Origin of the sequence: Nostoc sp. ChiQUE01b (assembly GCF_034531255.1) — a bacterium.
In the GTDB taxonomy this organism is placed as follows: domain Bacteria; phylum Cyanobacteriota; class Cyanobacteriia; order Cyanobacteriales; family Nostocaceae; genus Nostoc.
Genome location: NZ_JAVRBM010000001.1, coordinates 330,826 through 383,814 on the forward strand (window position 1 = coordinate 330,826; position 52,989 = coordinate 383,814).

General features: G+C 43.2%; 48 protein-coding genes and 1 tRNA gene. 23 read left to right on the forward strand and 26 right to left on the reverse strand.

Annotated elements, in window-relative coordinates:
* The first annotated feature begins 133 nt into the window (after positions 1-133).
* Positions 134-1,009 (forward strand): prephenate dehydratase, encoded by an 876-nt coding sequence (gene pheA, locus RMY63_RS01395; RefSeq protein ID WP_322726969.1) that lies wholly within the window; start codon positions 134-136, stop codon positions 1,007-1,009.
* A 209-nt stretch (positions 1,010-1,218) separates the two neighbouring features.
* On the opposite strand, the gene RMY63_RS01400 is transcribed toward pheA, so the two are convergent.
* The 9 genes from RMY63_RS01400 to RMY63_RS01440 form a co-directional block, all read right to left on the reverse strand.
* The gene (locus RMY63_RS01400; RefSeq protein ID WP_322726970.1) at positions 1,219-1,866 is read right to left on the reverse strand and encodes an LON peptidase substrate-binding domain-containing protein; all 648 of its coding nucleotides are present in this window, start codon (positions 1,864-1,866) and stop codon (positions 1,219-1,221) included.
* 191 nt (positions 1,867-2,057) lie between these two features.
* Positions 2,058-2,375, reverse strand: coding sequence for a 30S ribosomal protein S10 (gene rpsJ, locus RMY63_RS01405; RefSeq protein ID WP_008232935.1), 318 nt, complete (start codon positions 2,373-2,375; stop codon positions 2,058-2,060).
* A 186-nt stretch (positions 2,376-2,561) separates the two neighbouring features.
* Positions 2,562-3,791 (reverse strand): elongation factor Tu, encoded by a 1,230-nt coding sequence (gene tuf / locus RMY63_RS01410; RefSeq protein WP_322726971.1) that lies wholly within the window; start codon positions 3,789-3,791, stop codon positions 2,562-2,564.
* Positions 3,792-3,814: 23 nt separating this feature from the next.
* Entirely contained in the window at positions 3,815-5,893 is a 2,079-nt protein-coding gene (gene fusA, locus RMY63_RS01415; protein WP_322726972.1) for an elongation factor G, read from the reverse strand.
* 137 nt (positions 5,894-6,030) lie between these two features.
* Entirely contained in the window at positions 6,031-6,501 is a 471-nt protein-coding gene (gene rpsG / locus RMY63_RS01420; RefSeq protein ID WP_069070112.1) for a 30S ribosomal protein S7, read from the reverse strand.
* A 776-nt stretch (positions 6,502-7,277) separates the two neighbouring features.
* The gene (gene rpsL / locus RMY63_RS01425; RefSeq protein WP_012410236.1) at positions 7,278-7,661 is read right to left on the reverse strand and encodes a 30S ribosomal protein S12; all 384 of its coding nucleotides are present in this window, start codon (positions 7,659-7,661) and stop codon (positions 7,278-7,280) included.
* A 133-nt stretch (positions 7,662-7,794) separates the two neighbouring features.
* Positions 7,795-8,118, reverse strand: coding sequence for an iron-sulfur cluster assembly accessory protein (locus tag RMY63_RS01430; protein ID WP_322727041.1), 324 nt, complete (start codon positions 8,116-8,118; stop codon positions 7,795-7,797).
* A 250-nt stretch (positions 8,119-8,368) separates the two neighbouring features.
* On the reverse strand, positions 8,369-8,788 hold the full coding sequence (locus RMY63_RS01435) for a cupin domain-containing protein (RefSeq protein ID WP_104907515.1): 420 nt from the start codon (positions 8,786-8,788) through the stop codon (positions 8,369-8,371).
* A 358-nt stretch (positions 8,789-9,146) separates the two neighbouring features.
* Positions 9,147-11,201: a phosphodiester glycosidase family protein gene (locus RMY63_RS01440; protein ID WP_416212477.1), complete on the reverse strand. Its 2,055-nt coding sequence runs from the start codon at positions 11,199-11,201 to the stop codon at positions 9,147-9,149.
* 778 nt (positions 11,202-11,979) lie between these two features.
* Here RMY63_RS01440 and gltB point away from each other — a divergent pair.
* The gene (gene gltB, locus RMY63_RS01445; protein ID WP_322726973.1) at positions 11,980-16,701 is read left to right on the forward strand and encodes a glutamate synthase large subunit; all 4,722 of its coding nucleotides are present in this window, start codon (positions 11,980-11,982) and stop codon (positions 16,699-16,701) included.
* A 345-nt stretch (positions 16,702-17,046) separates the two neighbouring features.
* On the opposite strand, the gene RMY63_RS01450 is transcribed toward gltB, so the two are convergent.
* Entirely contained in the window at positions 17,047-17,955 is a 909-nt protein-coding gene (locus RMY63_RS01450) for a polysaccharide deacetylase family protein (protein WP_322726974.1), read from the reverse strand.
* Between the two features lie 1,708 nt (positions 17,956-19,663).
* Here RMY63_RS01450 and lepB point away from each other — a divergent pair.
* Positions 19,664-20,236 (forward strand): signal peptidase I, encoded by a 573-nt coding sequence (gene lepB, locus RMY63_RS01455; protein ID WP_322726975.1) that lies wholly within the window; start codon positions 19,664-19,666, stop codon positions 20,234-20,236.
* A gap of 133 nt (positions 20,237-20,369) precedes the next feature.
* Here lepB and RMY63_RS01460 read toward each other — a convergent pair whose 3' ends face one another.
* Together RMY63_RS01460 and RMY63_RS01465 are read right to left on the reverse strand one after the other, a co-directional pair.
* Positions 20,370-20,903, reverse strand: coding sequence for a ComEA family DNA-binding protein (locus RMY63_RS01460; protein WP_322726976.1), 534 nt, complete (start codon positions 20,901-20,903; stop codon positions 20,370-20,372).
* Between the two features lie 14 nt (positions 20,904-20,917).
* The gene (locus tag RMY63_RS01465; RefSeq protein WP_322726977.1) at positions 20,918-21,292 is read right to left on the reverse strand and encodes an NINE protein; all 375 of its coding nucleotides are present in this window, start codon (positions 21,290-21,292) and stop codon (positions 20,918-20,920) included.
* A 254-nt stretch (positions 21,293-21,546) separates the two neighbouring features.
* On the opposite strand from RMY63_RS01465, the gene RMY63_RS01470 reads away from it, so the two are divergent.
* Both RMY63_RS01470 and RMY63_RS01475 read left to right on the forward strand, forming a co-directional pair.
* Positions 21,547-22,479 (forward strand): J domain-containing protein, encoded by a 933-nt coding sequence (locus RMY63_RS01470; protein WP_322726978.1) that lies wholly within the window; start codon positions 21,547-21,549, stop codon positions 22,477-22,479.
* 126 nt (positions 22,480-22,605) lie between these two features.
* Positions 22,606-22,929, forward strand: coding sequence for a DUF1825 family protein (locus RMY63_RS01475; RefSeq protein ID WP_322726979.1), 324 nt, complete (start codon positions 22,606-22,608; stop codon positions 22,927-22,929).
* Positions 22,930-22,997: 68 nt separating this feature from the next.
* Here the strand turns inward: RMY63_RS01475 and RMY63_RS01480 are convergent, their stop codons facing one another.
* Positions 22,998-24,923 carry a transglycosylase domain-containing protein gene (locus tag RMY63_RS01480; RefSeq protein WP_322726980.1) on the reverse strand — a complete coding sequence of 642 codons (1,926 nt, stop codon included), beginning with the start codon at positions 24,921-24,923 and terminating at the stop codon, positions 22,998-23,000.
* 173 nt (positions 24,924-25,096) lie between these two features.
* Between RMY63_RS01480 and tyrS the strand changes: the two genes are divergently transcribed.
* The 3 genes from tyrS to RMY63_RS01495 are packed head-to-tail and all read left to right on the forward strand — an operon-like array spanning position 25,097 to position 27,765.
* Positions 25,097-26,287 carry a tyrosine--tRNA ligase gene (gene tyrS / locus RMY63_RS01485; RefSeq protein ID WP_322727043.1) on the forward strand — a complete coding sequence of 397 codons (1,191 nt, stop codon included), beginning with the start codon at positions 25,097-25,099 and terminating at the stop codon, positions 26,285-26,287.
* A 21-nt stretch (positions 26,288-26,308) separates the two neighbouring features.
* Positions 26,309-27,040 carry an orotidine-5'-phosphate decarboxylase gene (gene pyrF / locus RMY63_RS01490; RefSeq protein WP_322726981.1) on the forward strand — a complete coding sequence of 244 codons (732 nt, stop codon included), beginning with the start codon at positions 26,309-26,311 and terminating at the stop codon, positions 27,038-27,040.
* A complete protein-coding gene (locus RMY63_RS01495) occupies positions 27,037-27,765 on the forward strand; it encodes a hypothetical protein (RefSeq protein WP_322726982.1) in 729 nt (242 codons plus the stop codon). Before pyrF ends, RMY63_RS01495 begins: the two co-directional genes overlap by 4 nt.
* Positions 27,766-27,770: 5 nt before the next feature.
* Here RMY63_RS01495 and RMY63_RS01500 read toward each other — a convergent pair whose 3' ends face one another.
* Positions 27,771-28,796, reverse strand: a complete 1,026-nt coding sequence (locus RMY63_RS01500) for a phosphotransferase enzyme family protein (RefSeq protein WP_322726983.1) — start codon at positions 28,794-28,796, stop codon at positions 27,771-27,773.
* A 254-nt stretch (positions 28,797-29,050) separates the two neighbouring features.
* Between RMY63_RS01500 and remA the strand changes: the two genes are divergently transcribed.
* Positions 29,051-29,317: an extracellular matrix/biofilm regulator RemA gene (remA, locus tag RMY63_RS01505; RefSeq protein ID WP_041233849.1), complete on the forward strand. Its 267-nt coding sequence runs from the start codon at positions 29,051-29,053 to the stop codon at positions 29,315-29,317.
* 166 nt (positions 29,318-29,483) lie between these two features.
* Positions 29,484-30,083, forward strand: coding sequence for a guanylate kinase (gene gmk / locus RMY63_RS01510; RefSeq protein WP_322727044.1), 600 nt, complete (start codon positions 29,484-29,486; stop codon positions 30,081-30,083).
* A gap of 98 nt (positions 30,084-30,181) precedes the next feature.
* Here the strand turns inward: gmk and RMY63_RS01515 are convergent, their stop codons facing one another.
* The 3 genes from RMY63_RS01515 to RMY63_RS01525 all read right to left on the reverse strand — a co-directional run bounded on the left by RMY63_RS01515 (position 30,182) and on the right by RMY63_RS01525 (position 31,663).
* Complete coding sequence (locus tag RMY63_RS01515) at positions 30,182-30,703, reverse strand: photosystem I reaction center protein subunit XI (RefSeq protein WP_322726984.1); 522 nt, start codon at positions 30,701-30,703, stop codon at positions 30,182-30,184.
* 276 nt (positions 30,704-30,979) lie between these two features.
* Complete coding sequence (gene psaJ, locus RMY63_RS01520) at positions 30,980-31,129, reverse strand: photosystem I reaction center subunit IX (RefSeq protein WP_322726985.1); 150 nt, start codon at positions 31,127-31,129, stop codon at positions 30,980-30,982.
* Positions 31,130-31,168: 39 nt separating this feature from the next.
* Positions 31,169-31,663 (reverse strand): Photosystem I reaction center subunit III, encoded by a 495-nt coding sequence (locus tag RMY63_RS01525; protein WP_322726986.1) that lies wholly within the window; start codon positions 31,661-31,663, stop codon positions 31,169-31,171.
* 313 nt (positions 31,664-31,976) lie between these two features.
* Here RMY63_RS01525 and tsaD point away from each other — a divergent pair, with 313 nt between their 5' ends.
* Complete coding sequence (gene tsaD / locus RMY63_RS01530; protein WP_322726987.1) at positions 31,977-33,026, forward strand: tRNA (adenosine(37)-N6)-threonylcarbamoyltransferase complex transferase subunit TsaD; 1,050 nt, start codon at positions 31,977-31,979, stop codon at positions 33,024-33,026.
* A 42-nt stretch (positions 33,027-33,068) separates the two neighbouring features.
* Here tsaD and RMY63_RS01535 read toward each other — a convergent pair whose 3' ends face one another.
* Together RMY63_RS01535 and RMY63_RS01540 are read right to left on the reverse strand one after the other, a co-directional pair.
* Positions 33,069-33,986, reverse strand: coding sequence for an alpha/beta hydrolase (locus RMY63_RS01535; protein WP_322726988.1), 918 nt, complete (start codon positions 33,984-33,986; stop codon positions 33,069-33,071).
* A 108-nt stretch (positions 33,987-34,094) separates the two neighbouring features.
* Positions 34,095-34,814, reverse strand: a complete 720-nt coding sequence (locus RMY63_RS01540; RefSeq protein ID WP_012410214.1) for a hypothetical protein — start codon at positions 34,812-34,814, stop codon at positions 34,095-34,097.
* 524 nt (positions 34,815-35,338) lie between these two features.
* Here RMY63_RS01540 and RMY63_RS01545 point away from each other — a divergent pair.
* The 6 genes from RMY63_RS01545 (at position 35,339) to RMY63_RS01570 (ending at position 40,306) form a co-directional block, all read left to right on the forward strand.
* Complete coding sequence (locus tag RMY63_RS01545; RefSeq protein ID WP_322671979.1) at positions 35,339-35,890, forward strand: GNAT family N-acetyltransferase; 552 nt, start codon at positions 35,339-35,341, stop codon at positions 35,888-35,890.
* A 302-nt stretch (positions 35,891-36,192) separates the two neighbouring features.
* Positions 36,193-36,266: transfer RNA gene (locus RMY63_RS01550), tRNA-Pro, on the forward strand.
* Positions 36,267-36,859: 593 nt separating this feature from the next.
* On the forward strand, positions 36,860-37,678 hold the full coding sequence (locus RMY63_RS01555) for a Tic22 family protein (RefSeq protein ID WP_322726989.1): 819 nt from the start codon (positions 36,860-36,862) through the stop codon (positions 37,676-37,678).
* 25 nt (positions 37,679-37,703) lie between these two features.
* Positions 37,704-38,594: a peptide chain release factor N(5)-glutamine methyltransferase gene (gene prmC / locus RMY63_RS01560; protein ID WP_322726990.1), complete on the forward strand. Its 891-nt coding sequence runs from the start codon at positions 37,704-37,706 to the stop codon at positions 38,592-38,594.
* Between the two features lie 70 nt (positions 38,595-38,664).
* Entirely contained in the window at positions 38,665-39,273 is a 609-nt protein-coding gene (locus RMY63_RS01565; protein ID WP_322726991.1) for an L-threonylcarbamoyladenylate synthase, read from the forward strand.
* Between the two features lie 97 nt (positions 39,274-39,370).
* The gene (locus RMY63_RS01570) at positions 39,371-40,306 is read left to right on the forward strand and encodes a HAMP domain-containing sensor histidine kinase (RefSeq protein WP_322726992.1); all 936 of its coding nucleotides are present in this window, start codon (positions 39,371-39,373) and stop codon (positions 40,304-40,306) included.
* Between the two features lie 201 nt (positions 40,307-40,507).
* Here the strand turns inward: RMY63_RS01570 and RMY63_RS01575 are convergent, their stop codons facing one another.
* From RMY63_RS01575 to RMY63_RS01595, 5 genes are all read right to left on the reverse strand, one after another.
* Positions 40,508-41,002, reverse strand: coding sequence for a GNAT family N-acetyltransferase (locus tag RMY63_RS01575; protein WP_322727045.1), 495 nt, complete (start codon positions 41,000-41,002; stop codon positions 40,508-40,510).
* 179 nt (positions 41,003-41,181) lie between these two features.
* Positions 41,182-41,595: a hypothetical protein gene (locus RMY63_RS01580; RefSeq protein WP_322726993.1), complete on the reverse strand. Its 414-nt coding sequence runs from the start codon at positions 41,593-41,595 to the stop codon at positions 41,182-41,184.
* A 73-nt stretch (positions 41,596-41,668) separates the two neighbouring features.
* Entirely contained in the window at positions 41,669-42,658 is a 990-nt protein-coding gene (secF, locus tag RMY63_RS01585) for a protein translocase subunit SecF (protein WP_322726994.1), read from the reverse strand.
* Positions 42,655-44,067 (reverse strand): protein translocase subunit SecD, encoded by a 1,413-nt coding sequence (gene secD / locus RMY63_RS01590; RefSeq protein WP_322727046.1) that lies wholly within the window; start codon positions 44,065-44,067, stop codon positions 42,655-42,657. Before secD ends, secF begins: the two co-directional genes overlap by 4 nt.
* A gap of 227 nt (positions 44,068-44,294) precedes the next feature.
* Positions 44,295-45,278, reverse strand: a complete 984-nt coding sequence (locus RMY63_RS01595) for an alpha-ketoacid dehydrogenase subunit beta (RefSeq protein ID WP_322726995.1) — start codon at positions 45,276-45,278, stop codon at positions 44,295-44,297.
* 330 nt (positions 45,279-45,608) lie between these two features.
* Between RMY63_RS01595 and RMY63_RS41675 the strand changes: the two genes are divergently transcribed.
* The 4 genes from RMY63_RS41675 (at position 45,609) to RMY63_RS01610 (ending at position 46,600) form a co-directional block, all read left to right on the forward strand.
* Positions 45,609-45,782 (forward strand): DUF6888 family protein, encoded by a 174-nt coding sequence (locus tag RMY63_RS41675; RefSeq protein WP_416212479.1) that lies wholly within the window; start codon positions 45,609-45,611, stop codon positions 45,780-45,782.
* Entirely contained in the window at positions 45,779-45,991 is a 213-nt protein-coding gene (locus tag RMY63_RS01600) for a DUF6887 family protein (RefSeq protein ID WP_322726996.1), read from the forward strand. Before RMY63_RS41675 ends, RMY63_RS01600 begins: the two co-directional genes overlap by 4 nt.
* Before the next feature lie 164 nt (positions 45,992-46,155).
* Entirely contained in the window at positions 46,156-46,383 is a 228-nt protein-coding gene (locus RMY63_RS01605; RefSeq protein ID WP_322726997.1) for a type II toxin-antitoxin system HicB family antitoxin, read from the forward strand.
* Positions 46,376-46,600: a type II toxin-antitoxin system HicA family toxin gene (locus RMY63_RS01610; RefSeq protein ID WP_322726998.1), complete on the forward strand. Its 225-nt coding sequence runs from the start codon at positions 46,376-46,378 to the stop codon at positions 46,598-46,600. The genes RMY63_RS01605 and RMY63_RS01610 overlap by 8 nt, the downstream gene beginning before the upstream one ends.
* 170 nt (positions 46,601-46,770) lie before the next feature.
* On the opposite strand, the gene hemB is transcribed toward RMY63_RS01610, so the two are convergent.
* On the reverse strand, positions 46,771-47,751 hold the full coding sequence (hemB, locus tag RMY63_RS01615; RefSeq protein WP_322726999.1) for a porphobilinogen synthase: 981 nt from the start codon (positions 47,749-47,751) through the stop codon (positions 46,771-46,773).
* A 508-nt stretch (positions 47,752-48,259) separates the two neighbouring features.
* Complete coding sequence (locus RMY63_RS01620) at positions 48,260-48,619, reverse strand: DUF4870 domain-containing protein (protein WP_322640530.1); 360 nt, start codon at positions 48,617-48,619, stop codon at positions 48,260-48,262.
* A gap of 124 nt (positions 48,620-48,743) precedes the next feature.
* Here RMY63_RS01620 and prfC point away from each other — a divergent pair, with 124 nt between their 5' ends.
* Together prfC and RMY63_RS01630 are read left to right on the forward strand one after the other, a co-directional pair.
* Entirely contained in the window at positions 48,744-50,372 is a 1,629-nt protein-coding gene (prfC, locus tag RMY63_RS01625) for a peptide chain release factor 3 (RefSeq protein ID WP_322727000.1), read from the forward strand.
* A 204-nt stretch (positions 50,373-50,576) separates the two neighbouring features.
* Complete coding sequence (locus RMY63_RS01630) at positions 50,577-52,850, forward strand: M48 family metalloprotease (protein WP_322727001.1); 2,274 nt, start codon at positions 50,577-50,579, stop codon at positions 52,848-52,850.
* Positions 52,851-52,989: the final 139 nt, after the last annotated feature.

The following is a 52,989-nucleotide window of genomic DNA, read 5'->3' on the forward strand; positions in this document are numbered from 1 at the left end:
TTCGGTCTATTCGTTTAGTGCGTAAATTTTACAGATCAGAGTGTTTAGTAAGAGTAGATGTTGAATATATTTGCCAAAACGAAATATCATAATCTCTGTTTTTGCATTAAACTCGCAACTCAAGGCTAAAAGCATGACTTTATCGATCGCACATTTAGGGCCTCCCGGCACTTACACAGAACAAGCAGCTGTTTTTTCTGTCAACTGGCTGAACAAAAATATGGGAGTTGAAGCTATGTTAAGCCCTTATCCCAGCATTTCCCAATCACTGCACGCCGTTGCTAATGGTCAAGTGCAGTTGGCTGTTGTACCAGCAGAAAATTCTATTGAAGGGAGTGTGACTACAACAATGGATACACTATGGCAGTTGGACAGTTTGCGTATTCAGTTAGCTTTGGTATTACCCATTGCCCATACGTTAATTTCCTGCGCGTCTAATTTAGATAGGATTAAAACTGTTTACTCTCACCCGCAAGCTTTGGCACAATGTCAGGGATGGTTAGAGCAGTTTCTCCCAACTGTACAGATTATTCCCAGCAATTCTACAACTGAAGCACTACAGCGATTGGAGCAAGATACAACAACGGCAGCGATCGCTTCTAGTAGAGCCGCTCAACTCTACAAGTTACCGATACTTGCTAGTGCTATCAACGACAATCCAGAAAACTTTACTCGTTTTTGGGTAGTAAGTCAGGGTGAAATGGACGCTGCACACCAGGCAACAAAAGCGCCTGCTAGTCACACATCACTGGCTTTTAGTATGCCTGCCAACACACCCGGAGCATTGGTAAAACCTTTGCAAATATTTGCTCAACTAGGAATTAACCTTAGCCGGATTGAATCTCGTCCGACGAAGCGATCGCTAGGCGAATACTTGTTTTTCATGGATTTAGAAGCAGATGCCAAGGAAGCACAAATGCAATCTGCTTTAGCAGAATTAATTACTCACACAGAGATTTTAAAAATTTTTGGCGCTTACAATGTTTTACCAATCAGCGCCGTTACTTAAAAAGTTAGGAGTTATTAATTAGTTAGGAGTTAGGAGTTAGGAGTTATCAATTAGTTAGGAGTTAGGAGTTAAGAATTATCAATTAGGATTTAGGAGTTATGAGGTAGGGAATATAAATTATAAGTTTCCAATCTTTTATTTTTTGTTATTTATTCTTAACTCCTAACTCCTGTACAGACGCGATTAATCGCGTCTCTACTCCTAACTCCTCACTTTTGACTAAATGTGTCTTTGAGAACAGCGCGAGCTGCCAAGTGATTCCGAGTAGAAGTTAAAATTTCTGCTTCCCGCTCTAAACGAGTTACAGTATCTTGCATTTCTAACAATAATTGCTGCTCTGCGGCGACACCATAAAGATTACTGGCTACCCAATAAGATAACTCTGTTGGTAAATCGGGCAAATCTTCTGGCAGTTCGATATTTTGTTCGGTTAATTTGGCTGACAGACGCACAACATCTCGCAGTAGTTGTTCTACTTCAGTTGATAAAGGTCGCAAATCTTTAGTCGGTGGTTGGTCTTCAATCCACTCAACTAAGCCAACCCGGTATGGCTTTTCACGAACATACTCTAATACACGAAATCTTTGCTGCCCTAAAGTCATCATCTTGATCCGATCGTCTGGCAGCCGTTGGTGATGAATGATTTCGGCACAGCAACCAGTGTTTGCAATTGTACCTTTGACTGGATCAAACATCAAAACACCGAACCTGCGATCGCTCTCCAAAATCGTGTTCATCATGATTCGGTAGCGAAATTCAAAAATGTGTAGAGGCAATGGTCTAGTAGGAAACAGAACTACTTCGGGTAACGGGAACAGAGGTAGTTCGCGAACTGCAATTTTAGAAGATGATGTCATTGTTGCTTTGGTATAAACTTAATCTTTAAAATTTCTTTTTCTCTGCTTTTCCCGTACTTTATCTACATTCTATCATTTGTTTCCTAGCTAAATAAAAGCCCTGAGATATATTTCTTCAGGGCTATGTAAAAATTCATACTAATGTCATTTGTCTTTTGTCCTTTGTTTATTAACCAATGACTAATGACTAATTAAAGTTTGACTTCAATATCTACACCCGATGGTAGATCCAATTTCATCAGGGCATCAATAGTCTTAGAAGAGGGCTGGTAAATGTCAATAATCCGGCGATGAGTACGGGTTTCAAAGTGTTCCCGTGAATCTTTATCTACGTGAGGCGATCGCAGCACACAATAGATCCGGCGTTTTGTTGGTAAAGGGATTGGGCCTATAGCTGTAGCGTTGGTGCGGTTAGCCGTGTCTACAATCTTCTCGCAAGATGTATCTAATAAGCGCCTGTCAAAGGCTTGTAAGCGAATTCTAATCTTCTGCTGCTGTAGAGTTGCCATCTTTAATTTTCCAGGTTCTGCGTAGTTAGGGCAATGGGGGAGGCAGGGAGCAGGGAGGAGAGGAGAAAGAAGTAATTTTTATTCTCCCCCTTGCCCCCTGCCCCTCTGCCTCTTCAAAGGGAAGAGAAAGGAGCAGAGAGGCAAAATACATACCATCTCTGCTCCTTTGTTATGAGCAAAAAGGTGCTACTTGATAATTTTGGAGACGACACCAGCACCGATGGTGCGACCACCTTCGCGGATAGCGAAGCGCATTCCTTGTTCAATCGCGATCGCGTTGATCAATTCTACTGTCATCTTGATGCGATCACCTGGCATCACCATTTCTACTTCTTTACCTTCATCAGAGGTGTAGGCTTTGATGGTACCAGTTACATCAGTTGTCCGCACGTAGAACTGGGGACGGTAGCCAGCGAAGAATGGAGTCTTACGACCACCTTCTTTTTCTGTGAGGACATATACCTCACCTTCAAATTCATTGTGAGGTTTAATCGAACCAGGTTTAGCGATGACCATACCCCGTTCAATATCAGCCTTTTGGATACCCCGGAGTAGTACGCCAGCGTTATCCCCAGCCATACCTTGGTCGAGACTCTTCTTGAACATCTCAATACCAGTTACGGTAGTAGCGCGAGTATCTCTGATACCCACTAGTTCAACGTTATCGCCAACTTTGACTACACCTCGCTCAATCCGACCGGTGGCGACAGTACCACGACCTGTAATTGAGAACACGTCTTCTACAGCCATCAGGAAGGGTTTATCAACATCCCGCTCAGGAGTGGGGATGTAAGAATCTACAGCATCCATCAATTCGTAGATTTTGTCTACCCACGGATTTTCACCGCGTTTGGTCTTGGGATTTTTAGTCATTGCTTCTAGAGCTTGCAAACCAGAGCCTTTGACGATGGGGATATCATCGCCAGGGAAATCATAGCTGCTTAACAGTTCTCTCAGTTCTAGTTCTACTAGTTCCAAGAGTTCTGGGTCATCCATCAAATCTTCTTTGTTCAAGAAGACAACCAGACTGGGAACGCCTACCTGTTTTGCCAACAGGATGTGTTCGCGGGTTTGGGGCATAGGGCCATCGGTAGCAGCAACTACGAGGATACCTCCGTCCATTTGGGCAGCACCGGTGATCATGTTCTTCACATAGTCAGCGTGTCCTGGACAGTCTACGTGAGCATAGTGCCGACTTTCGGTTTCATACTCTACGTGAGCAGTATTGATGGTAATACCCCGTGCCTTTTCTTCTGGGGCATTATCAATTTGGTCGTAGCCCTTAGCTACAGCTTGACCAAGAGCTGCCAATGTCAGGGTGATGGCTGCTGTCAAGGTAGTTTTACCGTGGTCAACGTGGCCAACTGTACCGATATTAATGTGGGGTTTATTCCTTTCAAACTTTGCGCGTGCCATGAATGCTCATTTCCTTATTTTAACTAAGCGTTCCCTTTGCTTTTTGCAATGATAGTTTCAGCTACGCTGCGAGGCACCTCTTCGTAGTGGCTGAACTCCATCGTGAAGGTACCCCGACCTTGCGTTTTTGACCGGATATCAGTGGCGTAGCCAAACATGCTCGCCAGTGGAACTTTGGATGTTACCTTAGCGAGTCCCTTTTCGGTGCTTTGACTTTCAATCTGCCCTCGGCGGGTGTTGAGGTCGCCAATGACGTTACCCATATAGTCTTCAGGAACTTCAACCTCAACTTTCATCATAGGCTCTAAGATGACAGGTGAAGCTTTCAGCACAGCTTCTTTCATCGCCATTGAGCCAGCGATTTTGAAAGCCATTTCTGAAGAGTCTACATCATGGTATGACCCATCAATTAGCGTCGCTTTAACGTCAATCAACGGATATCCAGCTAGAACACCAGATTCGCAGCTTTCTTTCATCCCTTGTTCTGCGGGGCCAACGTACTCTTTAGGTACTGAACCACCAGCAATTTTGGAAACGAATTCAAAGCCAGTACCGGGTTCTCCAGGCTCCAAATTGATCACAACGTGACCGTATTGACCTTTACCACCACTTTGGCGGATGAATTTGCCCTCAACTTTGTTCACAGCTTTCCGAATTGTTTCTCGGTAAGCTACTTGTGGCGCACCTACATTCGCTTCCACTTTGAATTCTCGTAACATCCGGTCTACTAGAATTTCTAGGTGTAGCTCTCCCATCCCCGCGATTACGGTTTGGTTTGTTTCCGGATCGACGCGGACACGGAAGGTGGGGTCTTCTTCTGAGAGAGATTGCAGAGCCTTGGACAGCTTGTCCATGTCGTTTTTGGTTTTGGGTTCAACCGCCACCGAGATTACAGGCTCAGGAATGAATAGGGATTCCAGAATTACCGGCGATCCATCATCACAGAGCGTGTCACCTGTCAAGGTGTCTTTTAATCCCAAAGCTGCTCCCAAATCACCCGCTCGCAGTTCATCGACATCTTGCCGATCATCTGCCTTCATGAGAACTAACCGGGAAATCCGTTCTTTTTTATTCTTACTAGCGTTGAGAACGTAGCTGCCCTTTTTCAGGACACCAGAATAAACGCGAACAAATGTCAGGCGACCGTAAGGGTCAGCCATAATCTTGAATGCCAGAGCCGCTAGGGGTTCGTTGTCATCAGCCCGCCGCTCAACAGTATCGCCATTGGGCAATAAGCCTTGAATTGGTGGTACTTCACTTGGCGCTGGCAGATAATCTACAACGGCATCCAGCATTAACTGTACGCCTTTGTTTTTGAATGCCGAACCGCAAAGTACTGGTACAATAGTCCCCGCAATTGTGCCTTTACGCAGGGCAATCCGAATTTCCTCTTCTGTAAGTTCTTCGCCCTCGAAGTACTTAGTCATCAGAGCATCATCAGTTTCTGCTGCGGCTTCTATGAGCTTGGTGCGATATTCTTCTACCTGCGCTTGCAATTCTTCCGGGATATCGGTTTCCTGGATATCAGTACCTTGGTCATTGGCGTAAATATACGCACGTTGCCGTACTAGGTCAACGATCCCTTGGAAGTCATTTTCGCTACCAATTGGTAGTTGAATGGCGATCGCATTCGCGCGTAGGCGATCGCGGATTTGATCGTGAACTTTATAAAAGTTCGCTCCGGTGCGATCCATCTTGTTAATAAAGGCTATCCGAGGAACTTTGTAGCGTTCTGCTTGCCGCCACACTGTCTCAGACTGCGGTTGCACGCCGCCCACTGAACAAAATACTGCGATTACACCATCCAACACGCGCATGGAACGCTCAACTTCAATTGTGAAGTCTACGTGTCCCGGAGTATCGATAATGTTAATTTGATGATCTTTCCAACTGGTACTGATCGCAGCAGCAGTAATGGTAATTCCCCGCTCCCGCTCCTGCTCCATCCAGTCTGTGACGGCAGTTCCTTCATGAACTTCGCCGATCTTATGAATTATCCCAGAGTAAAACAATATTCTCTCTGTTGTTGTTGTTTTGCCCGCATCTATATGCGCCGCAATACCGATGTTGCGTACTTTCTCTAGCGGGATCGTGCGTGCCACAATTACCTCCTATATTTTTTGCCTCATGATATCTTGTATATTACTCTTTGTTAAGATTCTATACTTTTACGGAAAACCGTCTTTTTGTGTAAATCTACGATATACCGCTTCTGGAGGGCGATATATCGCTTTTTTACTTAGTAACGATAGTGTGCGAATGCTTTGTTAGCTTCCGCCATCCGGTGCGTTTCTTCGCGTTTGCGAATGGCATTGCCAGTTTCGTTGGCAGCATCCATTAACTCATTTGCCAGTTTGCTGGCCATTGTCCGGCCTGGTCTGGAACGGGAATATTGCACTAACCAACGCAGTGCTAGGGTAGTGCCCCGTTCTGTACGCACTTCCATTGGTACTTGGTAGGTTGCTCCACCAACTCGCCGAGCCTTGACTTCTACTAAAGGCGTGGCATTTCGCACTGCTCTTTCAAAGGTTTCTAAGGCACCAGCACCAGTGCGTTCTTCAATAGTTTTTAATGCATCATAAACAATGCGTGCGGCAAGTGATTTTTTGCCATGACGCATGATCCGTCTGATAATCATGCTCACAAGGCGACTGTTATATACGGAGTCAGACGGAACTGGGCGCCTTTGAATAACACCACGACGAGACATACTTCACCTTTAATTCGGATTGGCAACGAAATTATATGCTATCAGACACCGGAAACTAAAAGCGGTACAACCCAACCCTCAGACTTCCTCTATTTTTTTCGACCGTTGCAGCAAGGCTGACTTAATTTAATGCCAATTCTTGATTTTGGATTTTGAATTTTGGATTAAAAGTTTTCGGTATATATTCCGATCCCAAGGATCTGAACAAATCAAAAGTCTGTAAGCCTAATTCCCTTGTGGGTTCGACCAATCCAAAAGACGCTCGATAACTCGCTAACGCTACGCTATCGTAAATCTAAAATCTAAAATTGTTTGACCAAAACAATTGTCAATTCGCTTTTTCGCCCATTCGCAATTAAATACAAGAAATCGCTTAATTGTTTAATTGTTAATTAATGAGTCTCAAGCCCCCACTGATTCAAAAAATCAGTGGTCTGAAATCAGTACACGGGGTAATGCCCCCACTGATTTTATAATTGCGAATTGCGAATTGCGAATTGCGAATTGGACTTGACTTGCTACTTGCAACTAAATACTCAAGGCGACAAGATTATAAACTTTAATGTTCAGATGAGAAATTAGCTGTCGGTTACAGCGTTCTCCTCAGAACTTCTACACTTGCTCGCTTAGTGTAGATCTAGCTTGCTTGATTTTTTGAAACAGACTTTCGCAGCCTTCATAACTACTGTTACAACAAAGATCGCGCTCCTTTTTGTGCCCTTTAGCGCTTTGAAGGTAGACGATTAATCGTGTGGGATGCGATTAATCGCCTAATCCTATTTTTTCGCTTCTTTAGGACGCTTGGTTCCATACTTGGAACGGCCTTGCTTGCGGTCTTTGACTCCGGCTGTATCTAGGGTGCCACGGATAATGTGGTATCTCACGCCTGGTAGATCCTTAACCCGACCGCCACGAATCATCACAACTGAGTGTTCTTGTAAGTTGTGACCAATACCTGGAATGTAAGCTGTGACTTCAAATCCAGAGGTAAGTCTGACTCTTGCTACTTTGCGTAGGGCTGAGTTAGGCTTTTTTGGTGTGGTCGTGTATACTCTGGTACAAACTCCCCGACGCTGGGGACATTGTTTCAGAGCCGGGGACTTGGTTTTCTGACGCGCTTGTTCGCGCTCATTTCGTATTAGCTGCTGTATTGTTGGCATGAGTTACAGCGCGTAAAGCTGCTTATGGTCTAAGTTTTAACAAATCCTGATTATATCTTTTTTTACGGCTTTATGTCAATTGCTATTTTTCCTTAGTGATTGAACATCTGTTTTTTGACTAATTGTTCAATTACTAAAGACTTAAGGAGAAAGAATTGCCACAGCCACAGGTAGCGATCGCCTGGGGATTGTGGAAGCGAAAACCACCACCCATTAAGTCTTCTGAATAATCCACCCTCAAACCGTTGAGGTAATTTAAGCTTGTGGCATCTATGACTACTTGAATCTCATCCAAGTCGAAAACCCGATCGCCAACTTTTATTGCTTCATCGAAGGACATATCATAAAAGAATCCAGAACAACCACCTGGTTTTACTGCCAATCGAAACAAGACATTTGGCTGCTTGGACTTGATTCGCCCAATCTCACTTACGGCTGCTTGACTCAGATGAATCATGGAACTCGTTTTTTGCAATTGAATACCCCATCTTCCATTTTACAGATAGGTTGACCCTTGCTTGTGCAAAATTCCAAATCACCAAAAGCATGAGCGCGATCGCTATTACTACATTTATAACACTAACATGCTTCAGTCCCCACCTTAACAAGGTAGGGACTTCTGGGGTGCAATAGTTCGTTTACAAAGACGGTTTACACAAAAATCTATTCAGCTTTGGCATCAGAGCTTTAATAGCGTTCTTTTGGTTTTAATCCTTGGTACGGGCATAGTCATCTTGATAGCGGATAATATCATCTTCTCCCAAGTATTCACCATTTTGAACTTCAATCAATACCAAGGGGATCACGCCAGGATTCTCTAAACGATGAGATGTACATTGGGGTACATAGGTTGACTCATTATTACTCAGTAGTACTTCTTTCTCGCCACAAACTACTCTAGCTGTACCAGAGACGACAATCCAATGTTCGCTGCGGTGATGGTGCATTTGTAGACTGAGGCGGTGTCCAGGCTTAACTTCGATGCGCTTAATTTTGTATCCGCGCCCTTCTTCCAAAACTGTAAAAGCACCCCAAGGACGTAATTCAGTTGCAGCAACGCCCCTGGAAGTTATGTTCGGAGGGAGGTGTAGAGTTTCAGTCTGTGTAGTTTCTTGATATCGAGCCATAGTTACCTCATTTGAAGACATAACAAACCGTTGATACTCTTAACTATTGATAAAAAATCTGGCGCTATCTTGCAACCTTGAAAATCAGCAATTTTGTCGCACTTTGATAAACATAGCAAAATCAAACCTTATGGTGTAAACTATCACTACTAAAATTCTGATGTCTACACCAAGTCTTCATCAAGCAAAATGACAGCTTGTTCTAAACTTTAAAAAGTGATTGGGGACTGGGGAAGGTGGGGCCCCCTCTGGGGATAAGGGGTAATGGGGACTGAGAATTGGGCATTGGGCATTGGTGATTAACAGACTTTTCCATTCCCCATTCCCCATTCCCTACTCCCTACTCCCTACTCCCTGATTATCGTGATTTCAGGAAAATACCAATTCCGTTATGAACACGAGCAGCCGTACTGGGCGATCGATCGAGTAGTTGCCCTCCTAAATAAAGGCTGGTAGAACTACCTCCATCCAAATTTAAAGCATCCACACAGCCCATGAGTTGCATCAATTGGGCGTGTTCTGCCAAATTAGGCCCATAACCGCCGACACGATTATGTGTGGCAGTAATCATCAGTGTGCCTGTTTCTGTTGTGCAAATACCGCTACGAATAGCCTTTTCGGCAATAAAGGCATTGCTGAATTTTTCGCCTTTGGCATCAAGGACAATTTGACGATTTTGGACTAATAGCGGCCCAGCACCGATAATGTAGGGATAACGACTAAAATCAGCTGGAATAGTGGCGCTGGAAATACTTACTGCGCTTCCAATAGGTAGCTGGGAGGCAGCACTAGTAGCGTTAGCGCGTAAAGCTAGCAGATAGCCATCCTGGGGAATGGGAACCGCTGTCGCACCAACTTTGCCGCCTGGTAACTGATTAGTAATTTGGTCTTTTTCTACTACTAAGATAATTTCGTTATCTGTCAGGGGTGTGTAAGTTGATCCCCAAGCTGAGGTGTAACGAGCAATGCCACTTTGAATGTAACCACTGTTGAGAAATAGAATTGGTAGGCGCTGGTCATTTGCTGTAATTAAAGTTTCTTCCAAGGTGAGACGACCGAAGTAAAATTGGCCTGAATCATTCCAAGCGATCGCACCTCGGTTAAGAATCGGGCTTGATAACCACTGACCATCTCGACGAATCGCACCCAATGGCAATCTGTTATTACGGTTAAAATAACCACCATTAATTCCAGCTACTGCTAAGTAACGTTGTGCTGTTTGAATTAAGGGAGCAGTACCGGCTAGTCCTGATGCACTAGCCCACATAGGTTTCAACGTTAGCCCAAATTTGCGGGGATTAACTTCTAACCAAACCATCGGAAAACGTTCTGTGCCTAAGTTGACATAATGCTGTCGCCAGCGCAATCCTGGGGCCCAAGTAATGTCTCGTTCTTCTAAAGGATCGGGTTGAATATCGATAATCAAGCGATTGGGGTTAGCGACAGTACTAACTTGAGGCGATAGACCAAAAGGAACGCTCAGACTAATAATCGTTTGGTTTTTTACTACCTCTACTTTTTGAATCAGCGGTTCAGGGACTGGTGGTATTGGTTCTGTTGGTGTAACTGGTGATAATTGTTTGAGCAGGTTTGGCAGCAATGTTGGTGGTGCTACTGGTGGCTGGGGGGTATAGCGTTCTATCAAAACAGGTTCAGCGATTCCATCCAGGGTAACTGTCCACTGTCGATTTGGCGGTACAGTGGATTTGGGAGTTGGCGTATCTGGATCAGAGGAAGGAATTTGCGGTTTGGCGATCGCTGACCCTTGTGCAACTTGCCAGGGAGTGGGATGATCTAAATCGACAAGAATCCGATCGTGTTGAAAAGGGGCACTCGCGTATAAAGGTTCCTGACTCTGAACAATATTTGTGATTTGTGTTTTTGGGGTAGAAATCAGCAAAGTGTTGCCATTAGCTTGAATTTGCCATCCAGCTGTTTGAGCAAAATTAGTGATATCCAAATAGCGATATGCCCCTAGTAGCCTGGTAGCTAATACCAGTGGCTCTGTCAACGACGAAAACCACTGTATTGGTTGCTTCGCTGAATTACTACTGTTTAAGAAATTTACTCCAATTAATTGCCTAAATGCCCCATCACTGATATCGGTTGTCACCTGACCAGATTTTCCAGGCTGCTGTAACCAAGTTCCTGGTAAAGTACGACCATTGAGGGAAATTTGATTACCAGAGGATGCTACACCTGTTAGAGGAGGTGCAGGTGATTGTGAGATTAACCTGGGTATAAATTTGGTGGTTTTCGGGGATTCCTGGGCGTTGGTAGCACAAGTAGTCGTTAAGCACAGTACTGTTAAAAGTATTGATGAGGCAGTAGTCGGGAAAAATCTGGGTTCGCCCTTGGCGTTTCTAGAGCCGTCGCTAATCTCTGATTGCCAACAATTCGGCATTTTTACCATAATTTACTAGGTACTTTTGAAAACTATCACCCAAGGTCTAAACTAACCAATTATTTGGAAATATAAAGGAAAGATGACTTTATTTTTGAATAAATATGGTAATCTATATATTGGCTACTTATCTCTTTTAGACACAAATTAATTTCTTTAGACGCTAAAGCGACTGCAATCAAGTGTTTTAACTCTCACTAATTTTAACCACACCATATACGGTAGTTTTGGTTATCAAAACTGGATTAAGATATTTAATCCTAGCTGAATGTTGCTAATATGATTACTTCAGTAATGTCTAGTTAATAGTAATACATGCGGCAACTGGTAAGCCGCAAAATTCTAGATAACAAAAATATTTGGGAATTGTCAAATGGGTATCTATTGTAATACGCTGATTTTATTGCTAGATCGGGATGATTTTGGCTTTAGAACGTAGTACAGCATTTAAATTTAGTTTTGTTTCAGGTGAGCCAAAAAAATAGGCTCGGTAAGTAGCTAGTGTGCATCTGGAAAAAAGGGATTGAGAAAATACTTAACTTCAAAATATAAAAAAGAAACTGTCAGGGCAAAAATAATGTCTTGGCGGAGGTAAATTGTCTAACACCGCATAAACACATAAGAAACACGCAATCATTTTAACACGGGGTAACTGATAAAGTAAAACCGAAGTTAAAATTTTTTTCCCTAAATTTCGGTGCTTATATATTTTTGCATCACTGAAATTAGAAATTTTTCCCCACAATGTAATGGCAAAATTGGTAACTTAATACTTCAGGAACAGGGTATGAATAATAAACCGATGAATCAAGGCCAGAAAATCACAGCCGATATCAACTCAAGAGATACCTATCAGGGGCAAAAGTGGTTAGTAGAGGAACGAGATGCCTGTGGTGTAGGTTTTATTGCTCATCGCCAAAATCATACCAGCCACGAAATTGTCGAAAAAGCCTTAGCTGCTTTAACCTGCTTAGAACACCGAGGAGGTTGTAGCGCCGATCAAGACTCTGGTGATGGTGCTGGAGTATTGACAGCTATCCCTTGGGAGTTGTTCCAACAAGACTTTGCCGAAAGCGGAAAGGAATTTCCATCCACCAATAATATAGCTGTGGGGATGATATTTCTACCACAAGACCAGCAAGCTGCACAAAAAGCTAGAGTAACAGTTGAGCAAGTAGCTACTGAAGAAAAATTGATTGTACTGGGTTGGCGAGTAGTGCCAGTGCAACCTGATTTGCTGGGGGTACAAGCAAGAGAAAATCAACCCCAGATTGAACAAGTTTTGTTAGCTTCTGTTGACAAAAGCGGCGATGAATTGGAACGGCAGTTGTATATTACCCGCCGCCGAATTAGTAAAGCTGCAACTGACATCTCAGAAGAATTTTATATCTGCTCGTTGTCAAGTCGCACAATTGTCTACAAAGGCATGGTGCGTTCCGCTGTTTTGGGCAGCTTTTATGACGATTTAAAAAATCCAACTTACAAAAGCGCCTTTGCTGTCTATCACCGCCGCTTTAGTACCAATACCATGCCCAAATGGCCGCTAGCCCAACCGATGCGGCTTTTGGGTCACAACGGCGAAATCAATACCTTATTGGGTAACATCAACTGGATGATGGCACGAGAAGCTTGCCTGAATCATCCTGTATGGGGCGATCGCATCCAGGAACTTAAGCCATTAGTTCATATTGATAACAGTGACTCAGCCACCCTAGACAACGTAGTGGAATTACTGGTGTGCTCTGGACGCAGCCCCTTGGAAGCCTTAATGATTATGGTTCCAGAAGCTTACCAAAATCAGCCTTCTTTACATAAATTTCCAGAAATTGTTGATTTCTACGAATATTACAGTGGTTTGCAAGAAGCGTGGGACGGGCCAGCACTTTTAGTATTCAGCGATGGCAAAAAAGTTGGTGCAACTCTAGATCGTAATGGTTTAAGACCAGCTCGCTACGCAATCACCAAAGATGATTACATTGTTGTGGCTTCCGAAGCTGGTGTCGTGGACTTCCCAGAAGCCGATATTGTCGAGAAAGGTAGACTCGGCCCAGGGCAAATGATTGCCGTGGATTTAGAAAATCATGAAGTGCTGAAGAATTGGGATATAAAAGGGCGGATCGCCAAGCAGCACCCTTATGGACAATGGCTGCAACAGCACCGTCAACAACTAAAGTCATTAGTCATTAGTCATCCGTCATTAGCAAATGGCAATGGCAAAGGACAATTGACAAATGACCTAGACGCGCCAGCGGCTTCCCGCAGGGTAGGACAATTGACTATTGACAAGCAAACCTTACTTCAGCGTCAAACTGCCTTTGGCTACACCACAGAAGATGTAGAAATGGTGATTCATCCAATGGCGATCGCAGGTTCAGAGCCGACTTTCTGCATGGGTGATGATATTCCTTTAGCGGTGCTGTCACAAAAGCCCCACCTGCTTTATGACTATTTCAAACAGCGTTTTGCTCAGGTGACGAACCCAGCGATCGATCCCCTGCGAGAAAAGCTAGTGATGTCTTTGAAAGTCGAACTGGGTGAACGGGGTAACTTATTAGAACCTAAACCAGAATATGCTCGGAGATTGAAGCTGGAATCGCCAGTGTTAACGGATGGTGAATTAGAGGCAATTAAGCTGTCAGGATTTGCCACGGCTGAGTTGTCAACCCTATTTGCGATCGCCAGCGGCCCAGAAGGATTGAAAGCCGCAGTGCAATCTTTACAAGCACAAGCAGCTGAGTCAGTCCGGGCAGGTGCAAAGATTTTAATATTAAGCGATCAAGATCAAGTCAATGACACTATCAACACAGAATATACTTACATTCCTCCCCTATTAGCAGTGGGCGCTGTGCATCACCATCTGATTCGTCAGGGGTTGCGAATGAAAACATCCCTGATTGTGAATACTGCTCAATGCTGGAGTACCCATCACTTTGCTTGTCTGATTGGCTATGGTGCTGGCGCAGTTTGCCCGTACATGGCTTTAGATACGGTGCGTGATTGGTGGTCTGATCCCAAAACTCAAAAGTTAATGGGTGTACAAAAAATTCCCACCCTCACCCTAGAACAAGCTTTAGGAAACTATCGCAAAGCAGTAGAGTCAGGTTTGCTCAAAATTCTCTCCAAAATGGGAATTTCTCTGCTCTCCAGCTATCAAGCAGCCCAAATCTTTGAAGCGATTGGCATCGGTGGAGATTTAATCGACCTGGGATTTCGTGGTACGACTTCCCGCATCGGTGGTTTGAGTGTTACCGAACTTGCTGATGAAGTGCTTTCCTTCCACAGCAAAGCTTTCCCAGAAGTGACGGCCAATAAGTTACAAAACCTGGGCTTTGTGCAATACCGTCCTAACGGCGAGTACCACATGAATAGCCCAGAAATGGTTAAGGCGTTGCATAAAGCTCTAGATGGCAAAAACTACGACCACTACGAAGTTTATAAAAAGCACCTCCAAGGTAGACCAGTAACGGCCTTACGCGACTTGCTGGACTTCCAAGGCGATCGCCCCCCGGTTCCTCTAGAAGAAGTGGAATCAGTATATGAAATTGTCAAGCGCTTTTGCACAGGTGGCATGTCTTTAGGCGCTTTGTCAAGAGAAGCCCATGAAACTTTAGCGATCGCCATGAACCGGATTGGCGGTAAATCAAATTCTGGAGAAGGTGGCGAAGACCCAGTGCGCTACACAGTTCTAGATGATGTAGACGAGTCTGGTTACTCGCCAACCCTACCCCATTTAAAAGGATTGCAAAATGGCGATCGAGCTTATAGTGCCATCAAGCAAGTTGCATCGGGACGCTTTGGTGTCACCCCAGAGTACCTAGTTAACGCCAAACAAGTTGAAATCAAAATTGCCCAAGGTGCCAAGCCTGGGGAAGGTGGACAACTGCCAGGGCCGAAGGTGAGCCAATACATTGCAATGTTAAGGCGCTCCAAACCAGGTGTAACGCTGATATCGCCACCACCGCACCACGATATTTATTCTATTGAAGACCTAGCACAACTAATTTTTGATCTGCACCAAATAAATCCGAAAGCAAAGGTGTCGGTAAAGCTAGTTGCAGAAGTTGGCATTGGCACGATCGCGGCTGGTGTAGCCAAGGCAAACGCTGATATTATTCAGATTTCTGGACATGATGGTGGTACAGGTGCATCGCCACTAAGTTCTATTAAACACGCTGGTTCACCGTGGGAACTCGGTTTAAGTGAAGTGCATCGCGTTTTGATGGAAAATAGCCTGCGCGATCGCGTTATTTTGCGCGTCGATGGCGGTCTGAAAAGTGGCTGGGATGTGGTAATAGGTGCATTGATGGGCGGTGAAGAATTTGGTTTCGGCTCCATCGCCATGATTGCTGAAGGCTGTATTATGGCGCGAGTTTGCCACATGAATACTTGCCCTGTGGGTGTTGCTACTCAGAAAGAAGAACTCCGCAAGCGGTTTACAGGAATGCCGGAACAGGTTGTCAACTTCTTCTACTTCATCGCTGAAGAAGTGCGTAGTTTGTTAGCCCGACTTGGCTACCGTTCTTTGTCAGAAATTATTGGACGTGCAGATTTATTAAAACTGCGTCCAGAGGCAAAACTCACCAAAACGCGATCGCTCAATCTCGACTGTTTACTTCAGCTACCAAATAGCAGAGACAATCGCGGCTGGTTGGTGCATGAAGAAGTTCACAGCAATGGCGTGGTTTTGGATGACAAGTTCCTTGCCGATCCCGAAATTCAGGCTGCTATTAGAAATCAGTCTACTGTCACCAAGACTTACCCAATTATCAATACTGACAGAACAGTGGGCACAAGATTAGCAGGTGCGATCGCTTCCCAGTACGGTGACAGTGGCTTTGAAGGACAAATTAATCTCAACTTTACAGGTAGTGTTGGACAAAGCTTTGGTGCTTTCAACCTCCCAGGCATAATTCTCAGCCTAGAAGGAGAAGCAAACGACTATGTAGGTAAAGGGATGCATGGTGGTGAAATCATCATCAAACCTCCAACTGATGCTACTTATAACGCATCACAAAACGTGATAATTGGCAATACTTGTCTCTATGGTGCTACTGGTGGCATGTTATTTGCCAACGGACTAGCAGGAGAGCGCTTTGCTGTCAGAAACTCCAAAGGCATCGCAGTGATTGAAGGCGCTGGGGATCACTGCTGTGAATACATGACAGGTGGTGTGATTGTTGTCCTCGGCAAAGTAGGACGTAACGTAGCCGCTGGAATGACTGGTGGACTCGCATACTTCTTGGATGAAGACGACTCATTTCGTGAGTTAGTCAACCCGGAAATTGTCAAAATTCAGCGGGTGATTACCGAAGTAGGTGCAAAGCAACTACAAGAATTAATCCAAATTCATGCAGAACGCACTAGTTCACCAAAGGCGAAGAAAATTCTGCAAAACTGGCAAGAATTTTTGCCGAAATTCTGGCAGTTAGTTCCACCTTCTGAAGCTGATAGTCCAGAAGCTAATTCTGAAAAAAAAACAACTGAGTTCAGTTTAGTAAGCAGTCATTAACAGACTGACAACAAATAAATTCAATCTTGTGAGGCGGGCCTTCTGGCCTGCCTTTTAAGAAAACAAGGTTTTCAACGCCAAAAAACTTTCGTAATGTTCTTTGGAGAAAAATTTTTGGTTCACTGCTATAGCAATCCTAAATCAGTTGTGAGAAAGAAAATGGCTGAAAAGCTTGTAAATAGCTAGTTTTTATCTCAGTATTTTCTCACGTTTCAATTGTGATTGCTATAGAGTGCCCTTAATTATCAGTCTCTAACCGAATGTAAAAATAACTATGTCAACCAAAAAAGATAATTTTAGTAATTAGCCAATTACTATTGAATAATTACATATAATTAATAATTATTACTTTTTGTTAGCAAGCAACTTTTGATCTCTATCTTCGATTTCTAAAAGTTCTGGAATAGTCACAAAGCGATAGCCTTGCTTTTTAAAGTTGCTAATAATTTCTGGTAAAGCTTGCACAGTTCTGGAACGATTACCACCACCATCATGCATTAGCACAATTCCACCAGGTTTAGAATCTTTAATCACGTTATTAATCAACTTTGGTACAGTTGGTAACTTGTAATCTGTGGAGTCAGCCGACCACATCACCACAGCATACTTTTGGCCTTTAGCATAAGCAGCTAATCCATTGTGCAGGTTGCCACCAGGCGGTCGAAAGAGATTTGTTTTAGCACCTGTAATTTGATAAATTAAGTCTGTTGTGCGCTCAATTTCAAAAGCAGCTGCTTGTGGATTAAAGGAGTGATACCAGTGATGCCAAGTATGGTTGGCAATGACGTGACCTTGAGCGACAATCTGCTTTCCTAACTCTGGATAATTTTTTAGGTTCTGCCCGACTACAAAAAACGTTCCTTTGATATTATTTGATTTTAAAATACTTAGCACTTGCTCTGTAGTCTGAGGCCAAGGCCCATCATCAAAGGTGAGAGCAATCACTTTCTCACCCTGAGTAAGTTTTGCAGCCTTAATGATTTCTCCTTGAAAACGTGATGGTATGGCGTAGGCTAGCCCCTTTGTTTGTGCTTCTTGCTGCCAGCTTGTAAGCATCGCCGCCTTTAATTTCTCAATGCGCTGCTGAGTTCCTACGTTTGCAGATACATCCTTGATATTTATACTTGGTCTACTCTGAGTATCCGAAGCATTTGGCCTTAGAAGCATCATAAAAGCAAGACTAAAAACACCACCTAAAGCAAGTAGCGCAATTAATATTCCTTCTGGCCACAGAAACGACTTATTGTTTTCCACCTCAAAGCTCCTTCAAAGATCGAACCATCACCAGGGTTATGACGGTACGTTATAGCACATTTTTATTAGATATTTAGATACCAGTTGCTTTCTGGTAATCATGAAAATTGGAATTGGTACTAACGAGAATTCAGAATTGATAAGACAGACTATATTGCTTTAACTGAAATCTATATGCTCTAGATTTGGACAGCGTTGAACATACAATACTTGGTACTGTTTAATTTCAACCTAGTCACAAAAGGTAAGCTCTGCGCTTCCACATTCTTACCGCTAGCTCTAAAAAGGAGAGGAACACAATCAGATAATTAACCACACCCCAAAATCCTCTTAAATAGGAGTTCTGAATTAGTTGCTGTTTTTCAGTTCACCGCTAAGGCAGCATTATCCTTTCAAGATGAACTAAGCTGTCATACCTACAATTTGCACTTTTAGCAGACTGAAGTTTTTTTTGCCAGACTTTTTGACTGTAAAACTGTATAATTTACAACTTAAATGAATTGTTTGATTAACATACAAAACTACTTACAAGGGCAGGTTGTCTTTAAAAAAAGAGTCTGGTAAACTATTAGTTCTATTCTTGATAGGATATATTTTACTGGCTGTTGCCATTGTTTCCTTTTTAAGAAAAAATTAAATTTTCAACTGACAGAATGTTACCTTGTACTTTCTATGAAATAGACCAGACGAAAATTGATTCAATATAGTTTCTCATTGCCAAGAGGCATTTATTCTTTAAATCTAGTCACCTTTGACTCATTCAGTAAAAATAATTCTATCAGCAGCTTACTTCTCTTTCGGATGCTGATACTTTAGCCGAAATTGCTAGTAGCTTTCTGTCTGTAAATTTTTTTCTCGATAATTAAGTATGTTTATATCTTAATTAATAGTACAGTTTAATATGCTCTGTCACCGTGGAATTACGGAAATTAATTTCGGGTATATAGGCAAGTGATTAAAATCACAAGAGTATGGCATCTATCCATTGAAGCAATAAAGTCTATATTTCATCTTTAAAAGTAGTTTTTTTTACTAAAAACGCTGACTTTAACCAAATTTCTGCATTTAAAAATACATTTATATTGGGAATTATTTTATGTAATATCACTTAATAATACAGACAAAAATATATTTTCTTGCAACTCAACCTCCAGCAAGACTGCCCTCTACCTTTTTTCAGTAAAGTGAGGTAGATACTTTGACACTCCCCACCGATAAATCGGGGGGATTCTAGCATCACTGACGTTCTTTGCTTTTACAGGTCTTGCGACCAATAGAAGTAGGGAGAATATCTCCGCTAGCGTTACTTCCCGGATGCCCTCCGGTAGCGCTTGCACGAACGACACTCTCTTCAACGGGGGGAACCCCCGCACAGAGGTGTCTCCTTAAAATTACTTTGGCTGCATTCACATCGCGTTGTTCGGTATGTCCAATAAAACTTAAAATTATCTCATAACTTGCCTTATAATTACAGCAATTAGAATTTTTATTTTTAATTATCTATTTAGCAATCCTAATTATTAGCTTATATTACCTGAGACAAGTCATAATTTATTTGAAGTACTTTTGCTTATCTTTGGTAAATGGATAAGTGTATTATTTAATGTCTGTATAGGTTGACCCTAAACCCTAATTTCCTATTAATATACCTTTTGAGTCAAAATAATCAAGGTATTTGTCTCACTTCTGAAACTGGCTAGAAACTTTTATGATTCCTCACGAAAGTGATGCAAAACAAGAGCGTGCGTCGTTAAAAGTATGGCGTAGTTGGCAAGAAAATCTGATTTTAATTGCGATCGCACTGGGTTTGGCATTCTTAATCAGGACTTTTATCGCCGAACCCCGCTATATACCTTCTGATTCGATGTTGCCCACCTTACATACTGGCGATCGCTTGGTAGTTGAAAAAATCTCCTACCATTTTCACCCTCCCATAACTGGAGATATTATTGTTTTTCAGCCACCCCCAGAACTACAACGTCGAGGATATCCCAAAGACCAAGCGTTCATCAAGCGAGTTATTGGCCAGCCAGGTGAGGTAATTAGTGTTGCTTCTGGCAAAGTCTACCTCAACGGTCAACCCTTGGCAGAAGACTACATCGCTGAACCTCCAAATCAGCCATATCCACCAGTAAAAGTCCCAGAAGACAAATTTTTTGTTATGGGAGATAATCGCAACGATAGTAATGACTCTCGCTATTGGGGCTTTTTACCCAGAAAAAATGTCATCGGTCGAGCAACGTTTCGCTTTTGGCCTCTCGATCGCATTGGGTTCATTTAATCAATTTTGGATTTTGGATTTTAGATTTTAGATTTTTCCTTCAATCCAAAATCCAAATTGCCTGTAAGCGCACCTTTGGTGCGACTCAAAATTCAAAATTGGCAGGTTTAGGAGTTATTTTAAAACTTTTAACTTAAAACCTTAAATAATACATCAGTTGGGCGATCGCATCACCAGGTAGCTCCAGCCGTCGCTGAAAATCAGCCAGGTTACGGTAAGGCCCGGCTGATTGGCGATTTTGCACCACTGCTTGTGCCAAAGACAAATCTATAAATGGAATTTGTGCTAATTTTTCAAGGGTTGCTGTGTTCGGGTTGACTAAATAGGTAGGATTTTCTAAAGATTCGTGGTCATAGTAAATAAAATTCAGCAGAGGCTTTAATGGCTCTAGACGCGGCGCTGGCATACCCAAAGCCGCAGCGATATCTTCAATACAGTAAAATTTTACACCTGAATGTGAAAGTTCCACAAGCGATCGCGCTTGGTGAATTGACAAACCTGGCAGACGTAACCAATCATCTACAGTCGCTTGATTAGCATCAATGCGGATACCTAATTGAGCCGCTAGCTGAATTTCTTCCCCAGATTGTAGGCGATAGTAGGGATCGTTGAGAAGCTTGGCGCGGAGTTTTTGCAGTCTGGAATTTAAAGGTAGCCAGTTATTCATGATTGTCGCTTACCTCAAGAAATCTGGTCTAGCAATTGGCGACGCTTTTGTTCAAATTCATACTCTGAAATCAGTCCATCCTGGCGCAGAGCATCTAATTCACGCACTGCGTCAGCGATCGCTCCTACCTGATTAATCGCCTTTTGTGAGTTCCTTGCTGCTGACTTGCCTAGATTAAAGTTACGATCAAAAGCTTCTTCGTCTTGAGCTAAATACCAAACTCCCTCAATCGCACTAGCTACCTTGGGGATAGGCGTCCAGGAAAGCAACACATACAAAACACCCCACAACGGCTGTCCCAGATAAAATTTATGTAATCCTGAAATTGTCAGCGTGCCAGAAAAAGCTAAAACAGCGGCAACACTTCGACTTTTGCGCTTAGTCAACATATTTCTAATAAATATACGAATCCCACAGTTCCTACAATAAGACAGCCAAAAGGCACACAGACAATTCATCCCTAACTAAATCTTCCCAATTCCCAATTCCCAATTCCCAATCCCCATTACCCCTTATCCCCAGAGGGGGCCCCACCTTCCCCAATCCCCAATCCCCAATTTGAAGAAATTTGAGTAGGTTTCACATTACTGTGCATTGAGCTTTGATGCTAATTTTAAGTTTTTAACGGATCTAGACTACTACGATGTCACAGACCTTCCTACCGCCAGAATGGTTTAAACAGCTTTGTGATCCTTACGCTGTGCTAGGAATTTCTGTGAGTGCTGACGATCGCCAGATTTTTAAACGCTATCACACTTTAGCGAAACTCCTACATCCCGATCGCTATGCTAAAAGCTGCAATCCAGACCAAGAATTAGTGACGGTAATACTTAGCCATTTAATCAATCCAGCTTACGAACAACTCAAACATCGACACAAGCGCTTGATTGCTATAGCCATGCTGCGATCGGACGCAAGAATATTACAGCTGCAAGCTTTGTGTGAGCAAAGTACCATAGCTAAGGAAATTATAGAAATGTCTGCACCCCAAGCTGAACTGTTTTATGAAGAAGCGATCGCCTCCTATGCAGAAGCTCAATACAAATCACTCCATCAGTTTTATCAAGTTACGCAACAAATTAGTATACTAAATTTAGTTTATTTACACTTGCATAAACCTGACCTGTTTCTACCGCAAAAAGTTGTTCCCATCATTCCTGAAGTAGAAGTCAAGCCAGTTGAATTGACATTAAATGAAAAAACTAATGTCAAACCAGTTTTGACAAACTATGCTCAACGTCACTACCAGCGAGCTATTGAGTACGTCAGGCTAGCCAATTGGACCCTAGCTGTGCAAGAACTGCGCGATGCCATCAAGTTAGAGCCAAATAACAGCAACTATTATGCCTTATTAGGTTTAGTACATCTAAAACAGAAATTTATCGGCATGGCCAGGGTTTACATCCGTCAAGCATTAAAACTTAACCCGCAAGATTCACTAGCTCTGAAATACTCTACCAGACTGAAAATTGAACCGAGTGAAAAGACCAATCCTAAATCAATGGCTAAAGCTCTGAGTATTGCAGCTTTATTAAGTCGATTTAACAAGGGTAAACGTTCTCAAGTCAAGTGTTGAAATTTCGGTAACAAACCGTACTAAAACCGAAGCTTCGTGACTAGATTACTCCCCTAGACTAAAATAATAAATAGAAGTAAAACTATTAAGCTACTGAGTCTGGGCGCTCAGTTTAATATAAGCAATATGGGATTCTTCGATTCTGAAATAGTTCAGCAAGAAGCAAAACAGCTGTTTGAGGATTATCAAGCGCTGATCAAGCTTGGCAACAGCTACGGCAAATTTGACCGCGATGGCAAAAAGCTGTTTATTGAGCAAATGGAAGCCATGATGGAGCGATACCGCATCTTTATGAAGCGCTTCGAGCTATCAGAAGATTTCATGGCACAAATGACAGTAGAACAACTGAAAACGCAATTAGGTCAGTTCGGTGTCACCCCGCAACAAATGTTTGACCAAATGCACCTCACTTTAGAACGGATGAAAGCCGAGCTAGAAAAACAGCCCTAGCAAAAGTTAGGAGTTGGGAGTTAGGAGTTCTCAATAAACTCATAACTCATAACTTATCACTCCTAACTTTAATTTGACTTGGGACGAGAAAACTGGGAAGGTGGCTTGAAGTTTTCTGCGGGTACGTTCTTCAGTGCCTTCTCCATAAAATCTTTCCAAATGGGAGCAACCATACCCCCGCCTGTAGCACGGCTAGCTAATTGTCTATTGTCATCCCTACCTACCCAAACAGCAGTGGTTAGCTGGGGCACAGTGCCAACATACCAGATATCCTTTTCTGAGGAAGTTGTACCCGTCTTCCCAGCGCTTGGACGAGCTATAGCAGCACCTTTACCTGTACCACTAGTAACTACCGTTCGCATCACATCAATAATAGCTGCCGATGCCCAAGGGTCTAAAACTAGCTGGGGTTTTGGGGTGTTATCTAATAACACATTACCACTACTATCGGTGACACGGGCAATTACAGTGGGTGGAGACTGCCAGCCATAATTAGCAAAGGTAGCATAAGCACTAGCCATTTCCAAAGGAGTAACCCCAATTGCACCTAGAGGCAGGGAGCTAACAGGTTCCATAGGACTCATAATACCCAAGGTGCGGCACGTTTCTATGACTCTATTCATCCCCACAGCCTTACCAATCTTGATCACAGGAATGTTGCGTGACTGGGCTAAAGCTGTGCGGATTGGCATAGATCCGCTAAAACCCCCATCATAATTTCTGGGGAAGTACCAACCGTTACCATCTCGATAACTGACTGGGGCATCTACCACCGTTGAGTCTGGCCCATACTTACCAGTAGCAAAAGCAGTATAGTATACAAACGGTTTAAAGGAAGATCCAGGCTGACGTTGAGATTGAGTTGCACGATTGAATTCACTGGTCTTAGGATCTACACCGCCCACCAGTGCTTTAATAAAATGGGTGCGCGGATCAATTGCCACTAAGGCAATTTGATTCTTCGATAATCCCTGTCCAAGCAGTGATTTATGCCATTTTATGACAGTTTCTTCTGCCATGATTTGGAAGTTGGCGTCAACTGTAGTTTGCACCCGCATTCCACCTTTGAGTAATGTCTCACGCCCAAACTTCTTAGCCAACTCCTGCGCTACGGTATTGGTTATATAAGGTAGGGCACTACCTTGAAAGGATTTGATTCTCCCAAGTTTGATTTCTTGCTTGAGGGCCTTGTCGTATTCTGACTGGTTGATCCAGTTCAATTCCAGCATCCGTCCCAGCACTTCTTTTTGTTTCTGTTTTGCCAGTTTCATGCTCACAAACGGGCTAAATTCTTCTGGTGCTTGGATCAAACCCGCCATCATTGCTGACTCACCCAAGCTTAAATATTCTGATGATTTATTAAAGTAACTGCGGGCTGCCGTTTGTACACCATAATTGTTATGACCCCAATAAACTTGATTGAGGTACATTTCTAATATTTGGTCTTTAGTGAGAATTTGCTCTAACCGGATTGCTAGCACAGCCTCTGCTAACTTGCGGGTAAAGGCACGCTTGCGAGACAAAAATAGGTTTTTTACCAATTGCATGGTGACAGTAGAGCCACCCTCTTTGACTCCGCCTGCTGCTGCGTTAACTACTACAGCACGCCCAACGCCGACGGGGTTAATACCGTGGTGATCGTAGAAGTGACTATCTTCACTTGCCAACACCGCCCGTTTTAAATTCGGCGAAATTCTATCTAGGGGTACGACTTCCCGATTGGCTTCCCCGTGAATACTCGTTAAAAGTTTACCTTTAACGTCATAAATGTAAGTCGTTTCTGAGGGAAAGAAGTTACGTAGCTGTCTCACATCTGGCAAATTACGGAAACTGATGGCTAAACCAACTAGTCCTCCGGCTACAATGGAACTTGCCAGCATGGTGATTGAGAGGAGAGTACCGCCAGTTACCTGACCGACTCCTTTCAAAAACTCAAAACCTGATGAAGCCCGACGTTGTGGCTGTTTATCTTCAAAAGTCCTAGACGACGACACGGCGATTTCACTTCCTCACTTGTAAATTTAACTGTAATTCATTGGGCGAAGCAAGGCGGTTAATTTTTTGCAATTATAGTAGTTTGGCAGATGAGAAAGTGGATAAATTGCAAGTGTTTATAACCAACTTAACTTCTAGTGTACAAAGCATAGCTAACAATGGATTTTCTGGTATGACGCAAGATATGAATTGGTTGCGTCGTGGTGTAGTAGAAGTTTTCCCACAACCAGCTGATGTTAACAGTGAAAGTCTAGAAAACCGCTTATTAACTACAAACCAACCTTTGAGGATCAAATTGGGAATCGATCCTACGGGTGCTGATATTCATCTAGGTCATAGCATACCAGTACGAAAACTGCGAGGGTTTCAAGATGCTGGTCATACAGCAGTTCTAATTATTGGCGATTTTACAGCACGCATTGGCGATCCGACTGGTAAATCTGAGGTGCGTCGTCAGCTTACAGAAGCAGATGTAGCCCAAAATGCCCAGACTTATCTTGACCAAGTACGTCCTATCTTGGATTTTGACACACCAGGAAGGTTAGAGGTGCGCTATAACTCCGAATGGCTCTCTGGGCTAAACTTAGAGAAAATTTTGGAGTTACTCTCCACGATGACGGTGGGGCAGATGTTAGCGAAGGAAGGATTTACAGAACGCTATAAAAAAGAGAATCCAATTTTTATCCATGAGTTCCTGTACCCGTTAATGCAAGGTTTTGATTCGGTTGCAGTTGAGTCAGATGTGGAATTAGGTGGCACTGACCAGAAATTTAACATTGCTGTAGGCAGAGATTTGCAACGCCATTTTGGTCAAAAGCCCCAATTTGGGATGCTGTTGCCAATTTTGATTGGCACGGATGGGGTGCAAAAAATGTCTAAGTCTTTAGGTAATTATATCGGATTGTCAGAACACCCAGGACAAAAGTATCAAAAGTTGCAAGGAGTTCCCGATCATCTCCTGGAGCAGTATTTTGAACTGTTGACGGATTTACCTTTGGATCAACTGCCAGAAAATCCCCGCGATCGCCAGACACTTTTAGCATGGGAAGTTGTGAAACAGTACCACGGCGAAACCGCAGCCCAAGAGGCGAAAGAAGCAGCCCAAAGTGGTGGCAAGGAAGGTGCAGTTCCAGAATTTTCTCTAAGTGGAGTGTCGCAGTTTCCGGTTAAGTTAGCGTATATTCTCAATGCCACTGGCTTGTGCAAAAGTACCGGGGAAGGAAAGCGGAAAATTCAAGAAGGTGGAGTGCGCTTAGATGGCGATCGCATCACTGATGCTGATACCACTTTCGATGTTCCTAGTAAATTACAAGGTAAAGTTTTACAAGTTGGAAAAAATAAGTTTGTGCGCTTAGTGCCTTAAATGGGGAATGGGGAGTAGGGAATGGGGAATAGGGAACAAATAGGACAACGAGTTATTGTGGCTTTGGATGTGCCGGATGAACAAAGTGCGATCGCTCTTATAGATCAACTACCACAAGTGGTTTGGTGGAAAGTCGGTTTAGAGCTGTTTACTAGCACTGGCCCGATAATTCTAGAAGTGTTAAAGTCTCGCCAAAAGCGCATTTTCTTGGATTTAAAGTTTGATGATATTCCCAATACCGTTGCTGGTGCTTGCCGGAGTGCAGCTAAATACGGAGTGGATTTACTGACAATTCATGCTACTGCTGGTAGAGATGCCCTGAAAGCCGCAACTGAGGCGGCAGAAGAAGGGGCTGTAAAAGCAGGTGTACAACCACCAAAGTTAATTGCTATTACCCTGTTAACGAGCATTTCTGCTCGGCAGTTGGCATTTGATTTAAAAATACCCTTAGAATTGCCAGAATATGCTCTAGAAATGGCCCTGCTGGCTCAAGAATCTGGTTTGGATGGGGTAGTTTGTTCGCCTCAAGAGGTGGCACAGCTACGACAAACTTGTGGAGATGACTTTTTGCTTGTTTGTCCGGGGGTTAGACCAACTTGGGCTGATATTGGCGATCAAAAGCGATCGCTCACTCCAGCCCAAGCCATTAAAGCCGGTGCAGATTATCTAGTGATTGGTCGTCCCATCACCGCTGCTACTGAGCCTGAGTTAGCCTGGAAGCGGATTTCTGAGGAGTTAATCACGGTGGCATGAAGCTAAGAGTCAGTGAGAAACTTAGAGTGCAGGGTGTAGGGGACAACAATCTTGCCTCTTCGCTCAGTCAGAAAAATTATAGTTTCCTGTTTGCTTGTAGCTTCTGGGTTGTAGTTTCAAACAGCTTTGCTTACCCAGCCTTCTCGATAAATCCCACCCCTAAACCCTCGGCACTAGCAGAAAAAGAAAATGTCAACAGTGATGCGAGGTCTTTGTGTTCTGAACAAAATTTAGAAATATTAACTATACAGCTACTGCAAGATTTACCTAGTTATACCAATCGCGCTAGTCAACGCGCTCGTCGCCTTAGAAGAAGCAGTGATATTTACAGTTATATGCTAGTGGCAGGAAGACCTGAGTTTACTCCTCTGCCCCTTAACCTTGAAGAATATAGTGCAGATGCGACTAAAAGCTCTGCATCAGGGGTTGAGCAAGTTTTTTTTACTACCTTAGAACGGCAGTACATAGGAAAGAAAGCGGTAGAATTGCAGCAATTCCACTGGCTGTTGTTGACTAAAACTAAAATTGGTTGGCAACTAGTGATGATGTTTTCTCAAACTGGTTCCTATTCAGCACAGCAGCCATTATCTCCGCCACGCGATAGTAGTAAAGGTACTGTTGCCCAAGGGGTTAAAACTTGGTTACGCGATTGTCAAGCTGGAAGTGTACGCCCGATGCGTGCTGTAAATCTGGGAGACAAAATTAAACCGTTAATATCAAAATAGAACAGCTATGACTCAAACAAAAATGCCTCGCCTTTAAGATATTTGCTACAGAGGCTTTCAGTAACGTAGGGTACAGTTTCTAACAAGTAATCGTGTTCATTTGGCTGCGACGCTAAAAAAACAAAATTGTTTACCATTGCTCCGAGAAAGAACGCCTCCAAGATACGCTGAGAATCATCGGGCAGTTGACACAGGCTTTGATATCCGCTAAGGAACGATCTACGGTTTTCGGGAAACAGATGTAGCAGTGTATGAGCAATGTCATAAAGGTAGTAGCCGAAGCCGCAACAGGAAAAGTCGATGAGTCGTGCTTTACCTGCATAAAAAATGTAATTATTTTCATTCAGGTCTGCGTGAATCAGACCCCAATTGATGCGTGTTTTTTCTAGTGCTGTCATCACATTACTAATTCGTTTAACCACACTCTCAAGGACAGCGAAATCAGTCACAGATATCGTACCAGCATCTACTAGCGATCGCAGCTTCATTAGTGAAGCGTGTAGTTGCTCCCAGTCGTATTTTGGTCGCGTCAAGCCTAAAGGTAATTCCCAGAGGCTGGCGTGCTGGTGCAACTGAGCCATAAGTTCCCCGACTCGTCTAGCCTGCGTCGTTGTAGGTTCAGTATCGAGAGGAGAACCATCGACCCACTTTAGTAATGTACAGTTGAGCGTTTCGCTGATGTCATCAACTGCTACAGAGGTAATAAAACTGCCACTGATGTTCTGGACGGGGTATGGCACAACTAAATCGGTATCTCGATGCAACGCGGTAAGCCAGATGAGTTCTGACTCAATGACGGCTTGTTGTTGCCAGATGTGATCGCAAAACTGAGCGATCGGATAATGGATACGGAGAAGAAATAACGCTTGCTCATCATATTCTCTAGATGTAGCAAAATTTTGATTATTGCGAGTATCAACGCGAAACGTCACATTTTGGCTATGACCCAAGAATACCAATTGATCTGCATTGACATTGTATTGAGCTAGCGCAGTTAAAGCTAGACCCTTCCAATCGATTTTGCTTTCCATCAATTTCCGATTCAGATACTTATTTCAAACAAAATAAATGTACATCATCCAACTAGCTTGTATCAGTGGAATTGCACCTGTATCTTTAGGAAGATTTTTAGGAAAAATAGCTAATAAATAGCTAAAAGAAGCAGACATTATTTAAAAACTCAGATTGGCTTGAATTTAAGCGTTGTAACTCCCGTTTTTTGGCGATAACATGGAAAGAAGTTTATTTCAAGCTGTATCAAACCGCGTTTAGCGTCAGTTTTTTTATGGACATTCAGTTAATCAACATCGGCTTTGGTAACATCGTGTCTGCCAACCGAGTAGTTGCCATTGTCAGTCCAGAGTCTGCCCCGATTAAGCGGATTATTACCGATGCACGGGATAGAGGTCAACTGATTGATGCAACTTACGGTCGTCGCACTAGAGCTGTAATTATCACCGATTCCAGCCACGTAATTCTGTCAGCGATTCAGCCGGAAACGGTAGCGAATCGCTTTGTGATTTCTCGCGAACATCAAACTGTAGATAATTAACTCGCAGTGGGTTTTTCCCACTCCTCTTTATACCGTATCGGTAGTACCATGTGAATTAGACAAATTTTCTGTTACTCTTGCTACAAATTCTTTAGTCACTAGTGGACTAGACCAGGAACACAAGACTAATGAATAATATGTATTGATTGATTCACAGGTTGAAGGGATGATGCCAGTTTTACCCATCCAGAATAGTGTGACTACCGAAGAATGCTTACATTTAGGCAGGTTAATTGTTTTAACTGGCCCCAGTGGGGTAGGTAAAGGTACTTTAATGCGATCGCTCTTAGAGCGTCATCCAGAACTCTATTATTCCGTATCTGTGACGACTCGTTCTCCGCGTTCAGGGGAAATTGATGGCAAAAGTTATTACTTTATCAGCCGCAGTAAGTTTGAGCAATTAGTTGCTGAAGGTGAATTTTTAGAATGGGCAGAATTTGCTGGTAACTATTACGGCACTCCCCGGGAAGCTGTACTTAACCAAATTCATGCCGATAAGTTGGTGGTGCTGGAAATTGAACTAGAAGGGGCAAGACAAATTCGGACTTCCTTTCCCAGTGCCCTCAGCATTTTTATTTTACCGCCTTCCTTTGATGAATTAGAGAAACGAATACGCTCTCGTGCCCAAGACTCCCAAGAAGCGATCGCCCGTCGTCTACTCCGTGCCCAAGAAGAAATTCAAGCCGCAGATGAATTTGATATTCAAATCGTTAATGACGATTTTGAAACTGCTTTAAATGATATTGAAGCAGTTTTGTTTAAATAAGTTAGGAGTTAAGAGTTAGAAGTCATGAATTTAAACTCCTAATTCCTAACTCCTGTACAGACGCGATTAATCGCGTCTCTACTGCTAACTCCTAGTAATTAACCAAATAGACCTTGAATTAGTTCCAAATTACTAGTCAAAAAGTAAGCAACTACTGCACCACCAATACCACCAATCAAAAAAGAACTGCCGAAGTTGTTCCAGCTTTCTTTAGAGTTAAAAGCATCTGCTGGCGGCTTGGGTACGGTAACACTAGGAAGTGCTTTGGGTGGATTGCTGTTAGCATACAGCGATAGGGCGCCAGTAAGAACAACAACCAGGCCGATACCTCCCAGTAACCCAGCTAAGTTAGCGTTAGCTGTATCCCGCAGTGGGCCCAATTTGGCAAAGGGGCCAAATAGCCAGTAACCATGAGCCATACCAACTTCCAAACCGCGTCTAGCAGGAGCCAGACCTGGACGATAGGCAGGTAAATTATTAATGAACCCCTTGATCAAGGGAGAAGAATTAACTGGGGTTTCTAGGTTGCCTAGCTGTGGATCGCCGAATGCGGGAAAAACAACTTCCCGATTTCTGGGATCGCCAGGAAGATTCTTTGATGCATCTACTGCTTGTGCCATATTTTATGTTCGCCTCTAAATTAAAATGGTGGCATTTTTATATTAATAATAATTGTCGCTAAAGATGTCTTTTTACTAGGAAGTTTAGAAAAATTAATTTAGCTTTTTTTAAAACCGTGAAACTCGCGATTTGTAAACAGGATCGCGAGTTTCAAAAAACTATTTTTGCTGCCTACTTTGGTGATAATTCTGCCTAACTAAGCTGAATACATCAACTACACAATATTAAGCAAAAAACAAGACATTGATTCAACTGTCCTAAATCCCATTTGACACTTATGGTAGTGGGTGGAAAAGTAGGTCGGGGAAAAAGCGGTTGAATTCAATCAAGACACCTGCTGTGATGAACAGCCAGATGGTAGCTGCCACGGGCGCTGTGGAAATGAATTTAATCAAATAAGATGATTGGTCGCCTTTGTCTGCCATGAATTTAGTCTCCAAAACGAATGAATTAGTTAAACTGATTTAGCGTGGAGAAACGGGGATTTCTGAATCCTTGGCTGCTAATTTTTCAGAGAGCAATTCTTGGACTGCTGCTGCTGGCCAAGCAAAGCCTGAAGCTATTATGGGTAGTGCCAAACCAAGATCGATTTGGATTTCTTTTAGTTCAGTGTCAGATTCCTTTTTGATTGCTTGCAGATAGGCACGACCTACCCAACCAATCCAACCAGCAATATATAGAAATAAAATGCTAGGGATCAAAAAGTCACCAGCACGATCTAGGCGACCATCAACAATCAAGTGGGGGTATCCTTCAGGGCCGCACAGCTCCTGAGAATAACGCTCAAACCGCTTTTTCCCTGATTGGGGGTCAGCGGTGGTATTACGGGCATTAGCTGCTAGCTCTTGAAAAGCGGGATTGTCTCTACACGGTGTCAAATTCGCCCCTAAAGCTTGTGCTGGGGGGGCAAAGTTGAACCAAAGACTAATCGCTAACATCAAAGCAAACAATCGTCGCATAGAGTTGTTTCCTTTTATTACAAAACAAGAAGTTCTTTATACAAAACGAAGCGGCTTGTACAGTTGGTTTATTTGCATAACTAGGAAGTCATCATACTCTTGGGTGGGAACCGTGTAAAGTTTAAGTAAATAAAAGTTAAAGCTTCTCAACCAAAATGAGTGCTGAGTTCCGAGTGCTGAGTATAAGAGTTGTTGTAGGGTAGTAAAGAAGAAAGATTTTCTCTCTACTATTCAGGATTCAGAATTCAGCACTCAGAACTTAGAATTTAGAATTCAGGACTCAGAACTCAGAACTCAGCACTCAACACTCCCAATGGCAACCGTTTTAGCAATAGAAACCAGTTGTGATGAAACAGCCGTCGCAATTGTTAATAATCGTAAAGTTTGCAGCAGTATCGTAGCCTCACAAATTCCAGTCCATCAGCAGTATGGCGGGGTAGTGCCAGAAGTAGCGTCTCGCCAGCACCTGGAAACGATAAATGTTGCGATCGCCCAAGCCTTAGAGCAAGCCCAATTAGATTGGGAAAAAATTGACGCAATTGCCGCTACTTGTGCCCCTGGACTTGTAGGAGCGCTATTAGTGGGGTTAACTGCTGCCAAAACCTTGGCGATGGTACAGAACAAGCCATTTTTGGGAGTTCATCACCTCGAAGGTCACATTTACGCAACTTACTTGAGCGAATCAACTTTAAATCCCCCTTTTCTTAGCTTACTGGTTTCAGGCGGACATACAAGCTTGATTTATGTCAAAGATTGTGGTATTTACGAAACTCTGGGACAAACCCGTGATGATGCTGCGGGTGAAGCCTTTGATAAAGTGGCGCGATTGTTAAAGCTGGGTTATCCGGGTGGGCCAGTGATTGACAAGTTGGCACAAGAGGGAAATCCTCAAGCCTTTGCTTTACCAGAAGGAAGAGTTTCTCTACCCAGTGGAGGATTTCATCGTTATGATGCGAGTTTTAGTGGGTTAAAAACGGCTGTATTACGTTTAGTGCAGCAGTTAGAAAAAGATACTAGACAAGTACCAGTGGCAGACGTAGCAGCTAGCTTTCAGGATACCATAGCGCGATCGCTAACCAAAAGAGCGATCGCCTGTGCCCTTGACTATGGTCTAGATACAATTGCCATTGGTGGCGGTGTAGCAGCTAATAGCGGGTTGAGAAAAAACCTCCAAGCCGCCGCAGTTAAACATAACTTACGCGTCTTATTCCCACCTCTAAAATTCTGTACCGATAACGCCGCCATGATTGGCTGTGCCGCTGCTGACCATCTATCCCGTGGTCATACATCTCCCCTTACACTAGGCGTTGAATCTAGGTTAGGGCTTACTCAGGTGATGAAGTTGTATCAACCTGTTGAGTAGTCATTTGTCATTTGTCATTTGTCATTTGTAACTACCAATGCCCTATATCCTATAACTATTGACTATCGATCTGATGTGATCGGCCACTGCATCCGGCTGTTCTAACATAGCCAGATGTCCGCAATTAGGAATTTCCAGAACATTGTCACCACAATATTGAAAAAGTCTGTGGAAGCTAGCTAAATGGCGCACATACTTGGGTTCCATAACCTTGTCTTGGGCACCAGCCAAAAAATAAACTGGCTGCTTCAGTTGGGATACTAGCTCAGGTAAACGATTGATTTCTTCTTCAGTTGTGGAGTCTAACAGAGTTCCCAGAGCCGCTTCTGGATCAGCCACAACGAAATCTATTACTCGCTGACGTGCCCAATAGCGCTCTAAAGGACGAGCCACACTAGCTCTAGTAAACAGCAAATCAATCAAAGGCACTTGGGACAGCCAGCGTGGACGGACTTGCAAAAATTTCTGACCCGCCGAGCGAAACTGCTCAAAGGCTTCTTTGAGGTAAATACCACCGCCAGCGTTGATACAGATAACTCCTTTAACACACTCAGGCATTTGATCTGCTCCCCAAAGAGCGATCGTCCCGCCTAATGAGTGACCAATTAGCCAAGCACTCGTAATATTTAGCTGTTTCAAAAGAGCTGCTAAATCCTGAGTATACGCAGCAGGAGTATAAAGAGAATCGAAAGATGAGCCAACCGCACTACTGGAGATGGGCGTCAGACTCAAAGACTTTTGTGCTCGACTAAAATCGGTTTTTACCTGGGATTGGGATTCACCAAAACCCCGCAAATCATAGGACAGGCACTGCAAATCATCTGATAGGCGGGAAATCACAGGTTGCCAATATCCACGGCTATTGAGCCAACCGTGGATAAATACTAAAGCATGGGGGCAGGAAGTGGGAGCCGTTAGCTCGTATGCGTGTAGAACGCCCAAGATTTCGATAGTTGCCATACTTATATCGTACCCTTAAGGACGGGTGCGACTAAATACTAAAGCAGAAAGAGTTAGAAGTTAGAAGTAAGGAATTTTTAACTCATAACTCATAACTTCTCACTTTTTTTATTTACCCAACAACCTCTGTCGCACTCCTTCAGCAATTTTGTGACCCAGATATTCAGGAATGAGGCTTTCATTCGGCCCTAACAAGTAGAGAATTAGCCGTGTACGTCCGCGCCAAACCAGTAAATTGGCATTCACTACCAGAAGGTCTTCCTGCCAGATAGCGTACATCACTTTATAGAATAATCCTGGTTGATTATCAGCTTCAATCACTAGAGCAGGAAGATGAAATACCGGATCGACATAAAACTCAGTTTGTACCTGCTCTAAGCCAGTGTCAAGATTAAATTCTACTGCCAGCATCTCTTCTACCTCAAACCGACCTCCTAAAGCCTCGCGAATGGCGCGACAGACATTTTCTGCGGTTTTCTCGGTCAAGGCTTTACTACCACGAGATACCAATAGTTTGATAAAAACTAACATTGGCGGACGGATCTGACCATATAGACTCAGACCGTGGATAGTCAACCCATAAGCTGCTAGTACACCAAAAATATCGCTGAGGAGAAAAGACTGGTTGCGGTAAGCAAAATGCAGGGCACTTTTGCTACCTTCCGGTTTCAGTTCAATAACAGCACGTCTAGTTTTATAGAGACGGTAGGCTAGCCGCAAATTTTGCAGTTGAATTTCACTACTGACGAATTGCTCATAAAACTGGGGAAACGCTCGGTTAAAGCGCTTTAGGAGTTCCAGTGTCGAAGATTTTAAACCAGAAGCCATTGTTAAAGGTAAGACTCGCTTGCTTTCGTCAGCTGGGTGTTGGGGATGGTGGGACCCCCTCTGGGGATAAGGGGTAATGGGGATGGTGGGGCCCCCTCTGGGGATAAGGGGTAATGGGGACTGGGGACAAGGGGGACAAGGGGACAACACAAGAATGTTCTCGATTCCCAATCCCCAATGCCCAATCCTGTGTATACAATACACTCCTAAACTAACGTGCATTTAAGCTCTATACGAGCAATTGCCAGGATTAGGTTTTTGAATTTTGAATTTTGAATTTTGAATTTTGAATTGTTTATATCCTTACCCTTTTGGTGAATTTCTCCTAGCCTTTACAACAAAATGCTAAAGTTGAAAATGATTGGTGTGAAACACCCTCTAACTGGCTGTTACCATTGCAAATCCCGAAAACAACCGAAAAATTTTGAGTGTAAAGGATAGTAAATGGGGTAGCGATGTTAAAAGTGAATCAACACTCTTGAGAGTGGAAACCAATTCAGTTATACTACCCGAACCGCGTTGGCATGGGTTTTTGGAAAACTTGGTTTAGTACTCCTGAATCTGTAGGGACAACTAGGACAAACCTCTTTGAAGAGCATACAGCGGAAACTGCGGGCAACTCTAGCCCCAGTAGTATTAGCGAAGCTGCTTCAAAGGAGGCTCGGATCGTCTTCAGCACGGAACGAGATATTGACCTATATGAGCTAGAAGAACTCTGTGATGCAGTTGGTTGGTCGCGTCGTCCTCTAAGAAAAGTAAAAAAAGCTATTGAGCATAGTTTTCTCGTTGCCTCAATGTGGCAAGTGAGAGGAAACCAAAAGCGGCTCATTGGTTTTGCCCGTGCTACCTCAGATCACGCGTTTAATGCCACTATCTGGGATGTAGTAGTTCACCCAGACTTTCAAAGTCAAGGACTGGGCAAGGCGCTGATGAAATACGTTCTCAAAAAACTTAGGAGTGAAGAAATTAGTAATGTCACTCTCTTCGCTGACCCCCACGTTGTAGATTTCTACCGAACTATGGGGTTTATGGCTGATCCAGAAGGCATCAAAGGCATGTTCTGGTATCCTCACTAACGCTCAATCCAAATAAAACCCGATTCGCGCAATAAAATCAGGTATAGTAGTACAAATCTATTATTTAATTTGGTTTGACTAGGTTTAGCCGACGAACGCACAAGTAATATCTCTTGTAAAACTAAGTCGGCAGACAAACCTTGATCAGTCTAAATATCTAATCTAGCTAGTATTTGCAGAAGATATAAATATAATATTAGGTATGAGCGGTGTTATGTGATATGATTGTATTAACGCTTTTGTGAAAGCGCGATCGCTTTGATCGGGAGTTAAAACCAAACCTAAAAAGCGGATAACTATAACGGGATGTAGCGCAGCTTGGTAGCGCGCCTGCTTTGGGAGCAGGATGCCGCAGGTTCAAATCCTGTCATCCCGATTCAATTAATATAGTTAACAGTTAGAGAAATTAGCTAGGTTTTCTTTGTTAACATCTGCAATTTAATTGGATATTTCTATAGAGAAGACCAATTAGGCTGTTCTGCTGTTGAAGCTTAACAGGTAAATTTTTGTGACTAAGTAGTAAGGTGATTTTTAACACTGAGCTTTGTATAGATTTGAGAAGATATTAAACCAATCGCAGATGGAACGATTGATTAACTAATAGCGTCAACTAATATTAGAAAAAGCCGATAAAATGGCATTTATCATCTCTAAGGTTGGAGAGATGAAAAGACTTTTTGCTGTTTGAGAAGACATATAATAAGCATCTACGGCATTTCGCGGTTAATAGCGAAGCAAAACCCACAAAAGCACAACGTTAGCACAACCAATTTGTGAAAACCATATTACAGCAACTCTAAATAGTTAGGGAATATTGGATTTTGACCGTTGATGCTTAACACTCAACTTCAACGCGCATAATGAATTTTTCACAACTAAAATGAATTGCTATATAACTAAAGCTAGTTGGTGCTGTGCAAATCCAACCATTTGTTTAATTTAATTGGACTATTAATGCGAGGAGCAGTCATGAAATCATTTATTCGCTTAGGCGCAACATTGGGTATAGCTGGCAGTGTATTTTTAACGGGGCTTTCAGGAATAGGCAATATACCAGGAATGGGCAATCTAGAGGCGATCGCGTTGCCACAAGATCAGGTCGTGAAAAAGCTCCAAGAAGTACCTGTATTCACGCTTACCAATCCTAAAGGCGAATTTGTAGTTCTTTCAAGAAACAACGCATCCAAGCCGGTATCACAAGTGGGATTTTTTATTAGTAAGCAAGATGCTCAAAAATTCCTTGACAATCGGCTCAAAAAAGAAAATCCCCAGTTGGCAAGCACTCTACAGGTTAGACCTCTGTCCTTGGCAGACTACTATAAAATAGTCCAAGAAAGCAAAAAGAAACCAGATTCTGTGATTTATACTTTAGTCCCGACGCAACAGCAAGTAGCCTCGGCAACAAGTATGCTCAATCAAAATGGTAAAAAGGTAGAGCAATTCAATGGTATTCCCTTATTTGTACCCAAATTTAAGAAAGATAATAGCTATCTGACTATTCCCCTTGCTAAAGGTAATGAGCGATACATCCCTTTCTTTTTTGAGAAAGAACAAGCAGTGGCTCTGTTAGACGAATTCAAAAAAGCCGTGCCAAAGGAAGGAGCCAATACTGAAATTCAGGTGGTGGATTTGTACGGTGTTATGGAAGCTCTCAATAGCAGCAGCGATCCTAGTATCAATAAAATTATTCTCTATCCATCACGAGAGTCGATCAATTTTATTCGCTCCCTTGCGCCAAATCAATCACCGGCGGCCAAGCCAGCTGCTGCCCCCGCTCCAAAAAAATAACGGATATGCGCTCCAAGGTTGAGGTATGGGGGAGAAACATCTAATAGTCTCTGGTTTACAACTTTGGCAGTGGCGAAATGCAGCTCTTAAAGCAGCGATCGCCACTGATGTGCCACCAATGGAGGTAGATTGGCTACTCCTTGAAGTTGCTGGGTTAGACCGCTTGGCACTGCGTTTGGAGTCTTTTAAAAACTGGCCGCAAATTCAACTGCAATTGCCTCTAGAAGAGTTAGAGCAGCTGTGGCAGAGGCGATTAAATGACCGCTTACCAGTGCAGTATATTGCCGGAGTTACAACTTGGCGTCAGTTTAAAATTGCGGTGTCGAGTGCGGTTTTGATTCCTAGACCAGAGACAGAGTGTTTAATCGATTTAGCTGAAGCATCAGCTAGCAATGCTTCAGGACACTGGGCAGATTTGGGTACTGGGAGTGGTGCGATCGCACTAGGATTAGCAGATGTCTTGCCAAAAGCAACAATTCATGCAGTTGATTACAGTTTAGAAGCTCTGGCGATCGCTCGATCCAACGCTGATAATTTGGGTCTTGCTGACCGGATTCAATTTTATCAAGGTTCCTGGTGGGAGCCACTGGCATTCTTAAAAGGTCAGTTCAGTGGTATGGTGTCAAACCCCCCTTACATACCCACCAGCACCTTACCTACTTTGCAACCAGAAGTAGTCAACCATGAACCACATCTAGCTCTGGATGGTGGTGCTGATGGCTTAGATTGCATCCGCTATTTGATCGAAATCTCCCCTAGTTATTTGCAATCGGATGGCGTGTGGCTAATTGAGATGATGGCTGGACAAGCGGATGCGGTGCGAGAACTTTTGCAAAATCAAGGTAGCTATTGTAAGATTCAAATTCACGCTGATTTAGCTGGAATTGAACGCTTTGCCCTGGCCTACAAAAGTTAGGAGTGATCAGTGATGAGTTATGAGTTATGAAATTCCTCACTCCTAACTTCTAACTCCTAACTTTGTAAACATGACTCAAGTTTCTCTAACAAATCTAATTAGTGGCGCACGTGCTGGTCTTTTGGTGAGCTTTCCGACTGATACTGTTCCGGCACTTGCAGCGATACCAGAAAAAGCAGGATTAATTTTTGCGGCGAAACAACGCAGTCAAGACAAACCTTTGATTTTGATGGCGGCTAGTGCTGAAGATTTGTGGCCGTATGTCAAAGGTAGTGAGAATGAGTATAAAGTTTGGCAAGAATTAGCAGATAAATATTGGCCAGGAGGACTGACGCTAGTTTTGCCAGCAAGTGAACGCTTACCAAAAGTTATGAATCCCATCGATCCAACAACAATTGGAATTCGAGTACCAAACAGTGCGATCGCTCAAACTATTTTGGCGCAAACAGGCCCTCTTGCCACCACTAGCGCCAATTTTTCTGGTCAGCCCCCTTTGCAAACAATGACAGAAATTGAGACTCAGTTTCCCCTGGTTCTGACTTTAGCAACGACAGAATATCAGGGTGAAATACTAGGGATGGGTATACCTTCCACCGTTGCTAAATGGACAGGGATAAATTGGCAGATTTTGCGGCAAGGTGCAATCGAGTTAGAGATTTCGAGTGATAACCAAGTATAGGTAGCTATAATGTTGTTTTCGTGGTTTTAACAACAGAGAAATCTGAAACTTTAGTTTGGGCTGTTGTAGTTAATTAGCAAATTAATAATTGCCAGATATGAATTGGAGCAATTGGATATATCTAGGAGCAGGAATAGCACTAGGTATGGTTTTCCGTCAGTTATTTGGGCGATGGCTACGCCCGCCGCAGGCATCGCCTAATGTTTCATCTAGCTCATCCCCAATAGCGCCATTAGCTCAACAGGATATGTCACCAATATCACAACAGCTACAGCAAACGCAGCTGGCATACCTGATGGCAACGGAAATGAGCCAGTTTAAAGCTGGTTTTTTGGCGCGGACTACCCATGAATTGCGATCGCCTTTTAATGGTTTGATTGGCTTACATCAATTAATTTTGTCAGATTTGTGTGAAAATCCAGCTGAAGAGCGAGAATTTCTTGCCCAAGCTCACGAGCGAACGCTGAAGTTGCTGAAGCTAATGGATGAAATTCTCAACGTTGCTAGAACTGAACACGGCACCAATAAATTAGATATTCAGCCTAGACCCTTAGCCCAAATTTTAGATGAGGTTCATAACTTAACTTATATGCTGGCGGCAAATCGCAATTTTCCCTTACAATTATTACCCGCCGACTCAGAAATTTATGTTTTGACAGATTACCTTTGGCTCCGCCAAGTATTAATTAGTTTAATAGACACTGCCATTACTCAGATGGAGGAAGGCAGCATTTGTATTTCCAGTAGCACCCTACCTATAAACAATTTTGTAAACATTTGGCTAGATATCCCAACCCATGCTATGACCTGGAGTGAGCCGATTGATTTGCTCAAAATTGAAGATCAGTTGACCCAGATTGACCAAAAGAAGACTGCTCTTTCCCCAGGAATGAGACTGTTAATTAACCAGACTCTGCTGGAAGTTATGGGAGGAAAGTTAGAAATCCTACCCTCGACCATTGTCAAGGAACCACTTCAGCAGCTTACCAGACTACAAATATCTATCCCTCTAGGGAGTAGTGCTGAGTCTTGAGTACTAGAGAGGAAATCTTGCTTCTTGACCACCCTATTACTACAACAGTTTTTATAGCAGTCGAAGCATAGGTTAGGACTATGTTGGTTGCTGAAACCTTTGATAATACTGAGTTTCTACTCAGCACGGGCTAAACGCCCCGCTATCGCTAACAGCACGGGCTAAACGCCCCGCTTCCGCTAACAGCACTTTGCTATATACTCAGCACTCAGCACTCATCGCTCGGAACTGTTTCGATGATTCCTGAAGCTGAACTTCTGTAGCAGAAACGAAAGCATGGTTAGCCTGATTGTGTAGCACCATCGTAGTGCTGCTGTTGGTTTGAAAACCAATCTTTTCGTAGAAACCCTGCTGGTGAGTAGTCATCAGGTAAACATGCTCAACCGACCTCATGCGGGGATGTCTCAAAACGGTTTCTACTAAATTGCTTCCCAAGCCACTATGTTGATACTCTGCATGAATCACAACATCCCAAATTGTGGCGCGATAGATGCCATCAGATGTTGCTCTGGCAAAGCCAATGAGCCGATCGCGATCGCAAACAGAAATCACTGGCTCACTGTTGGCAATAGCTATATCTAAATCCTCAATACTGCGTCCCTTTGCCCAGAAAGCGGAAACGTTTAACAGTTCTTGGAGTTGATAAAGGTCAATTTCAGACTTGCGATCGCTAAATTTAATCTGAAGATCGTTCATGTATGGCATCCACTTTTGGCAGTATCTTTGAGCAGACATTTGGTGAAATTAAATATGCATGATCCAGGAATCTTGTAGAGACTTAGCACTACTAAGTCCTTACAAGATTTTTCAACAGATGTCTAGTATGGTTAAGTCATATTTTGCTGTAAATTGCTGTACGTGTATAGAAAGAAAATTTAATGACAAACCCATTTCCATAGAGGATGAGTTGCTCCCTGTTGACGTATCCGATAAACTTGTTTTTCTAAACGTTGTTTTTCCTGCGGTGGCAGTCCGAGTAAAATATTCCGACTTTGCCAAACTAAAACAGCAGCAGTCATCCCCAGACAAAAGGCGAGACCGAAGGTAGACAGTGGATGGTAGAATAATCCAAATCTCACTGCCACCCAGGTAAAATATTGTTGCCACAGAGCAATTTCTGCACGTAGACCCCACAAGGAGATGGGCGCAATGGTCAGCCATAAACAGCCCACAAACAGCCACCTGCCATATACTGTCAGCTGATGTAGCCTTTCTACTTGTTGAGCAAACGATGGGTCAGATTTCTCAAAATCTGGGACAGTATTTAATCGTTCTTCCGGTTGATCCATAGGGGAATAAGATTGCAAGGCGTGGGTGAGCAATTCAAAATGCTTTCACCCAATTGTGAAATATACACTCTTTTTAACTATCCTGGGAACTGGCAGATGTATCAATCGAATCAGCGTTGTCTAACACCTGGGATTCCCCTATACGCTCTCGCCACCAAGTTAGAAGAGTACTGGCGATGAAAATACTCGAATAAGCTCCCATTGTGAAGCCAATAATCAAAGCCAGAGAAAAGTTTTTCAGTGTTTCTCCGCCAAATAGAAAGATTGCAGATAATGTCAGTAATACAGTTAAGGTAGTGTTGATCGATCTTGTCAATGTTTGGTTAACCGCATCATCTACAATTTCGGCAATCGGCTGTTCGGGATGGATTTTAATCGTTTCCCGAATGCGATCGTAAATTACCACTGTGTCGTTGACTGAGAAACCTGTGATCGTAAGTAAGGCGACGATAAAAAGGCTATCTACTTCGATGCCTGCTACCAAACCGAAAAATGAAAAAGCCCCTACTGTGATCAAGATATCGTGGAGTAGGGCAACGATCGCAAACACAGCATAATCTAACTGGAAGCGGAAGCTCATGTAGATAGTAATACCGATAAAGGAAACTATCAGAGCTAATACCCCGGATGTAAACAGTTCTTTTCCCAAGGTGGGGCCAACGGAGTCAATCTGGTTCTTTTGTGGGTCAAAAACGCCGATTTCTTCGCTTAAAGCGTTTTGTAACTTGGTACGCTGATCGACACTCAAATCTTTCGATCGAATTAGTACACCATTTTCTGCACCATTTTCCGAGACAAGTTGGATACTGCTATCACCTAGTCCCTGTGCTTTTGCTACTTCCCGAACAGCGTTGATATTAATTGGTTTGTCGCAGTTACTAGGTTTGGTGCAATCTCGGACAAACTGCAACCGTGTACCACCGATAAAATCTAAACCGGGGCGTAAGGGTGCGCGAATATTCGGTTGTTGCCAAGAAATCACCATTGAGATGATACCAGCAAGGATGATCGCCGCAGAAATAGCCCACCAAAGCGATCGCGATTTATTGATACTCAGTTTCATTGAGCCACCTCTGCCTTTTTCGATGCTGGCAGGTTTGGACAGAAAAGTTCTGTCTTCCGCAAGGAGTGAATTGAAATTGCCAAAAACAGCAATGTCCGACTACAGGTAATTGCAGTAAACATACTCACAGCTACCCCCAAAGCTAAGGTAAGAGCAAAGCCTTTAACTAAACCAGACCCCAGCCAAAACAGGGCAGCGCAAGCAATCCATGTAGTGACGTTGCTATCTAAAATACTAGAAAATGCCCGATAAAAACCAGATTCTACAGAACGATACAGAGATTTACCTGCCCGCAATTCTTCCCGCGTCCTTTCAAAAATTAGCACATTGGCATCAACTGCCATCCCAATACTGAGAATAAAACCAGCAATTCCCGGCAAAGTCAGGGTAACACCCAACAAAGCAAAGGTTGACCAAGTTAAGAGAGAGTAGATCACTAGTGATATATCCGCAATCAATCCTGGTAGTCGATAGTAAACCACCATGAATATTAATACTAAAGTCAAACCACCGACTCCAGCATAAATACTACTTTGAATGCTATCTTTACCCAAGGTTGCTCCGACTGTCCGCCTTTCGGCGATTTCTACTGGTACGGGTAATGCGCCACCGCGTAACTGCACGCCTAAGTCATTGGCTTGTTGGGCGGTAAAACGTCCTGTAATCACGGCAGAACCACCAGTAATGCCAGTAGCAGCAAATTCTATACCCACGGTGGGAGCGCTGATCAGTTCATTGTCCAGAAAAACACCAATGCTACGCCCAGTACCGGCGAGATTTTTCGTCAAATTGGCAAACAGTTCACCACCCTTTTGGTCGAAGCGAATAGCAACATTCCAGTTATTACCTTGAGTGGGTTCACCATAGGCATCCTTGAGGTATTTGCCAATGAGCGGTGGATTAGTGCTTTCAAACAATTCTGCGATCGCTTGATTATTTTTTTGTAAATCTTCTTGATTCTTGACAATTGCCGCTTTATCGGTACTCTTTCTTAATTCTTCTTGCTTAAATTTCAATTCGGCTCTTGATGCTTGAAAAGCAAGCAGTTGAGTTTCTGTATTTGCCTTTTGGGTACGAAATTCTAACTGTGCTGTACCCCCTAGCACCCGTTCAGCTTGTTCTGGATCGTTGACTCCTGGTAGTTGCACCAATATTTTATCTGCACCGACTGTTTGGATTACTGGCTCAGAAACACCCAAACCATTAATCCGGCCTTCGACAACTTTCTTCACACCTTCTAATTCTCGGTCGGTGATTTTGGGAATATCTGCTGATGGTTTCACCTGAATTGTGAGTTGTGAACCTCCGCGCAAGTCCAGCCCAAGAGGTATCGGAATTGTGGCAATCACCGTAATAGCGGCGATTATCAGGACTAAAATCAAAACTAATAGCGATCGCTGTCTTTGCATACCATAACTCGCAACTGACAAACGCTATAATAGCGCTCTTTTGAGGAGTTATGAGTTGGGAGTTGAGAGTTGGGAGTTGAGAGTTGAGAGTTAGGAGTTAGGAGTTAGGAGTTAGGAGTTGGGAGTTAGGAGTTGTAAATTAAAAGTTAGGAGTTAGGAGTGAGGAATTTCATAACTCATAACTCATAACTCCTAACTTTTCACTCCTAACTCCTCACTCCTAACTTTTAGACTCGCAACGCTACCATTTTTTCCACAGCTTCTACTATTTGCTCTGGTTGGATGATTGTTAGTCGTTCCAGATTGCCGTTGTAAGGTGTGGGGATATCTTGGGAAGAAAGTCGTAGTACTGGCGCATCCAATTCATCGAATAAGCGATCGTTTATTGAAGCAATGACTTCTGCTCCAATACCCGCAGTTCGCATCGATTCTTCCACAACAATAACTTTATGGGTTTTACGTATTGATGCACCAATAGTATCAAAATCTAATGGTTTAAGGGATATTAAATCGATAACTTCTGGATCGTATCCTTGTTTTTCAAGAGTTTTTACGGCTTGCACTACATGATGGCGCATCCGCGAGTAAGTAATAATTGTCACGTCTTTCCCTGGACGGACAATTTCTGCTTTATCTAAGGGGAGTAGGTATTCTTCTTCTGGTAAATCTTCTTTCAAGTTGTAAAGTAAAACGTGTTCAAAGAACAACACTGGATTATCATCGCGGATAGCGGATTTCAGTAGTCCTTTAGCGTTTCTTGGTGTGGAACAGGCAATAATCTTCAACCCCGGCACAGCTTGAAAGTAGGTTTCTAGGCGCTGGGAATGTTCTGCGCCTAACTGCCGTCCTACACCTCCAGGGCCGCGAATTACCATCGGAATTTTAAAGTTACCGCCAGAAGTATAGCGCAGCATTCCAGCGTTGTTGGATATTTGATTGAAGGCAAGCAGTAAAAAGCCCATGTTCATGCCTTCAATGATTGGACGCAACCCGGTCATTGCGGCTCCCACAGCCATCCCGGTAAAGCTATTTTCAGCGATGGGGGTATCTAGAATGCGGAGTTCGCCATATTTTTGGTACAGGTCTTTGGTAACTTTATAGGAACCGCCGTAGTGCCCAACATCTTCACCAAGAACGAATACGCTGGAGTCACGCGCCATTTCTTCATCAATGGCTTCCCGTAAGGCGTTGAAGAATAGTGTTTCTGCCATTTAGACCTTTTAGTACGATTATGGTTTTAGAATTTTATCGTGCTGCTGTCCCAAATAAGGTGAGCGATCGCACTAGTTAGAGTTTAGGTTTTTTAAATAAACGGCCCCTAGCATAAAGCGAGTGATTGCCATAACTATATCAAAGCTATTTAATTTTGATTTTAGAGGTTTTATCAGCGATCGCCTCCACTCTACCAAATGCGGCTGATTTAGCTCTGTAATAATACGCACAAACAAATGTTAAATATATTTAAGTATTTATGATTGAAATATACTAACTTAACTCCAGTCACGCCAGAGGAAAAAATTTGTTGTAGCGATAATTTAAATATGCCTACTGTAGAACAATTGAAAACGTTGTTTATCTTAAGTTTTTGGGCTACCAAAATGTATTTACCTGTGTTTTTAGTGCGAATCAATGAACGAACAAAAAATCTTGTAATTCTTGCTGGTGAAGAAAATGAAATTATAATTTACCTAGACGGGAAGTGGAGATATGTATGAGTAAGCCAGATTTTATAACAATGCCCTGTGTCCAATTGCGTCAATATATCCTTGACCACAGAGAAGATGATGAAGCCTTTCAAACTTATTTAGATCGATTCACCTCTGAAGACGCTGTAATCTTCTCTGCGCCGCAATCAATAGATGATTTAGAAAACTTCCCAGAGTTGCATCAACAGAACCTAGAAAGGCTACGAAAGCAAGCTTAAGCATCGCAACCTGACAACAAAATTTTATCAGCGATCGCCTCCCCCCATAACACCCAATCGAAAGGTTTTTGACGATATACTGTCCAAAGTTGCGTAGGCTATCAAAAACCGCAAGCATCGCAGTTACTATCAAGATTGATAGACCTACTGTACTAAAGACAAAAATGAAGCAAACAAGACAATTCACTGCTATCATTGAGCGCGAAAGGGATGGCTATGTATCCCTCTGTCCCGAACTCGATATCGCCAGCCAAGGTGACACAATTGAAGAAGCACGGAATAACCTAATTGAGGCATTAGAATTATTCTTTGAGACAGCAGATCCTTCTGAAATTCAGCAAAGGCTGCACACAGAAGTTTTTGTTACACGCTTAGAGGTAAATATTGGGTAAACTGCGTGTTCTTTCTGCTAGAGAAATTTGCCGTATTCTGGAAGAGAATGGCTTTTTACAAGTGCGCCAGCGTAGTAGTCACATTATTATGCAGATGCAAACCGAAGACTCAACAATTACTGTTCCTGTGCCTAATTACGAAGAGTTACGCATCGGTACTTTGCGATCTATCATTCGTCAGTCAGGATTACCTCGTGTTTTATTTGAAGTTACTTAAACCGAAAAAATCTTTTTAGTTTTATATTGAGCTTGCGTAGGCGAGCATTTACCGCAGGCATCGCAATAGCCATAAACAAAGAATCTCACACCCAGACACCAAAACACAACTTTGCATCTTTACGCCTCTGTGTGAGATTTCCCTCTAAATTAGTATTCAATATGCCTAGCCTACTTTAACCATCGCGCCGCATCTTTGGCATGATAAGTCAAAATCAAATCTGCACCAGCGCGTTTAAACCCAGTTAAAGTTTCCATAACCACCCGCTCCTCATCAATCCAACCATTGAGAGCCGCAGCTTTCACCATCGCATACTCACCAGAAACGTTGTAAGCCGCAACTGGCAAGTTACTTGCTTCCTTGACACGCCAAATAATATCCATGTATGCCAAGGCTGGCTTAACCATGAGCATATCAGCACCTTCAGCGATATCTAATTCAATCTCTTTAATCGCTTCCTTGGCATTACCTGGGTCCATTTGGTAAGTTCTTCTGTCCCCAAATTGTGGTGTCGAGTCTGCTGCATCCCGAAATGGGCCATAATAACCCGAAGCATACTTAGCAGCATAAGACAAAATCGGCGTATCTTGAAATCCAGCTTCATCCAAACCCTGACGAATCGCCTGGACAAAACCATCCATCATCCCAGAAGGCGCGATGATATCGGCACCAGCTTTCGCTTGAGAAACCGCTGTTTTCTTCAACAATTCCAGAGTTGGGTCATTTAAAACTCGTCCTGTTAAATCACCAACTTGCAGATAACCACAATGACCGTGGCTAGTATACTCACACAAACAAGTATCAGCAATTACAATCAAATCTGGTACTGCTGCTTTTACCGCTGTCGCTGCTTTTTGAACGATACCGCAATCATGCCAAGCGCCAGTGGCATCGACATCTTTATCAGCCGGAATACCAAATAAAATAATAGAAGGAATTCCTAAGTCGTAAACTTCTTTTGCCTCTTCGATAATTTTATCTACCGAAAGTTGGTAGACTCCGGGCATGGATTTCACTTCATTAGCTATTCCCTCACCTGGTACAGCAAATAGTGGGTAGATTAAATCGCTTGTTGTTAAAACAGTTTCACGAACCATCCGGCGCAATTGAGGATGTGTACGCAGACGACGCGGGCGATGTATAGGAAACATAAAATTTTATGAAGAAAACAACGCAAATGGACACAAAATAAAGCGTCACAAAAGCAGGCTAAAATTTTCCTGCCGTCAGACAGACTACAAACAGTGCTTAACTGTCCTTTGCCCTACTCTTAATCAAGTTGTGGGGCAATTTTGTATTTTACAGCTTGGTTGCACCTATCCGACGGACTGGAAAAAAAACAACATTATGAAGCAATTCAAAATTCAAAATGATAAGACCATCTGTTGGCAAAATCTTGGCAAATTGAGGGTTGAAATTTAAACGCATAGGCACTTCTCTACGAGACGCTACGCGAACGCCTTCTTGTAGGGTAGGGGCGCGGAGGTAAACGCAGAGGCACGCAGAGAATTCGCTACAAATTAATGAAATGTTGTAATTGATAACAAATAATTTACAATGCCCAATTCTCCATACTTCTCTACGAGAGGCTGCGCCAACGACGCCGCTCAGTACAAGTGCCCAATGCCCAATGCCCAATGCCCATACTCATAATCTGTGTTAAAAAACTCGAAAAATATAGGGATAACGGAAGGGTATATCAGGATTGCTGAAAACTCCGATGAGTGCCCAAATTGTTAATCCCCAGTGCAATAGATATCCCAGGCCGGCTAGTGGCCCCAGTAATAATAGAGGTAACACTAACCAGCCGAATAGAAAAAACAGCGCTCCCAGAATTGCACCATAAAACCAGACATTAAAGTGGAAATTGATGGATTCTTTGGCGTTTTCTTTAACAACAGGATCGTCAGATACGAGCAGTATGGCGATAGGTATGCCTACAGATACCAATGTTGTGCTGAAAAAAATCGCTCCATGAGACAAGGCAGATAGAAGCTTTCGCTTGTCTGTATCGTACATTGCTTTCTCCTATTTAGTCAGATTGTTGGTGATACTACGACCCTATCATGAGCATCGTTGTCTTAAGATTAAAAGACTTGCCAGAGTCAAAAAAAATTAAGCTAGCTAACAAACAAATACATTTATGTCTACTGAACTTCAGTCTGAACTTATTCAAGCAGTTGAACTTCGCCGCAACTTTGCGATTATATCTCACCCCGATGCGGGTAAAACGACACTAACTGAAAAGCTACTCCTGTACGGGGGTGCAATTCACGAAGCTGGGGCAGTCAAAGCACGACGGGCACAGCGCAAAGCGACTTCTGACTGGATGGCGATGGAGCAACAACGGGGTATTTCTATTACCTCCACAGTGTTGCAATTTGAATACCAAAATTGTCAAATCAATTTATTAGACACTCCCGGACACCAAGATTTCAGTGAAGATACTTATCGTACCCTTGCCGCCGCCGATAATGCCGTGATGTTGATTGATGCAGCAAAAGGTTTGGAACCCCAAACGCGTAAATTGTTTGAAGTGTGTAAGTTGCGGGGTATCCCAATTTTTACATTTATCAATAAGCTTGATCGCCCAGGAAGAGAACCTCTGGAACTGTTGGATGAAATTGAACAAGAATTGGGATTGCAAACCTATGCAGTAAACTGGCCAATTGGTATGGGCGATCGCTTTAAAGGTGTTTTTGACCGACACAAGCAACAAATACACCTATTTGAACGCAGCGCCCACGGTAGCCGAGAAGCCCGCGATACAATAGTGGAGTTAGGCGATCCGAGAATAGAAGAACAGCTAGAACAAAACCTGTACTACCAACTGAAAAATGATCTAGAACTGTTAGAAGGAGTTGGCCCAGAGCTAGATTTACAGTTGATACACGAAGGCAAAATGACGCCTGTGTTCTTTGGTAGTGCCATGACCAACTTTGGGGTCGAGTTATTCCTCAAGTATTTCCTCGACTATGCCCTCAAACCCGGTTCTCATGTCAGCAGTGTCGGCGAAGTTCCGCCTACATACCCGGAATTTTCGGGGTTTGTCTTTAAGCTGCAAGCGAATATGGACCCGAAACACCGCGATCGCGTCGCATTTATCCGGGTTTGCACTGGTAAGTTTGAAAAAGATATGATGGTGAATCACGCCCGTATTGGTAAACTCATCCGTCTATCTCGCCCGCAAAAACTTTTTGCTCAAGAGCGAGAATCAATTGATGTGGCTTATCCCGGCGATGTGATCGGTTTGAATAATCCTGGTGTTTTTGCAATCGGAGATACAATTTACACGGGACAAAAGCTCGAATATGAGGGGATTCCGTATTTTTCACCGGAACTGTTTGCATCTTTGAGGAATCCCAACCCCTCGAAGTCTAAACAATTCCAAAAAGGTGTTGCGGAATTGCGAGAAGAAGGTGCTGTGCAAATTATGTATTCAACTGATGAAGCCAAACGCGATCCAATTTTGGCAGCGGTGGGTCAGTTGCAATTCGAGGTGGTGCAGTTTCGCTTACAAAATGAGTATGGTGTAGAAACCATACTAGATTTATTGCCCTATAGCGTCGCCCGTTGGGTTGAGGGTGGTTGGGAAGCATTAGAAAAAGTGGGACGAATATTCAATACCACTACAGTTAAAGACAGTATGGGACGGCCAGTGTTGCTATTCCGTAATGAATGGAATTGTCAACAGTTATTAGGCGACCATCCAGAGTTAAAATTAAGCGCGATTGCCCCAGTATTTTCTAGTCAACAATTAGTGGAGAAATAAAGAAGAATACAGAATTCAGAATCTAGAATTCAGAATTAGTCCTACAGAAGACCCAACTGAATTCTGACGACTGACACCTTTATTCTTTCTAGCTCATTCACTTGACAAGCAAAACTTGAGCGCCGTTGATTTTCACGGCATCCGGGGTTCGCGCTTTTGCATAAACGTGGATCATTTAGAAGAGATTGGAGTGCCAGAATTTGTATGCCTTCACATGCCAAACCGTCTTTGGAGGCTGGTTTAGTTGCCCTCAAGCAAGGAAATTACCAAACAGCGATCGCCCAACTAGAACCTATTGCTAGCAGCCAAAATAATGGAACTGCTAGCTTACAAGCCCAGGTTGGTTTAGTGATGGCTTATGCTCGCAGTGGCGAAGTTCCCAAAGCGATCGCTATTTCCCAGAATCTCATTAAAAGTAACAATTCGCAAGTTCAAGAGTGGGCAACACGTGCTCTCGAACACCTAACAAAACGTCAAAAACCTGAGCAAGAATCAAAAAAAGTCGAAACTGGATTTGTTGCTTTTGAGAATTCAACCCCAGATTCAACCCCCATTACTCCCCCAGAAACTCCCACATTAGAGGAAAAGCCGAACAACGATCAAGTAATAGAAACCAAAAGCGACGACATCCCGCCGATGGTGCCATTAGCAAAACTCAAAGCTACATTAGCGACACCGCCACCACCACTACCGGCTGCACCCCTAAGCGGCTTCATGGGTTCCGTTACCCGCACCCAAGCCAAATTATTCGGCGTTATTTATTGGCGACAAGCGCAACGCGCTAGAGCATGGCAACCACTACGTAAACCAAAATTAATTCCCTTGCGGCTACTGTCCGCCGGAACATTCATCGCCCTGTTTTGGGTAATCCGAGAAATCCTCAAGTTTGCATTGGGATTCATCAACCAGACTTTAGTCAAACTACCTTATCTGGAACCGATACAGCTTTTATACAACGACCCTACTCAACTGTTGCTAGTAGTATTGGTGATTTTAATTGGAGTCTCACCTTGGCTGCTGGATCTGCTACTAGCGAACTTGTATGGTCAGCGAGAATTTTCAAAAGATGTATTGAATACCCATAGCCGCGAAGCTGTTCGGGTACTACAACGTTTTTGCCAACAACGTCACTGGCCGTTACCCAAACTGCGGATTTTACCAACGGCTGCACCAATTATTCTGACTTATGGTAGTTTACCACGTAATGCCAGGATTGTTGTCAGTCAAGGGCTATTAGAGCAGTTGGCAGATGATGAAATCGCCATTATTTACGCCACGCAACTAGGGCATATTGCTCACTGGGATTTTGCTGTAATGTCTTTGTTGCTGCTGGTGACACTACCAATTCATCAGCTATATCAGCAAGTGTCGGAGTTGGCAGACAAAATATCAGCGAAAATTTGGCGCTGGCCAGTGACAATTCTGGCGAGTCTAATTTATGGAATTTGGTGTTTGTTGACTGGGACTGGATTGTGGTTGTCGCGGTTGCGGCTTTATTATAGCGATCGCGTCGCCGCTGAAATTACTGGTAATCCTAATGCCCTGATTCGCGCTTTACTCAAAATCGCCATTGGCATTGCCGCTGATATCCAAAAACAAGAACACACTAGTTGGCAACTGGAAAGTTTAAATCTGTTAACACCAGTCAGCTACCAACAAAGTTTATGTTTGGGCACTATTGCCAGTAATCTATCTTTTGAATCCTTTTTGAAGTGGGATACTGCCAATCCCTATCGCCGATGGTTTACGATTAATAATAGCCATCCTTTGATGGGCGATCGCATTGAACGTCTCTGCCAAATAGCCCGTCACTGGCATCTCGACACCGAACTACATTTTGCTAGTGAACCATCAAAGGTTAAGCGTCAGTCTTTTCTATTACAAGTCGCTCCCTGGTTGGGAATTCCTTTAGGGGTATTGTTTGCAGCTTTCGTCTGGCTAACCTGGCAACTAGCATTCACACTCAAGTTTTTAAATCTAAAGTGGATATATGAAGATTGGTCTTTCATTACAGGCTGCCTTCTGATTGGCTTTAGCATCGGTACTGTGATGCGGATTAATTCTTTCTTCCCCGATATTAAACCTGCCACCGTACAAACTGACGACAGCTTACCCAACCTGTTAGCTGACCCTTCTGCCTTACCTATTGATAGCGTCAGCGTGCGTCTTGTGGGTAAATTATTAGGTCGTCAAGGCACTAGTAACACCCTAGCGCAAGATTTAATCTTGCAATCCAGCGCGGGTTTGGTGAAATTACACCATATTTCTTGGCTAGGACAGTCAGTCAATCACCAGGATCTAATCGGACGGCAAATTATCGTCACAGGTTGGTTCCGGCGAGGAGCAACACCTTGGATCGATATCCAAACCCTAGAAACTCAAAGTGGTAAAACCATTCATAGCCCTCATCCCATTTGGTCTACTTTTTTGGCTGTTGCAGCACAGGCTTGGGGCGCATACGTCTTTCTCACTGGTTAGTCATTAGTCATTAGTCATTGGTCATTGGTCATTGGTCATTGGTCATTAGTCATTGGTCATTAGTCATTGGTCATTAGCAAAGGACAAAGGACAAAGGACAAAGGACAAAGGACAAAGGACAAAGGACAAAGGACAAAGG

Bases quoted from the DNA above. Each gene is read 5' to 3' on its own strand.
- pheA (WP_322726969.1), top strand. From the start codon at position 134: ATGACTTTATCGATCGCACATTTAGGGCCTCCCGGCACTTACACAGAA.
- RMY63_RS01400 (WP_322726970.1), bottom strand. From the start codon at position 1,866: ATGACATCATCTTCTAAAATTGCAGTTCGCGAACTACCTCTGTTCCCG.
- rpsJ (WP_008232935.1), bottom strand. From the start codon at position 2,375: ATGGCAACTCTACAGCAGCAGAAGATTAGAATTCGCTTACAAGCCTTT.
- tuf (WP_322726971.1), bottom strand. From the start codon at position 3,791: ATGGCACGCGCAAAGTTTGAAAGGAATAAACCCCACATTAATATCGGT.
- rpsG (WP_069070112.1), bottom strand. From the start codon at position 6,501: ATGTCTCGTCGTGGTGTTATTCAAAGGCGCCCAGTTCCGTCTGACTCC.
- rpsL (WP_012410236.1), bottom strand. From the start codon at position 7,661: ATGCCAACAATACAGCAGCTAATACGAAATGAGCGCGAACAAGCGCGT.
- RMY63_RS01430 (WP_322727041.1), bottom strand. From the start codon at position 8,118: ATGATTCATCTGAGTCAAGCAGCCGTAAGTGAGATTGGGCGAATCAAG.
- RMY63_RS01435 (WP_104907515.1), bottom strand. From the start codon at position 8,788: ATGGCTCGATATCAAGAAACTACACAGACTGAAACTCTACACCTCCCT.
- RMY63_RS01440 (WP_416212477.1), bottom strand. From the start codon at position 11,201: ATGGTAAAAATGCCGAATTGTTGGCAATCAGAGATTAGCGACGGCTCT.
- gltB (WP_322726973.1), top strand. From the start codon at position 11,980: ATGAATAATAAACCGATGAATCAAGGCCAGAAAATCACAGCCGATATC.
- lepB (WP_322726975.1), top strand. From the start codon at position 19,664: ATGATTCCTCACGAAAGTGATGCAAAACAAGAGCGTGCGTCGTTAAAA.
- RMY63_RS01460 (WP_322726976.1), bottom strand. From the start codon at position 20,903: ATGAATAACTGGCTACCTTTAAATTCCAGACTGCAAAAACTCCGCGCC.
- RMY63_RS01465 (WP_322726977.1), bottom strand. From the start codon at position 21,292: ATGTTGACTAAGCGCAAAAGTCGAAGTGTTGCCGCTGTTTTAGCTTTT.
- RMY63_RS01470 (WP_322726978.1), top strand. From the start codon at position 21,547: ATGTCACAGACCTTCCTACCGCCAGAATGGTTTAAACAGCTTTGTGAT.
- RMY63_RS01475 (WP_322726979.1), top strand. From the start codon at position 22,606: ATGGGATTCTTCGATTCTGAAATAGTTCAGCAAGAAGCAAAACAGCTG.
- tyrS (WP_322727043.1), top strand. From the start codon at position 25,097: ATGACGCAAGATATGAATTGGTTGCGTCGTGGTGTAGTAGAAGTTTTC.
- pyrF (WP_322726981.1), top strand. From the start codon at position 26,309: ATGGGGAATAGGGAACAAATAGGACAACGAGTTATTGTGGCTTTGGAT.
- RMY63_RS01495 (WP_322726982.1), top strand. From the start codon at position 27,037: ATGAAGCTAAGAGTCAGTGAGAAACTTAGAGTGCAGGGTGTAGGGGAC.
- RMY63_RS01500 (WP_322726983.1), bottom strand. From the start codon at position 28,796: ATGGAAAGCAAAATCGATTGGAAGGGTCTAGCTTTAACTGCGCTAGCT.
- remA (WP_041233849.1), top strand. From the start codon at position 29,051: ATGGACATTCAGTTAATCAACATCGGCTTTGGTAACATCGTGTCTGCC.
- gmk (WP_322727044.1), top strand. From the start codon at position 29,484: ATGATGCCAGTTTTACCCATCCAGAATAGTGTGACTACCGAAGAATGC.
- RMY63_RS01515 (WP_322726984.1), bottom strand. From the start codon at position 30,703: ATGGCACAAGCAGTAGATGCATCAAAGAATCTTCCTGGCGATCCCAGA.
- psaJ (WP_322726985.1), bottom strand. From the start codon at position 31,129: ATGGCAGACAAAGGCGACCAATCATCTTATTTGATTAAATTCATTTCC.
- RMY63_RS01525 (WP_322726986.1), bottom strand. From the start codon at position 31,663: ATGCGACGATTGTTTGCTTTGATGTTAGCGATTAGTCTTTGGTTCAAC.
- tsaD (WP_322726987.1), top strand. From the start codon at position 31,977: ATGGCAACCGTTTTAGCAATAGAAACCAGTTGTGATGAAACAGCCGTC.
- RMY63_RS01535 (WP_322726988.1), bottom strand. From the start codon at position 33,986: ATGGCAACTATCGAAATCTTGGGCGTTCTACACGCATACGAGCTAACG.
- RMY63_RS01540 (WP_012410214.1), bottom strand. From the start codon at position 34,814: ATGGCTTCTGGTTTAAAATCTTCGACACTGGAACTCCTAAAGCGCTTT.
- RMY63_RS01545 (WP_322671979.1), top strand. From the start codon at position 35,339: ATGGGTTTTTGGAAAACTTGGTTTAGTACTCCTGAATCTGTAGGGACA.
- RMY63_RS01555 (WP_322726989.1), top strand. From the start codon at position 36,860: ATGAAATCATTTATTCGCTTAGGCGCAACATTGGGTATAGCTGGCAGT.
- prmC (WP_322726990.1), top strand. From the start codon at position 37,704: ATGGGGGAGAAACATCTAATAGTCTCTGGTTTACAACTTTGGCAGTGG.
- RMY63_RS01565 (WP_322726991.1), top strand. From the start codon at position 38,665: ATGACTCAAGTTTCTCTAACAAATCTAATTAGTGGCGCACGTGCTGGT.
- RMY63_RS01570 (WP_322726992.1), top strand. From the start codon at position 39,371: ATGAATTGGAGCAATTGGATATATCTAGGAGCAGGAATAGCACTAGGT.
- RMY63_RS01575 (WP_322727045.1), bottom strand. From the start codon at position 41,002: ATGAACGATCTTCAGATTAAATTTAGCGATCGCAAGTCTGAAATTGAC.
- RMY63_RS01580 (WP_322726993.1), bottom strand. From the start codon at position 41,595: ATGGATCAACCGGAAGAACGATTAAATACTGTCCCAGATTTTGAGAAA.
- secF (WP_322726994.1), bottom strand. From the start codon at position 42,658: ATGAAACTGAGTATCAATAAATCGCGATCGCTTTGGTGGGCTATTTCT.
- secD (WP_322727046.1), bottom strand. From the start codon at position 44,067: ATGCAAAGACAGCGATCGCTATTAGTTTTGATTTTAGTCCTGATAATC.
- RMY63_RS01595 (WP_322726995.1), bottom strand. From the start codon at position 45,278: ATGGCAGAAACACTATTCTTCAACGCCTTACGGGAAGCCATTGATGAA.
- RMY63_RS41675 (WP_416212479.1), top strand. From the start codon at position 45,609: ATGCCTACTGTAGAACAATTGAAAACGTTGTTTATCTTAAGTTTTTGG.
- RMY63_RS01600 (WP_322726996.1), top strand. From the start codon at position 45,779: ATGAGTAAGCCAGATTTTATAACAATGCCCTGTGTCCAATTGCGTCAA.
- RMY63_RS01605 (WP_322726997.1), top strand. From the start codon at position 46,156: ATGAAGCAAACAAGACAATTCACTGCTATCATTGAGCGCGAAAGGGAT.
- hemB (WP_322726999.1), bottom strand. From the start codon at position 47,751: ATGTTTCCTATACATCGCCCGCGTCGTCTGCGTACACATCCTCAATTG.
- RMY63_RS01620 (WP_322640530.1), bottom strand. From the start codon at position 48,619: ATGTACGATACAGACAAGCGAAAGCTTCTATCTGCCTTGTCTCATGGA.
- prfC (WP_322727000.1), top strand. From the start codon at position 48,744: ATGTCTACTGAACTTCAGTCTGAACTTATTCAAGCAGTTGAACTTCGC.
- RMY63_RS01630 (WP_322727001.1), top strand. From the start codon at position 50,577: ATGCCTTCACATGCCAAACCGTCTTTGGAGGCTGGTTTAGTTGCCCTC.